Source organism: Lactobacillus sp. ESL0246 (genome assembly GCF_003692965.1).
In the GTDB taxonomy this organism is placed as follows: Bacteria; Bacillota; Bacilli; order Lactobacillales; family Lactobacillaceae; genus Lactobacillus.
This window is the reverse complement of record NZ_REHC01000003.1, coordinates 1-57516: the sequence shown is the minus strand read 5'-3', so window position 1 is coordinate 57516 and position 57516 is coordinate 1. Positions and strand designations below refer to the sequence as shown.

Annotated in this window: 65 protein-coding genes and 1 pseudogene (1 of these 66 only partly in view); 9 read left to right on the top strand and 57 right to left on the bottom strand. The window is 33.8% G+C overall.

The annotated features are described in order from the left end of the window. The 4 genes in view from F5ESL0246_RS01040 to rsmG are tightly spaced (at most 15 nt apart) and all read right to left on the bottom strand, a layout consistent with a single transcriptional unit that may run on beyond the window. On the bottom strand, positions 1-683 hold the 5' portion of the coding sequence (locus F5ESL0246_RS01040; RefSeq protein WP_122017706.1) for a ParB/RepB/Spo0J family partition protein. The gene continues 205 nt to the left of window position 1, outside the view; only the first 683 of its 888 coding nucleotides appear in the window; its start codon is at positions 681-683; its stop codon lies beyond the left edge, outside the window. Further along, complete coding sequence (locus F5ESL0246_RS01035; protein ID WP_122017755.1) at positions 661-1440, bottom strand: ParA family protein; 780 nt, start codon at positions 1438-1440, stop codon at positions 661-663. Before F5ESL0246_RS01035 ends, F5ESL0246_RS01040 begins: the two co-directional genes overlap by 23 nt. A 15-nt stretch (positions 1441-1455) precedes the next feature. Then, on the bottom strand, positions 1456-2304 hold the full coding sequence (gene noc / locus F5ESL0246_RS01030; protein WP_122017705.1) for a nucleoid occlusion protein: 849 nt from the start codon (positions 2302-2304) through the stop codon (positions 1456-1458). A 14-nt stretch (positions 2305-2318) separates the two neighbouring features. Next, the gene (rsmG, locus tag F5ESL0246_RS01025) at positions 2319-3041 is read right to left on the bottom strand and encodes a 16S rRNA (guanine(527)-N(7))-methyltransferase RsmG (RefSeq protein WP_122017704.1); all 723 of its coding nucleotides are present in this window, start codon (positions 3039-3041) and stop codon (positions 2319-2321) included. A gap of 157 nt (positions 3042-3198) precedes the next feature. Between rsmG and F5ESL0246_RS01020 the strand changes: the two genes are divergently transcribed. After that, positions 3199-3735, top strand: a complete 537-nt coding sequence (locus F5ESL0246_RS01020) for a CvpA family protein (protein ID WP_122017703.1) — start codon at positions 3199-3201, stop codon at positions 3733-3735. Positions 3736-3913: 178 nt separating this feature from the next. Here the strand turns inward: F5ESL0246_RS01020 and F5ESL0246_RS01015 are convergent, their stop codons facing one another. The 11 genes from F5ESL0246_RS01015 to yaaA form a co-directional block, all read right to left on the bottom strand. Continuing rightward, positions 3914-4840, bottom strand: a complete 927-nt coding sequence (locus tag F5ESL0246_RS01015) for an FAD:protein FMN transferase (RefSeq protein WP_122017702.1) — start codon at positions 4838-4840, stop codon at positions 3914-3916. A gap of 6 nt (positions 4841-4846) precedes the next feature. Continuing rightward, positions 4847-5638, bottom strand: a complete 792-nt coding sequence (locus F5ESL0246_RS01010) for a tyrosine-protein phosphatase (protein ID WP_122017701.1) — start codon at positions 5636-5638, stop codon at positions 4847-4849. Between the two features lie 90 nt (positions 5639-5728). Then, on the bottom strand, positions 5729-6277 hold the full coding sequence (locus tag F5ESL0246_RS01005) for an NADPH-dependent FMN reductase (RefSeq protein WP_122017700.1): 549 nt from the start codon (positions 6275-6277) through the stop codon (positions 5729-5731). Between the two features lie 11 nt (positions 6278-6288). Next, positions 6289-6828: an NADPH-dependent FMN reductase gene (locus tag F5ESL0246_RS01000; protein WP_122017699.1), complete on the bottom strand. Its 540-nt coding sequence runs from the start codon at positions 6826-6828 to the stop codon at positions 6289-6291. 108 nt (positions 6829-6936) lie between these two features. Further along, positions 6937-7542, bottom strand: coding sequence for a TetR/AcrR family transcriptional regulator (locus F5ESL0246_RS00995; protein WP_122017698.1), 606 nt, complete (start codon positions 7540-7542; stop codon positions 6937-6939). 86 nt (positions 7543-7628) lie between these two features. After that, entirely contained in the window at positions 7629-7844 is a 216-nt protein-coding gene (locus F5ESL0246_RS00990) for a hypothetical protein (RefSeq protein WP_122017697.1), read from the bottom strand. A 347-nt stretch (positions 7845-8191) separates the two neighbouring features. Next, positions 8192-8866: an ABC transporter ATP-binding protein gene (locus F5ESL0246_RS00985; RefSeq protein WP_122017696.1), complete on the bottom strand. Its 675-nt coding sequence runs from the start codon at positions 8864-8866 to the stop codon at positions 8192-8194. Positions 8867-8868: 2 nt separating this feature from the next. Further along, complete coding sequence (locus F5ESL0246_RS00980) at positions 8869-9930, bottom strand: ABC transporter permease (protein WP_122017695.1); 1062 nt, start codon at positions 9928-9930, stop codon at positions 8869-8871. Further along, positions 9930-10451: a TetR/AcrR family transcriptional regulator gene (locus tag F5ESL0246_RS00975; protein ID WP_122017694.1), complete on the bottom strand. Its 522-nt coding sequence runs from the start codon at positions 10449-10451 to the stop codon at positions 9930-9932. The genes F5ESL0246_RS00980 and F5ESL0246_RS00975 overlap by 1 nt, the downstream gene beginning before the upstream one ends. 155 nt (positions 10452-10606) lie before the next feature. Continuing rightward, positions 10607-11206, bottom strand: a complete 600-nt coding sequence (locus F5ESL0246_RS00970; protein WP_122017693.1) for a histidine phosphatase family protein — start codon at positions 11204-11206, stop codon at positions 10607-10609. A 26-nt stretch (positions 11207-11232) separates the two neighbouring features. Then, complete coding sequence (gene yaaA / locus F5ESL0246_RS00965) at positions 11233-12000, bottom strand: peroxide stress protein YaaA (RefSeq protein WP_122017692.1); 768 nt, start codon at positions 11998-12000, stop codon at positions 11233-11235. 63 nt (positions 12001-12063) lie between these two features. On the opposite strand from yaaA, the gene F5ESL0246_RS00960 reads away from it, so the two are divergent. After that, positions 12064-12723, top strand: coding sequence for a hypothetical protein (locus F5ESL0246_RS00960; protein ID WP_122017691.1), 660 nt, complete (start codon positions 12064-12066; stop codon positions 12721-12723). Between the two features lie 43 nt (positions 12724-12766). Here F5ESL0246_RS00960 and F5ESL0246_RS00955 read toward each other — a convergent pair whose 3' ends face one another. The 7 genes from F5ESL0246_RS00955 to ulaG form a co-directional block, all read right to left on the bottom strand. Beyond that, on the bottom strand, positions 12767-13495 hold the full coding sequence (locus tag F5ESL0246_RS00955) for an L-ribulose-5-phosphate 4-epimerase (RefSeq protein ID WP_122017690.1): 729 nt from the start codon (positions 13493-13495) through the stop codon (positions 12767-12769). Positions 13496-13506: 11 nt separating this feature from the next. Continuing rightward, on the bottom strand, positions 13507-14388 hold the full coding sequence (locus tag F5ESL0246_RS00950) for an L-ribulose-5-phosphate 3-epimerase (RefSeq protein WP_122017689.1): 882 nt from the start codon (positions 14386-14388) through the stop codon (positions 13507-13509). Positions 14389-14470: 82 nt separating this feature from the next. Then, positions 14471-15109 (bottom strand): 3-dehydro-L-gulonate-6-phosphate decarboxylase, encoded by a 639-nt coding sequence (locus F5ESL0246_RS00945; RefSeq protein ID WP_122017688.1) that lies wholly within the window; start codon positions 15107-15109, stop codon positions 14471-14473. 9 nt (positions 15110-15118) lie between these two features. After that, a complete protein-coding gene (locus F5ESL0246_RS00940) occupies positions 15119-15424 on the bottom strand; it encodes a PTS sugar transporter subunit IIB (RefSeq protein WP_122017687.1) in 306 nt (101 codons plus the stop codon). A 15-nt stretch (positions 15425-15439) separates the two neighbouring features. Beyond that, positions 15440-16930 (bottom strand): PTS ascorbate transporter subunit IIC, encoded by a 1491-nt coding sequence (locus F5ESL0246_RS00935; RefSeq protein ID WP_122017686.1) that lies wholly within the window; start codon positions 16928-16930, stop codon positions 15440-15442. A gap of 1 nt (position 16931) precedes the next feature. Continuing rightward, entirely contained in the window at positions 16932-17408 is a 477-nt protein-coding gene (locus F5ESL0246_RS00930) for a PTS sugar transporter subunit IIA (RefSeq protein WP_122017685.1), read from the bottom strand. 36 nt (positions 17409-17444) lie between these two features. After that, positions 17445-18518, bottom strand: a complete 1074-nt coding sequence (ulaG, locus tag F5ESL0246_RS00925; protein ID WP_122017684.1) for an L-ascorbate 6-phosphate lactonase — start codon at positions 18516-18518, stop codon at positions 17445-17447. Positions 18519-18696: 178 nt separating this feature from the next. Between ulaG and F5ESL0246_RS00920 the strand changes: the two genes are divergently transcribed. Beyond that, positions 18697-19458: a DeoR/GlpR family DNA-binding transcription regulator gene (locus tag F5ESL0246_RS00920; protein WP_122017683.1), complete on the top strand. Its 762-nt coding sequence runs from the start codon at positions 18697-18699 to the stop codon at positions 19456-19458. A gap of 122 nt (positions 19459-19580) precedes the next feature. Here the strand turns inward: F5ESL0246_RS00920 and F5ESL0246_RS00915 are convergent, their stop codons facing one another. Further along, on the bottom strand, positions 19581-19874 hold the full coding sequence (locus F5ESL0246_RS00915; protein WP_122017682.1) for a DUF202 domain-containing protein: 294 nt from the start codon (positions 19872-19874) through the stop codon (positions 19581-19583). Positions 19875-19896: 22 nt separating this feature from the next. Next, a pseudogene (locus F5ESL0246_RS08325) lies at positions 19897-20004 on the bottom strand (PTS system mannose/fructose/sorbose family transporter subunit IID); the annotation flags it as partial. A gap of 9 nt (positions 20005-20013) precedes the next feature. Between F5ESL0246_RS08325 and F5ESL0246_RS00905 the strand changes: the two are divergent. After that, on the top strand, positions 20014-20331 hold the full coding sequence (locus tag F5ESL0246_RS00905) for a hypothetical protein (protein WP_122023455.1): 318 nt from the start codon (positions 20014-20016) through the stop codon (positions 20329-20331). A gap of 54 nt (positions 20332-20385) precedes the next feature. Here the strand turns inward: F5ESL0246_RS00905 and F5ESL0246_RS00900 are convergent, their stop codons facing one another. The 6 genes from F5ESL0246_RS00900 to F5ESL0246_RS00875 all read right to left on the bottom strand — a co-directional run bounded on the left by F5ESL0246_RS00900 (position 20386) and on the right by F5ESL0246_RS00875 (position 24531). Continuing rightward, positions 20386-20730: a hypothetical protein gene (locus tag F5ESL0246_RS00900; protein ID WP_122017680.1), complete on the bottom strand. Its 345-nt coding sequence runs from the start codon at positions 20728-20730 to the stop codon at positions 20386-20388. A gap of 162 nt (positions 20731-20892) precedes the next feature. Continuing rightward, positions 20893-21741: a PTS system mannose/fructose/sorbose family transporter subunit IID gene (locus tag F5ESL0246_RS00895; RefSeq protein ID WP_122017679.1), complete on the bottom strand. Its 849-nt coding sequence runs from the start codon at positions 21739-21741 to the stop codon at positions 20893-20895. Beyond that, a complete protein-coding gene (locus F5ESL0246_RS00890; RefSeq protein WP_122017678.1) occupies positions 21738-22547 on the bottom strand; it encodes a PTS sugar transporter subunit IIC in 810 nt (269 codons plus the stop codon). Before F5ESL0246_RS00890 ends, F5ESL0246_RS00895 begins: the two co-directional genes overlap by 4 nt. After that, positions 22544-23020 carry a PTS sugar transporter subunit IIB gene (locus tag F5ESL0246_RS00885; RefSeq protein ID WP_122017677.1) on the bottom strand — a complete coding sequence of 159 codons (477 nt, stop codon included), beginning with the start codon at positions 23018-23020 and terminating at the stop codon, positions 22544-22546. Before F5ESL0246_RS00885 ends, F5ESL0246_RS00890 begins: the two co-directional genes overlap by 4 nt. Then, positions 23001-23447 (bottom strand): PTS sugar transporter subunit IIA, encoded by a 447-nt coding sequence (locus tag F5ESL0246_RS00880; protein ID WP_118907252.1) that lies wholly within the window; start codon positions 23445-23447, stop codon positions 23001-23003. Before F5ESL0246_RS00880 ends, F5ESL0246_RS00885 begins: the two co-directional genes overlap by 20 nt. Further along, the gene (locus tag F5ESL0246_RS00875; RefSeq protein ID WP_122017676.1) at positions 23437-24531 is read right to left on the bottom strand and encodes a tyrosine-protein phosphatase; all 1095 of its coding nucleotides are present in this window, start codon (positions 24529-24531) and stop codon (positions 23437-23439) included. The genes F5ESL0246_RS00880 and F5ESL0246_RS00875 overlap by 11 nt, the downstream gene beginning before the upstream one ends. Positions 24532-24909: 378 nt before the next feature. Here F5ESL0246_RS00875 and F5ESL0246_RS00870 point away from each other — a divergent pair, with 378 nt between their 5' ends. Next, positions 24910-25710: a MurR/RpiR family transcriptional regulator gene (locus F5ESL0246_RS00870; protein ID WP_122017675.1), complete on the top strand. Its 801-nt coding sequence runs from the start codon at positions 24910-24912 to the stop codon at positions 25708-25710. 143 nt (positions 25711-25853) lie between these two features. Here F5ESL0246_RS00870 and efp read toward each other — a convergent pair whose 3' ends face one another. From efp to helD, 4 genes are all read right to left on the bottom strand, one after another. Further along, positions 25854-26426, bottom strand: a complete 573-nt coding sequence (gene efp, locus F5ESL0246_RS00865) for an elongation factor P (protein WP_122017674.1) — start codon at positions 26424-26426, stop codon at positions 25854-25856. A 388-nt stretch (positions 26427-26814) separates the two neighbouring features. Further along, on the bottom strand, positions 26815-27732 hold the full coding sequence (gene coaA, locus F5ESL0246_RS00860) for a type I pantothenate kinase (RefSeq protein ID WP_122017673.1): 918 nt from the start codon (positions 27730-27732) through the stop codon (positions 26815-26817). 77 nt (positions 27733-27809) lie between these two features. After that, positions 27810-28259 carry a GNAT family N-acetyltransferase gene (locus tag F5ESL0246_RS00855; RefSeq protein WP_122017672.1) on the bottom strand — a complete coding sequence of 150 codons (450 nt, stop codon included), beginning with the start codon at positions 28257-28259 and terminating at the stop codon, positions 27810-27812. A 9-nt stretch (positions 28260-28268) separates the two neighbouring features. Beyond that, entirely contained in the window at positions 28269-30551 is a 2283-nt protein-coding gene (helD, locus tag F5ESL0246_RS00850) for an RNA polymerase recycling motor HelD (RefSeq protein ID WP_122017671.1), read from the bottom strand. A 239-nt stretch (positions 30552-30790) separates the two neighbouring features. Here helD and F5ESL0246_RS00845 point away from each other — a divergent pair, with 239 nt between their 5' ends. Then, positions 30791-31399, top strand: a complete 609-nt coding sequence (locus tag F5ESL0246_RS00845) for a matrixin family metalloprotease (protein ID WP_122017670.1) — start codon at positions 30791-30793, stop codon at positions 31397-31399. A gap of 32 nt (positions 31400-31431) precedes the next feature. Beyond that, positions 31432-32076, top strand: coding sequence for a histidine phosphatase family protein (locus F5ESL0246_RS00840; protein ID WP_122017669.1), 645 nt, complete (start codon positions 31432-31434; stop codon positions 32074-32076). 74 nt (positions 32077-32150) lie between these two features. Here F5ESL0246_RS00840 and F5ESL0246_RS00835 read toward each other — a convergent pair whose 3' ends face one another. From F5ESL0246_RS00835 to F5ESL0246_RS00795, 9 genes are all read right to left on the bottom strand, one after another. After that, positions 32151-32855 (bottom strand): ABC transporter ATP-binding protein, encoded by a 705-nt coding sequence (locus F5ESL0246_RS00835; protein ID WP_122017754.1) that lies wholly within the window; start codon positions 32853-32855, stop codon positions 32151-32153. Positions 32856-32861: 6 nt separating this feature from the next. Then, positions 32862-33644, bottom strand: coding sequence for an ABC transporter ATP-binding protein (locus F5ESL0246_RS00830; RefSeq protein ID WP_122017668.1), 783 nt, complete (start codon positions 33642-33644; stop codon positions 32862-32864). Between the two features lie 3 nt (positions 33645-33647). After that, positions 33648-34604 (bottom strand): branched-chain amino acid ABC transporter permease, encoded by a 957-nt coding sequence (locus F5ESL0246_RS00825; protein ID WP_122017667.1) that lies wholly within the window; start codon positions 34602-34604, stop codon positions 33648-33650. Between the two features lie 8 nt (positions 34605-34612). Then, a complete protein-coding gene (locus F5ESL0246_RS00820) occupies positions 34613-35491 on the bottom strand; it encodes a branched-chain amino acid ABC transporter permease (protein ID WP_122017666.1) in 879 nt (292 codons plus the stop codon). Between the two features lie 26 nt (positions 35492-35517). Beyond that, positions 35518-36717 carry an ABC transporter substrate-binding protein gene (locus F5ESL0246_RS00815; RefSeq protein WP_369916895.1) on the bottom strand — a complete coding sequence of 400 codons (1200 nt, stop codon included), beginning with the start codon at positions 36715-36717 and terminating at the stop codon, positions 35518-35520. Between the two features lie 352 nt (positions 36718-37069). Then, positions 37070-38875 carry an FtsX-like permease family protein gene (locus F5ESL0246_RS00810; RefSeq protein ID WP_122017664.1) on the bottom strand — a complete coding sequence of 602 codons (1806 nt, stop codon included), beginning with the start codon at positions 38873-38875 and terminating at the stop codon, positions 37070-37072. Between the two features lie 11 nt (positions 38876-38886). Next, positions 38887-39636 (bottom strand): ABC transporter ATP-binding protein, encoded by a 750-nt coding sequence (locus tag F5ESL0246_RS00805; RefSeq protein WP_122017663.1) that lies wholly within the window; start codon positions 39634-39636, stop codon positions 38887-38889. A 128-nt stretch (positions 39637-39764) separates the two neighbouring features. After that, complete coding sequence (locus F5ESL0246_RS00800) at positions 39765-40379, bottom strand: ECF transporter S component (protein WP_122017662.1); 615 nt, start codon at positions 40377-40379, stop codon at positions 39765-39767. A 101-nt stretch (positions 40380-40480) separates the two neighbouring features. Beyond that, positions 40481-41275 (bottom strand): DUF4931 domain-containing protein, encoded by a 795-nt coding sequence (locus F5ESL0246_RS00795; protein WP_122017661.1) that lies wholly within the window; start codon positions 41273-41275, stop codon positions 40481-40483. Between the two features lie 111 nt (positions 41276-41386). Between F5ESL0246_RS00795 and F5ESL0246_RS00790 the strand changes: the two genes are divergently transcribed. Beyond that, positions 41387-42604: a L,D-transpeptidase family protein gene (locus F5ESL0246_RS00790; protein ID WP_122017660.1), complete on the top strand. Its 1218-nt coding sequence runs from the start codon at positions 41387-41389 to the stop codon at positions 42602-42604. Between the two features lie 986 nt (positions 42605-43590). Here F5ESL0246_RS00790 and F5ESL0246_RS00780 read toward each other — a convergent pair. Both F5ESL0246_RS00780 and F5ESL0246_RS00775 read right to left on the bottom strand, forming a co-directional pair. Further along, a complete protein-coding gene (locus tag F5ESL0246_RS00780) occupies positions 43591-43818 on the bottom strand; it encodes a hypothetical protein (RefSeq protein ID WP_122017658.1) in 228 nt (75 codons plus the stop codon). A 443-nt stretch (positions 43819-44261) separates the two neighbouring features. Further along, complete coding sequence (locus F5ESL0246_RS00775; RefSeq protein WP_122017657.1) at positions 44262-46796, bottom strand: M1 family metallopeptidase; 2535 nt, start codon at positions 46794-46796, stop codon at positions 44262-44264. Positions 46797-46973: 177 nt separating this feature from the next. Between F5ESL0246_RS00775 and F5ESL0246_RS00770 the strand changes: the two genes are divergently transcribed. Next, positions 46974-47327, top strand: coding sequence for an aggregation promoting factor surface protein (locus F5ESL0246_RS00770; RefSeq protein WP_122017656.1), 354 nt, complete (start codon positions 46974-46976; stop codon positions 47325-47327). 113 nt (positions 47328-47440) lie between these two features. Here the strand turns inward: F5ESL0246_RS00770 and F5ESL0246_RS00765 are convergent, their stop codons facing one another. From F5ESL0246_RS00765 to F5ESL0246_RS08320, 12 genes are all read right to left on the bottom strand, one after another. After that, positions 47441-47734: a hypothetical protein gene (locus tag F5ESL0246_RS00765; protein ID WP_122017655.1), complete on the bottom strand. Its 294-nt coding sequence runs from the start codon at positions 47732-47734 to the stop codon at positions 47441-47443. 71 nt (positions 47735-47805) lie between these two features. Further along, a complete protein-coding gene (locus tag F5ESL0246_RS00760; protein ID WP_122017654.1) occupies positions 47806-48627 on the bottom strand; it encodes an alpha/beta hydrolase in 822 nt (273 codons plus the stop codon). Next, entirely contained in the window at positions 48614-49384 is a 771-nt protein-coding gene (locus F5ESL0246_RS00755) for a YibE/F family protein (RefSeq protein ID WP_122017653.1), read from the bottom strand. Before F5ESL0246_RS00755 ends, F5ESL0246_RS00760 begins: the two co-directional genes overlap by 14 nt. Next, positions 49381-50496, bottom strand: coding sequence for a YibE/F family protein (locus F5ESL0246_RS00750; protein WP_122017652.1), 1116 nt, complete (start codon positions 50494-50496; stop codon positions 49381-49383). The genes F5ESL0246_RS00755 and F5ESL0246_RS00750 overlap by 4 nt, the downstream gene beginning before the upstream one ends. Positions 50497-50584: 88 nt before the next feature. After that, on the bottom strand, positions 50585-51319 hold the full coding sequence (locus F5ESL0246_RS00745) for a transcriptional regulator (RefSeq protein ID WP_122017651.1): 735 nt from the start codon (positions 51317-51319) through the stop codon (positions 50585-50587). Positions 51320-51346: 27 nt separating this feature from the next. Next, positions 51347-52432, bottom strand: a complete 1086-nt coding sequence (locus F5ESL0246_RS00740; RefSeq protein WP_122017650.1) for a D-alanine--D-alanine ligase family protein — start codon at positions 52430-52432, stop codon at positions 51347-51349. A gap of 254 nt (positions 52433-52686) precedes the next feature. Then, the gene (locus tag F5ESL0246_RS00735) at positions 52687-53160 is read right to left on the bottom strand and encodes a nucleoside 2-deoxyribosyltransferase (RefSeq protein WP_122017649.1); all 474 of its coding nucleotides are present in this window, start codon (positions 53158-53160) and stop codon (positions 52687-52689) included. Positions 53161-53185: 25 nt separating this feature from the next. Next, positions 53186-54019 carry a hypothetical protein gene (locus tag F5ESL0246_RS00730; protein ID WP_122017648.1) on the bottom strand — a complete coding sequence of 278 codons (834 nt, stop codon included), beginning with the start codon at positions 54017-54019 and terminating at the stop codon, positions 53186-53188. An 11-nt stretch (positions 54020-54030) separates the two neighbouring features. Then, positions 54031-54714 (bottom strand): TetR/AcrR family transcriptional regulator, encoded by a 684-nt coding sequence (locus F5ESL0246_RS00725; protein ID WP_122017647.1) that lies wholly within the window; start codon positions 54712-54714, stop codon positions 54031-54033. 131 nt (positions 54715-54845) lie between these two features. Next, entirely contained in the window at positions 54846-55826 is a 981-nt protein-coding gene (locus F5ESL0246_RS00720) for a ribose-phosphate pyrophosphokinase (RefSeq protein WP_122017646.1), read from the bottom strand. 435 nt (positions 55827-56261) lie between these two features. Continuing rightward, positions 56262-57167, bottom strand: a complete 906-nt coding sequence (locus F5ESL0246_RS00715; protein WP_122017645.1) for a WxL domain-containing protein — start codon at positions 57165-57167, stop codon at positions 56262-56264. 80 nt (positions 57168-57247) lie between these two features. Beyond that, positions 57248-57516, bottom strand: a 269-nt coding sequence (locus F5ESL0246_RS08320; RefSeq protein ID WP_233555745.1) for a hypothetical protein, incomplete at its 5' end; no start/stop codon positions are given.

Genomic DNA, 57516 nt, shown 5'->3' with positions numbered 1-57516 from the left:
CTAGCTACTAAAGCCTCAACTTTCCTAACAGGCATTCCTTCTTTAACGACCTGTTTAGCAACCTCATCGATTCTATCTTTGTTTTTTAATCCTAAAAGTGTTCTGGCCTGTCCCATCGACAATTCACCATGTTGTAACAAGTGCTTGGTCTTATTTGGTAAAGTCAATAATCGCAAGTAATTAGCGATATATGGTCGAGACTTGCCCATTCGCTTAGATACTTCTTCCTGGGTTAGACCCAAATTTTTTTGCAGCATCTCATACGCTTGCGCTTCTTCTAGCGGAGTTAAATCCTCACGTTGCAAGTTTTCGAGAACAGCAACCTCCATCATTTGACTTTCACTAAAATCACGAACAATTGCCGGAATGGTGGTTTCCTTTGCTAATTTTGATGCACGATAACGTCTTTCACCAGCAATAATTTCATAACCATTAACTGATTTACGCACAATGATTGGCTGAAAAACACCGTTTTCCTTAATTGAATCGGCCAACTCTTTCAAAGTTTTATCATCAAAACTTTTCCTAGGCTGATATGGATTGGGTCTAATTTCACTTAAATTAATATCAAGAATTTCTTCTTCGGTTTCTTCAGCTTGCGGTTCATCTTCAAATAATGCCTCAATTCCGCGTCCGAGACCGCCATGCTTCTTACTTTCTTTATTTTTTAAGTCTCTTACCATGATTCTTTAACACCTCCTTGGCTAAATCATCGTATACCTTAGCACCGCGTGAGTTAGGGGCATATTCAGTAATTGCTTCCCCGTAACTAGGCGCTTCCGCTAATTTGGTGATTCGAGGAATAATTGTCTTATAAACTTTATCTGCAAAATAAGATCGAACTTCCTTAACAACTTCAGCTCCCAAGTTGGTTCGAGCATCAAGCATTGTCATCAAGACTCCTTCAACCCCTAAATCTTTATTGAAATGCTTTTGAACTAGTCGAATTGTATTAAGTAACTGACTTAATCCTTCCATTGCATAATATTCACTTTGAACGGGAATTAAAATTGAATCTGATGCGGTAAAAGCATTAATTGATAATTGCCCAAGAGATGGTGGACAATCAATAAAAATAAAATCGTAATCTTCACTAACCGTATCAAGAGCTGATTTTAAACGTGTCTCACGAGCCATCATGCTGATTAATTCCGTTTCGGCACCCGATAAGTTAATTGTTGCTGGTACAAGGTCTAATTTAGTAGTTGTGGTGTGAAAAATTGTGTCTTTTAGTGGAACATCATTAATTAAAACGCTATAAATATCTTGATTAATTTCTGATTTTTCAATTCCTAACCCAGAAGTTGCATTTCCTTGAGGATCAATATCAACAATTAATACTTTATACCCACGTTCAGCAATTGAAGCAGCTAAGTTAATGGTCGTTGTGGTTTTGCCAACACCACCCTTTTGGTTAGCCACAGAAATTACACTCACCATATTTTCCATACCATCCTACTTCCTTTTCATTTCAATTGTAATCATATAATCATCAGGGTCATTATTTTCTTTGACTTTAACCTTAATACCAGATTCTTTAGCTAATTTTACAGCACGTTTAATTGTATTAATTTGAACTTTCATATCCTTGGGTATTCGATTAACCGCACGCTGTGTTTGCTCTGTTTTTGCCTGTTCCTTAATTTTGGCTTTTTTATCCGCAAAATATCCCTCAACATCACGAGCAATCTTTTCTGTTTCACTGACATTAAGATTATTAGCTAATACCTCATCAAGTACTCGACCCTGATCTTTCTCGCTTAATCCGACTAAACTGCGACCATGCCTTGGCGAAATTTCACCACTAGCCAAATAGCTCTGTACTTTGGGAGTTAACTTTAATAATCTTAATTTGTTAGCTACATATGATTGTGATTTACCAATATTTTGCGCTAATGTTGTCTGAGTTAAATGATTCAACTGCATTAAGTTACTATACGCTTGTGCTTCATCAATTGGATTTAAATCTTCCCGTTGCAAGTTTTCAATTAAGGCAAGAGAAGCAGCCTGGCTATCGTCCATATTATTCACAATAGCCGGGATACGTTCCCATGCTAAATGCTGCGCTGCCCGAAAACGTCGTTCACCGGCAATGATTTCATAATCTTCACCCTTTTCACGAACAATGATCGGTTGCAATAAGCCATCTTTATCAAGTGTTGCCGCTAATTCACGAATTGATTCGTCAGAAAATTCTCGTCTTGGTTGATAAGAATTTGGCTTGATCTTAGTTAATTTAATATCTTGAATTTGTTTATCCTTTGAAATTTCGTCATGATGACGTAAAGACGAAAAAATTGACATATCAAGTCCTCCTATTACTGAATTGGTTTACGATGAGGGGTGCCCGCTTGGCGCGGATACTTCTTGGGTGTAGACTTTATTTTTTGAATAAGAACTAGTGTTCGTTCTTCATTACTATCTGGTAATCGTAATTCTTCTGTTTTAAGCACTTTACCACCAAGTACACTGATAGCCTTTTGACTTTTTGCTAATTCACTTTCAGCTTTTGGTCCCTTCAATGCCACAAAATAACCTTTCTGCTTAGTTAGTGGCAAACAATATTCACTTAAAACTGCCATATTAGCTACCGCACGCGCAGTAACAAGGTCAAATTGTTCACGATAAAGTTTGTTTTGACCGATATCTTCAGCACGACCATGAACAAGTTTTACATCCTTAAGATTTAAATTATTGACTAAGTCTTGCAAAAAGGTCAATCTCTTTCCTAGTGAATCAACTATTGTTAATTTTAGACTCGGTTGCATTATTTTAAGTGGAATTGAAGGAAAACCTGCACCTGCTCCGACATCACACAAAGTATAACCTGCTTCAAAAATATCATAAAAAGCAAATAGAGGTGTCAAGCTATCAAAGAAATGCTTGAGATATACCTCGTCAAGTTCCGTTATCCTTGTAAGATTAACGTGCTTATTTGCAGCTACTAAGATATTAAAGTATTGCTTAAATTGATTGACTTGGTTTTCATTTAAGTTAAAATTACGTTTTGCTAGTTCTTGGACAAATTTGTCAGGATTCATTTTTCACCCGTGAAACCTTGTTTCACACTCTTTAAATTTAACGCTAAATTTGGCTTATTGTAAAGCCATTACATCTCTTTAATTATGAAATATTTTTTGACAGTCGTCAAAGTCTAAGTGTAGGAAATAAGTTATAATATCGTCAAAGGAGAAAAAAATGATTATTACTTTAATTGTTCTGGCTTATTTGATCAGAAAAACATATAAGGGTTATCAAACTGGTTTTACAAAATTAGTCATCAATCTAATTTTTGCAGCCATTGTATTCATTGCTGCCATCTTCTTTCAAAATCCAGTTGGCAACTGGCTTTATGCCCAAATTACTGGTAAAAGCATCCAAACCACACTCACTCCTGGTGATAATCTCATGCTCTTTCGCTTTTTGGCGTTCTTCATTATTTTATTTATTGGTAAAATAGTGATCAAAGTTTTTAAAAGTTGGCTACCAAATAAAAATCCACATACATCAAGTTTTGGAAATATTTTAGATAGGGTTTTAGGTGCAATCGCATCTTTTTTTGCCGGTTACTTTTTCATCTATATTATTTTATCAATGCTTAATGCTTTGCAAAATCCATGGTTTATTCAACAAACATTAGATTCATCGTTCTTACGCTTCATTATTTACAATACACCTGGACTTTCTAACGGTATGTTTAACACTATCTTTAGTATTAGTCGCACTGCTGCATAAAACGACAATATCTATAAATAGCTAGTAAGATTGGCAACATCAAACAAAATGACCTTGATATTTTTAAGCAAAACATCAAGGCCATTTTTCATTTTATTCAAAATTATTATAAAAATGTTGCTGATTTATAATTAAAAACCAAATCAAATCAGTGTGATACAAATTAGTTTTAAGCTAATTATTCAAAATTATCATATTCAACGTGATTATCATTATAAACAAAGATAGCTCCAATGCGATTGGGCTTACTATGCCAGTCCTTGATTGGATGACCAGCAAAAAACAGCCTCTTGCATTCAATTTCTGCTTGTACAGAATCTTTAGTAAAAGTCGTTACTCCAGCTAGATCAGTTTCAACAGGATAACCTGTTCGCGGATCAATTAAATGGTGATATTTATGCCCATCGACTTCGAGATAACGTTCATAAGTACCACTAGTTACAGCTGAACATTCATGAACCATTTCTGACGTAATATTTTTACCACGAGACTCCTTGGGATCTTGAACACCAACGACCCATTGACCATTGACACGTTTAGGACAATCACCAACCAATAATATATTTCCACCTAAATTGATAATTCCTGCATGAACACCATACGCACGCCAATAATCGCGGATTCGATCTGCAATCCATCCCTTAGCAATACCGCCCAAGTCAAGCTCCATTCCTAGCTTCTTCAAAAAAACTGTTTGATTAGAATCATTTAACTCAACATTAAAAGGATCAATCAACTTCATTTTTGCTTTAATTTGATCTTCGGTCGGCACATGAGCTCCTTTAAACCCAATTGCCCATAATTTTACTACTGGGCCAATTAAAGCATTGAACCCAAAATTCTCCCGACTTTTCATTACTGCCAATTTAATTAAATCATAAGTGCCACTAGAAACTTGCACTGGATGATCGCCTGCAGCATGATTAACACTCATTACTTCTGATTTATCCCGGTTTACTGTTAACAAATCTTCATAGTGATCAATTAAATCAAACGAATGGCTAATTATGTCTTCTTGGGCATTTCCAAATATTTGCAACGTGATTGATGTACCCAATGCGTGATGTTCACCAACTACTTGTTTCAATGCGATATTTTCAATCATTTTTTCTTATTTCTCCAAATACTTTTCTCTAATAATCATTTGCATCTGTTCACTCACTCCCAGCTGATTAATAATAAAATTATCTAGTCCACCATAGTTTTCACGTATCGAGATTAAACTAGTATCTAAAAAGATATTGGCAACTGATCCTAAAACACGCATATTGGTACGAAACTTATCATTTTCGCCTATTTCTTTAAACTTTTGATCACGCACAGCACGATAATTATTAAGCAAATAATTAGAATAAAGATAATCTTGCCGAATCACTTCCATATCAACACCTAAAATATACAAGAGTATTACTGTCACTAACCCTGTTCTGTCTTTTCCTTCAGAGCAATGATATAAAATTGCCCCCTCATCAGTTTCTGTAATTAGTTGCATTATTTGGTAAAAACTATTTTGAGCAGCTTTATTAAGAATATGATTCCGATACCGCCAACACATTCTACGTAAGCCAGCATATTGATCGTGACGATACTTCTCAAATTCTCTCTTCATATTTAAGCCATTGCCTCCAGTATTATCCTCGGACGACAAGGGTATTAAGTAGTGTGCTATTCCTGGTAATTCTTGATCAGGATTTTTTTGATATTCTGCTGGTGAACGCAAATCAATAATTTTTTTGAGACCGTAATTAAGCAAAAATTGACTGTCCTCAGCTGTTATCTTACTAATATTACCAGAACGTAATAATCTATGTGACCTGATTCTACGACCTTTGTAACCCAAATAACCGCCTAAATCACGAGGATTTCGAACAGATTTTATTGGTAAAACAACTGGATCAGTCATTTCAATATCCTTTCTAAAATAAACAAAAAATAATCGGACAGGTACTCCTATCCGATTATTTTACTCTCTACTAGCTGTTCTAGCAAAAATTTATTTATTGGCCTGTTCAACAAACTTAAAGAAGTTGTCCATCATTCCATCTAGTTGTTTAACAGTTGCTTCATCGGTAAGCTCACCAGTTTCTTTATCAAACTTACTTGGAGCTTGCCCAATTAATATTTCATTACCTGGCAAAACATTAGCGCTCATATCTGGTGAAAGTAAAATTTCACGAATATCTTCTTGCGCACGACCACTACCTTGACCACCATGTGAAGCACCGGCAACCGCAACAGGCTTCATCTTCATAACATTTGGTCCAGCATGTGAACCAAGCCATTCAAGACTGCTCTTTAATGCAGCAGGAATAGTGTGATCATATTCTGGTGTTGTAATTACAATACCATCAGCATTTTTAATATCTTCAATCCAAGCCTTAATTGTATCATCAGCCATATCCGTTCTTGAAAACGGAGTTAACTTATCAATTTCTTTTACTTCAATTTCTGCTTTATCACTATAACGCTTAGCTATAAATTGTGCTAAAAAGCGGTTATATGAAAAAGATGCATTTGTACCGACAATTGCTAATAATTTCATTCCTGGTCCTCCTACTTAGTAACTTGTGCGTACCAATCATCAACTTCATCGAAGAAGTGACCTAAGAATTCAACGGTTGACTTATCAACTAAGTCACCATTTTCATCAAATTGTTTCGGTGCGTTGCCCATCATGAACTCATCACCATTAAAGACTTCGGCGTTAAAGCCTGGGGCAGTAAGTAAACTCTTTAACCGACTTTGAGAACGAGATGCACCTTGAGGCATTGGTGAAGTTGACACAATCACAACTGGCTTACCTCTAAATGGATGAGTTGCGCAAGACATCCATTCTAACGCACTACTTAAAGCACTGGTTACTGAGTGCTGTTGTTCCGGTGAACCAAGTAATACCAAGTCGGCATCCTCAATTTCCTTACTCAAAGTTTGAATAGACTCAGGAGTATCTTCACCCTCTTTAAACATTGGCAGACCTTTAACTGACGCCAGTTTAAAGTCATATTTATTAGAGAATTGCTTAGCTATAAATTTAAGCAACGCCTCATTAAACGAATTATTGGCATTTGAGCCAGATAATGCAAGTATTTTCATAAAAACCACCTTTCAGAAAACTAATTTCTTTACTAATTATAGCATATGGTAATTTTTTTAACATAAACTTGCTTAAAGCAGACCTTAGCTTTTATTTAACTTATAAAATCAGTTTTTATCGTCACTGGAATCAAATAACGAAATTTTTCCATTTTTACTGAGCCAATCATTACGAATTGCATCGTTAACTTGCGCTTTCAATACATTGACAATTTGATCTTGCGAAAAATGAGCAATTTCATTAACAATTAGTGAGGCAATTCCCATTGTGGTAATCCAATTTGCAATAACAACATTCTTAACTTTGTCGTCAGAATATTCCGTTTCAGGGTATTGTTCTGTAAACTTCTCAACACCTAAATCAATCAGAGTATCTGAAATCACCTTGCTACCAAATTTACCATCAACAAACATGGCTCGGAAAAGATTTTGATGTTCCTTAGCAAAATCAATATAAGATAAATCCATATCAATCAACGGTTCGTTAATATATGTTTTTTGTAGAATACTATTTTTTAAATTATCTGCAATTTTACCTAAAACTTCCTGACGCAGCTCATCCATCCCACTGAACTCAAGATATAAAGGCTGCGTTGAAAAATGTCCTGCATTAGCAATATTGCGTGCAGTAAGACTCTCCATCCCATCTTTAACAACCAGTTTATAGGCAATATTTAAAATCTTTTTTCTTCCTATTTCTTTTTTTCTCGCCATTGGTTTTCCCTTGACTATCTTCAGTAACTGCTACTCTTAACTAATTGTAATTTATTTATCTTAACAACCAGTCTACTTAAAAAACTCTAATTTTTTAGAAATTCGTCATAATAGGTCGAAACCATATCGCTTACTTCAGCTTTACTTAGACCTTGTGACGCACAAAATGAAAAAAATGCCGCCGATATAATATAACCTCTTTCACGGTCATCGGTTAAATTTTCCGAAAATTTCATATTAATACTTTCATTTTTATAATCAGTTGATACTTCAATTGATTTATCTCGCGGAATTTCTTTCATTACTACACCTCAAATCACTTTATCGGCTTTAAATTCATGCTCTATTAACAGCAATCACCTAGATAAAAATACTAATACAAAATTTAAAAATATATGCTAGTTGATTATTATTCTTACTCAAAAAGTAATTCTTTTAACAGAAAAAAACTCCCAATCAACTACTTATATGATTCCAAAAAATAACAATTAATTATCTAACATTTAGAATAGTAAACTTAAAACAACTTTGTCAAGTAAAAAAATAATTTTTTATGCCAGATTTTTTATGAAAATAATTGTACCTACAAAAAAGAATGATTTTATCATCCTTTCAAAAAATTTATAATATTAAATCATTACAGGAAAAACTAACTTTCTTTAGTCATTTGACCATCCATCATTTCATATATGTGATCTGCATATTTTTCTAATCGTGGATCATGCGTTACTAAAATAACTGCTTTATGATAATTTTTAGCTAAATTCTTAAATAATTGACCAACCTCATCAACATTTTTACTGTCAAGTGATGCTGTCGGCTCATCTGCAAGCAGCATCTCTGGATTAGCATATAGAGCCCGAGCAATCGCTGCTCGTTGCTGCTGACCACCTGATAATTCATTTGGATATTTATTCACTAAACCAGAAATTCCTAACTGACCTAATAATTTTGCCAATGTAGCTTTATCGATATTACCTGATTTTTTAACCTGATTAACTAGATCAAATTGTTCTTTAATCGTTAAAAATGGAACCAAGTTATAAGATTGTAAAACAAAGCCGATTTGGTTTAAACGTAGTTTATTGCTTTCTTTAACACTTAGTTCAGATATATCTTTTCCTTTAATTAAGACTTTACCAGCTGTCGGCTTTTGTAGAGAACCAACCACGGTTAAGAAAGTACTCTTACCAGCACCCGAAGGACCCATAATCAAAACAACTTCACCTGCATTAGCTTGAAAATTGATATTTTTAAGTGCCTCAACAGTTGCTTCGCCTTTACCATAATTTTTTTGAACATTTTTTAATTCAATTACTGTCATCTTTATTCACCTATTGCTTTTGCTGGATCTACTTTTAAAATTGATCTAACAGGTATTAGACTACCAATAACACCCATTAACAACATACCAATTATTCCACTTAGCATAATTGTAGGCGTGAAACTCATTGGAACAGCTGCTGGCAATAATTTAGCAGTTAACAGCATCGCCAAAAAGCCAAGAAAAACACCTGTAATAACCAAAATAATTGATTGACTAATTGTTGCTCTTACTAAAGTACCACTTGGGATGCCTTGCGCACGCATTACAGCAAAATTATGCATTTTTTGCATCGTTAGAATGTATAAAAAAACAGCGATAATAATTAATGAAATTATAAACAAAAAACCAATCATTAACTGAAATGTCATGTTTTGAGCCGTATAGCCCGGCAATTTGGTAATAAATTGCTTTATAGGATAAGTTTTGTTATTTCCATGATCATTATAATAATTTGATCGTCGAGAAATAATTGCTGATGCCTGCATTGTTGGAATACCCTGACGTAATGTTTTCCACATAGGTAAAGTACCATAAACAATTGGAGCAATATTGATTTTAGCATTTCTAGCAAAACCAACGATTCGGTATTTTTTCTTGGAACCATTTAATTCCAGTTTGTCATTTAATTGATAACCCTTATCTTTAAATGCTTGATCAACTACAACCTCATCGCTCTTGTTGGCTTTTCTACCGATAATTATTTCTAAACCTTGATAGATAAATTGATCCTTTTTTATACCAATGAACTGAGCAGACACCTGCGTTCTTCCTTTGCTTTTAACAACAACTGGCGTCTGTCCTAACAATGCCTCATTATTGGTCATCTTGGCATTTTTTAAATCGGCCTTGTTTAGAACTGACTGACTCATACTGACATTAGCATTTTTATTTAAAACGACTTGCTTAGCCTGCCAAGATACAATTGCCTGCGTATTTTCACTGGCAAGACCTACTGCTAACGAGGATAAAACAAAAATTAGATAACTGATTAAGAAAATCATTAAAATAATCAAACCATAACGCATTTTTTCACGTTTTATCTCTTTTATTGCTAAAAACACTACTTTGCTCCTTCTTCTAATAATTCAAGTCCAGCCTTTAGATAGGTTAAAATCTTTTCTTTTTGATTTTCATTTTCGAGAATCATTCTAATTGCAGAATGACTAAGTACCATTGCACTCCAATTCTGACTATTCAGTTGAAGCAATTTTACATCAGGAAAATGCTGCGATAATGCGTATTCATTATACAGAATATGCATTTTAACCAGATTAGCGAATTTACTTGTCTGAGTTTGGTCTATAAAATTTACGACCATTTTATAAAAAATCCCAGAACTAAATTTTTGCATTTTTCTCACAGGGATATGAATTTGAAGCATTGCATAATGATACAAATATTGATACGCATCTTCCAAATCTGTGAAATACTTGTAAAAAGAACCACGAGAAATTCCTGCATTCTTCACAATTCTTGCTACCTGAGATTTTGACAAGGGATATTTGCTAAATTCATTAAGCAACGCATCAGTTACCAGATCTTTTTTGGCTAGTGGCAAATTAATAAAAGTTTCTTTTACCATTTCCTTGAATTTTTCTCCTCCAAAAGTGACACCGCGTCACTAAAAAATAAGAATAACGCTCTACTAATTAGCGGTCAACTAAATTGCTTAAGCGATTCAACTGAATAGAGTATTTAATAAAATATCTTTTAAATCATTAATAACAAAAAATACTCTTAAGCTAAAATCCGATTATAATAATTAATTCTGGCAATTCCTTTACGATAAGAAATTTTACCTAACGCACAATTATCCATCGTTTCAAATCCATTGATATCACCACCAGTAAAATAATGCGCAAACATCATTCGGATCAGGGTTCCATGACAAATCACCAAAATCTTTTTCTCTGAATAATTTTCCTGCATTTCTACTAAGAAATTACCACAGCGTTCATCAAGTTCTTGGAACGTTTCACCACTCGGTGCATACTTAACATAATTATCGTTGGCTTTACCCCACGGATCGATACCAGTAGGATATTTCTGTTTTAATTCTGAAAGTGATTTTCCATCCCATTCACCGAAATTAAATTCAACTAATCGCTGATCCAGAATAATTTCTTTTTGCTTTTTTGTAAAAATCTGTGCAGTTGTTACAGCGCGTTTCATCGGGCTGGAAAAAACAAAATCAAAATCGCTCGGATCAAAGTTAGTTGCAGCCTTTTTCGCATATTCTCTTCCTTCCACACTCAAATCATAGTCAAAGTGTGAACCTTGAATTTTATGATTTTTATTTAAGGTTGTTTGTCCATGACGAATAAAAACAATTTCCATATTAATTCAGCCTTCCGTAAATATTTCTAATGTCGTTTGAAATCATATTCCGTTCTAAAAACATAGTTGTTTTCATCACTAATTTGTCCAACAAATTTGAAACCAAAATCATTAAATTTTTGTAAGTCTTCTGGTTTACTCAACTGCTCTTCAGCAATCAAACGCACCATTTCTCCTCGTGCCATCTTAGCGTGAACCCCAACAACTTTCCAAGAATCATTTTTCTTTTCTTGAAATTCAATATTAATCATTCGGCGTCTTTCAGTTAAATATGGCATGATAATTTTAGAGTACTCTTTAGACGCCAAATTAATAAGTGTTTGATCTTCAGCAAAAAGACTATCAGCTATGGTACTGTTCCAAAATTTATACAGATTGGGCTCACTAAATCCCAACATTTTATTTTTCATCTCTAAACGATACGGCCATACCCCATCAAACGGTTTTAAAACCCCATATAATCCAGACAAAATGCGAACATTTTTTTGCAGATATTCAAGTGCAGGTAGAGTAAAAAGATCAGGAGCCATATATTGATATTGAATGCCGGAATAAGAAATGATGGCCGGAGTTAATCCGTCAGTTTGAGCTAAATTCAACTCAAAGAGTTGATTTTGACCTTCTTTAGCTGTACGTTCACTCACCTGCCAAATTGTTTTTAATTCACTTAAACTACATTTTTTTAAAAAATCTGCCAAGACTTTTGCTTGAGTAATAAATTGAGGAATTGATCTTGTCGGAAAAGATTCTTGATCAACTTTCATTTTCATTGCTGGAGAGATAATAATTTTCATCTTTCGTATTTTCCACCTTTTGGGTTAAACTTAGTAAGTAATCTGTACTGAGGAGAGATAATAATGAATCCTGATTTTGCTATCATCTTAAATTTTAAACTAAAAAATGCTAAAGATATAGACCCCGACTTTTTGGTAAGAACTGCTCGTAATATTGGTGCTCGAGCAATTAGTGTTGATTATCAAGAAGATAAATTTAAAGTATTTGGAGAAAAATACACAATAAAATTGGTTGAAACTAGAGATGGCAGTAATCTTACTGCAACAAATGTTATAGATACTCTAGTTACCAACCGAAAAAAAGGCCAGCAAACTATTATTAATATTCCTATTGAAAATAATGGCTCCTTTAGCAAAGAAACAAAAGATATGTTAGAACATATTAACGACTGGATGCATATTTTTGGCCATGCCTTTAACGAAAGTGAACCATCTTCTTTAAAGGTTGCCAATAGTGGATTTGCTCTGCAAAATCGACACATGAATTATCAAAAGTATATTTTCTTAAAAAATTATTCAAATAAAAATATTGAAATTTTGGGACTTGATCATCAGCCGAATCGAATTGAAATGATCGAAAATAGGATCGAATTGAAATTTACTTACGAAGAAGACAAATTAACAATTGACTTATCAAACGCTCCACACAGTAATTTTGCTTGGCAAGTTTTGCGAATTCAGGAGCATCGGCCTGAAGATGACCTCAAAGAAACAAAATATTAATAAAAAGGCTGCTTACCTACTAGGTAGCAGCCTTTTTATTATATTACTTTCTTTTAGCATGAGTCTTAGATTGAGCATTAGTTTGTCCATAATATGCATTCTTACCATGCTTGCGATAATAATGCTTATCTAATAAATATTGTGGCAATTCTGAACTTCGGTGTGTTAATTCAAATGTGTGAAAATCTTCTTGAGCTACAACTTCCAAAACTTTAGCATTATAAACTGCTTTAGCTGCTGTCTCACCCCATGCAAATGGTCCATGTTGACTAACCAAAGCAGCTGGTGTTGCCTCATAGTCTAAATGACGGTCTTGAAATGTTTGCACAATGGTCTTACCAGTATTACCCTCATAGTCTTCTGCTATTTCTTCTTTGGTCAAAGCATTCGCTGCTGGCACATCAGTGTAAAAAGTATCTGCATGTGTCGTGTTTAATGCAGGGATGTCCATATTGGCTGCCGCAAAAGAAACTGCCCAAGGTGAGTGCGTATGTACTATTCCACCAATCTTCGGAAAATGATTATACAGATATGTGTGCGTTGGTGTATCTGATGATGGATTTAGCTTTCCTTCAACCACCTCTCCTTTAAGATTAACAACCACCATATCTTCTGGGGTCAATTTCTCGTAATCAACTCCTGATGGCTTAATAACATATAGTCCTTGTTTACGATCAATTCCAGAAACATTACCCCATGTAAAGGTGACTAGTCCTAATTTAGGTAGCTGCATATTTGCCTCATAAACTTCTCGTTTTAATTGTTCAAGCATTACAATTTTCCTCACTTTACTTTTTCTTGCTCAATTCCAACTTTTGCAAAAATATTATCAAAAAATGATTTCGCAGCTTTCACTTTATCTAGTGCATCAATTTCGCCATTATCACCTGACCACATTTCAATTGTGAAACTACCATGATAATCTAATCTTACTAATAGTCGCAATAATCCTTCAAAATCAACACAACCTTCACCAAATTTGACATTTTTAAATTGTCCTTTTGATGTGGCTGTTACTTTTTGGCTATCTTTTAAATGAATAGCACAAATAGTATCTATATAATTTTCAAATTCAGTAGGTACATCATTTTCTGGCCAAGCACTCAAATTTCCTAAATCTGGGTATGCCTGCAACCAGGGACTTTTAGCTAAATCATGATAATGACTAATTTTACCTAAATTATTAATGAATTGATCATCCATCGTTTCAATTGATAACATAATGTTCTTTTGTGCAGCCATATGCACACATCTAATCAAGTTTTCAACAAAATATTCCCGAGAAGATGCGGTTTTATTTTCATAGTAAACGTCATATCCCGCCATTTGAATATTATGAATACCAAGATCAACACATAAATCAATTGCCTTTTGCATCATGATAAGTGCTTGTTTTCTTACAGCAGGATCAGCCGATCCAAGTGGAAATCGTCTATGACCAGAAAGCATTAAATTATTGATCCGTGTATTAGTTGCCCACATTGTATCTCGGAACTTGCCTCTTTGCTCATGGGTCCAATCAAGACGAGACAAACGCTCATCACTTTCATCAATTGAAAATTCCAAAAAATTAAAACCTAATTCATGAATTAACTCAAAAGTCTCGCGCCATGATAAATGTTGCGGTAAGGCTTTTTCATAAATCCCCAATGAATTTACTGTCATTATTAATTCTCCTAATTGTTAATAAAGTTTAAAATAAAAAGGGAATTTAATGAAATAAATTCCATTAATACCCTCTTTACAATTAACCCCAAATTCTGTTGATCTCTTTTTTAAATTTCATCGCTTCTGCATGAGGATCTTCAGCTTCTCTAATATCTCGTCCAGCAATAAAGGTATATACAGGAACTCCCTTAAAAAGTTGTAATATTTCCGGATGAACACCACCTGTAACAGAAACTTTAAAACCCATTTTTATTAGGTTTTTTACATTCTCAACATCTTTTTCAGACCATTTCTGTCCGGCAAATTTAGCATCACGGCTTTGATGATAAACAACTTGTTGAATACCATGATCAAGCCATTGTCTCATTTTACTTTCATTATCCCAACCTTCATAAAGTTCAACTTGTACTTCAATTTCCTTTTGTGCATTACTCATAGTTGGAACTGTTGCTGCATTAATACACGTCATCCAATCGGCTCCCGCCTCTTTACATGACTTCCCACATTTTTCACCGGCATCTGCACACTTGACATCTGCCAATACGATTTTGTCTGGTGCCATTGCACGTAAGTTGGATACTGCACTTAAGCCATCTCTATAAACGAGGATAGTACCTGTTTCTACAACATCAATTACATCTTTTACTTGTCTTAAGACGTTAATTGCTTCTGCAGTATTATTACAATCCAAAGCAACCTGCAACATTGGTAAATCCATGATTATCTCCTAATTCTTTTTAAACTTAGTTGGAATATCAGAAGCATTTACTTTTTCTTCTACTTCACTTGCAGAAATAACGTTTTTTATTCCAATAACTTCTCCACCACGTTTTTTTACTTCATCAAACATATTAATGAATGGTACTGAGGTGAATACAACATCATAATTACGAGCAATCCCTTTAGCTTCTGAAATGGAAGTATGGTCAGCTTGTGTAATCTGATATCCCATTTTTTCTAATGTATTCTTAACTGTTCTCAGAAGCATTAAACTTGTTCCTGAACCATTTGCACATGCAGTTAAAATTTTCATATTGTAAAATCCTTTCTAATTCTTTTCATTTATTTTTTGCCATGCAGGATAATCTTCTGTAATTAAGAAATATCCATCTGGATCAGCACGATATTGCAGCTGTGGAATTGCAATTAAAATAATTACGATTATTGCTACGCCAATAAATCCTAAGTACTTCATAATCACTGTAAAAAATGGCCATACCGTTGCCCAATCAAACATACCAAGATATCCACCATATTTTGCCATTCCGACCCAGGTTGCAATTAAAGCTGAACCAGCTACTTGGATTAGTCCAGATATGAACGGCATTATCATCGCACACTTATAACCACCACGATTGTTTGAATATAAGCCAATAACTGCATTATCAAAGAACAATGGAATAAAACCCGCAATTACTAATGTCGGTGAATGGAACAACAATAGTAGGATTATCATTGTAAATTGACCTAAAGTACCAAACATAAACCCAATGGTCTGAGCATTCTGAGAACCAAATCCTAGAGTTGCTGCAACATCGATGCCTGGTACTGCACCGGGTAACCAACGATCTGAGATTCCTGTGAATGATTCTGTTAATTCATTAACGAAAGTTCTAACACCTAACTGTAAGATTGCTAAGTATACTGAAAATTGGAGAGCAGTCTGAAGAATATAAAAGATAAAACTTTGGCCTTTTTGCATAAAATGTGCCTTAACCAAATAATCTGGCCCAAGAACCACTAAAATTGCCCCAATGAATATCAACATTAAAATCGAAGTAGACACCATATTATCGTTAAAAATTGACATAAAACTGGGGAGCTTAATATCTTCTAGTCGCTTATTCTTATTTTTATTTTTCTTTAACGAATGCTTTTCAATCATTTCTGAGAGTTTCGCAAAGAAATAAATACCAAACATTTGTTGATGAGCAACAGCAAAGCCAGCGCCTTCAGTTAGTTCTTGTGTTATTCCAACGGTAAGATTTGATCCCACAGCCCAATAAAGACCTAGAATCAAACTCATAATAGCCAAGATTGATAGTCTATTTAATTTTGGAAAACAAAATAATATCAGCCAAAACGCAGTTGCAGCTTGTTGTACTTGAACATTACCAGTTGTAAAGACTGCTCTTAATTTAGTATATTCGGAAAAGCGAACCAAAACAATATTAATGATATAAGCAAAAAGCAACAACAGCATCGTATCAGCAAACGAACGTCCGAAACGTTCCATGATTCCAGCGTTAACAGCATTTTGTCCAAAATATGGATCAATGATCATCGCATTCAAATGAAAACGCGATTTTAATCCAACTAAAATTGGACGAAATGTATTGACTAGTCCACCCGAGCCAGCTGCTAATATAAAATAACCAACCGTTGCCTTTAAAAAACCAGATAATACTTCGTACCACTTTTTATGCTCAAGAATATAACCAATTAAAACGATGAAACCAATCATAAAGGCCGGTTGATTCAAAACATTCGTGGCAAAGTAACTCCAAATAGCTAATAAAGCATTCAAAATATTTTGCATTTTACTTACTCTTTTCTACAATCATGTCATGCTTTTGAATAACTTTGCAATAATCGTCTAAGCTTTTCACATGACATAAATCTTCGATCATGCCATCCTCCATTAATAGGTTAGATAAATTTGCAATATTTTTCATATGAGTTTTATTATCCTTAGCTGCCAACATGAAAAATAATTGCGCATCTTTATCAGAATCATTGTGATCAAAGGAAACTTTTTCTGGAAAAATAGTTAATCCAATTCCTGTACCAAGTACTCCCGAACTATCAGCTTGAGAATGTGGCATCGCAACTCCAGGCACAATTACAATGTAAGGCCCATATTGCTTAATATCTTCAATTACCTGATCAATATACTTATCGGTAACAAGATTATTTTCTTTCATTACTTCCCCAGAAATTCTGATAGCTTCCTGCCAATCTTTAGGATGCTTTTGACTAATATTTATCAAATGATTTTCAAAAAAATAACGTAACATGGTTTCCTCCTACCATATAATTAACTAAAAAGTGAATTATAATAACTCTGGGAATGGTAGGTCAGGATTGTTCTTAAACGCATCGTGGAAGCCCCTGTCATACATGTATTCAATCTTATCTTTATCTTGTGGGAAGTTGAATTCACCACCAACTTGCCAAATATATGGCTTAAATTGATACTGAAGACGATTTTTCTTTCTATTCCATAAAGCCAAAATATCTTTAGGATCACTGTAAAAGTTAGTCCAAATATCATAGTGCATAGGAATAATTACTTTAGTATTCAATGCTTCAGCCATTCTCAAAACTTGAGAATCATCTAATTTATCAGTGATACCACGTGGATTTTCACCATATGCACATAACGCAACATCAATCTTGTTTTCGTTACCATGTTTTACGAAAGTATTTGAATAATGTGAATCACCAGAGTGGTACAAGTTGCCTCCAGAAGTTTCTACTAAGTAGTTAACAGCTACCTTAGCCATATCGATTGGCTTAGTGCCTGCAAGCTTAACATTAGGATCATCTTCAGTGACTAATTCAGTACGGTCAAATGCTTCTAAAGCTTTAATTGTTACTGCTCCAACTTTTATTTCATCGCCTGGTCTTACTACAGTAATCTTTTCAGCTGGAACCCCCCACTCTTGCCATTCATCTGCAACGCCTTGTGGGCCGATAAACTTAGCATCTGGGCAATACTTATTTACACAAGCTGCAGTATACATATCCAAATGATCATGGTGAGTGTGTGTTACACAAAGAGCATCTAAGTCTTTGATAGCAAATGGATCAATTACATAAGGCTTATTACGCATGTTTGGTTGCATTGCCTCGCCACCAGTCATCCGCATCATTTGGTGACCCTTGCGCATCTTGCCATCTCCATGAGTATGCTTACCGGTACCATTCCACATATCAATTGCTACATTCGTGCCTTCATGTGTCTTTAACCATGTACCCATGCAGCCTAACCACCAAATTGCAAAGGATTTTTCTGGTACTTTTTTAGCAGCAATTTGTTCGTTTAAAAATGTACCCCATTCTGGAAAGTTGTTTTCTGCAAAAACAGCTGGTGTAACTTCATTTATATTTTTAGGTTGTGTCATTTTTGTCCTCCATAAGATTTATTTCTTTTTCTAGTTAAATTATATTGTTAATTGGTATCGTTTTCAATCATATTTTATGGTATTAAGATTTTTTTATGGTATTTTTTCACAAAAAGTGATTAAATAATCTTAATTTTCATATTTTATGTTACTTTTGATAAAAATAAGGAAATTCAAAATGAAAAATTCATATAAAGAAATTCAAGCTAGACGTAAACAGATTATTGATTTACTTAATCATCAGAAAGTTATTTCATTAACTGACCTTAGTCAAAAACTAAATGTATCAATAATGACTGTACGTAGAGATTGTAGTAATTTAGCTAATCAAGGGAAAATATTACAAGAAAAAGGGAAAATCTCATTAGTAAAGCCAGAAGAAATACCTTTAACAGATTCTGTAAGTTACATTAAGCAACGCATAGGAAAAGAAGCTGCTAACCATATTGAGAAACATAGTTGGGTATTTATTAATTCAAGCACCTCTGCTTTTGAATCAATACCTTATCTATTAAAAAAAGACGTTAATATATTGACTAACAATGGATACGCTGGCGAACTTGATACTAGGACAAGTAACAGTAAAATCATTCTAAGTGGCGGCAATATTAATCGGAAACTAATTATGAGTGGTGATTGGGCTGTAGATGCTTTTCTAAAAATTTATGCTGACTGGGCCATTATTGGTTGTGCTGGAATAAGCATAGAGAGAGGAATTTCAACCCCATTTATGGAAGAAGCCAAAGTTAACAAAGCAATTATTAAACATGCCAAGAAATTAATTGTTGTTGCTGATTATAGTAAGTTTAATAAGTTTTCTAACTTTATGATTGGAAAAATTTCAGATATTGACTTACTTATTACTGATTCATTTACACCTAGAGCAACAGTGGAAAATTTTATAAAAGCTGGTGTACAAGTTATTCAAATACAACTTTAGTTAAAAATTTCATGAGATATACGTCAATCATCTTATAGTTTTAAACCATAATATGATTTATTTTAAATATCCAAAAAAGCTCGATACATAAAGTTGTATCGAGCTTTTACTTAAGCAATAACTTACTTTTCTAAATAATTGATTTTCTTTTGATAATCAGATATTAATAATTTTAAATTTTTCTTGCCACGATATTTGCCATAAGCAATTATAGCTGAACTAAACATACTAATTAATAATAAGATAATGCCGATAATAAATAACCAGATTGTTCGTCTATAAAAGTAATAACACAACACAAAACCAATCGCACCAACTGCTAAGAAAAACTGTAACCAGTATTGTAAATTTTGTAACATTCTTTTTTGATATGTGACTTCTTCTTGATATCCTTCAGTTATTTTTTTAGCATTCATTATTTGCCCCTCTTGATGAGACTTAATATTTCAACCCTGGGTTGAATACTCCAAGAACGACGCCAGCAAAAGCAATGACTATAAGGATAATCATTGTCCAAATAGCTGAAACATGTTTCTTAGCCATTAACGGGAATTCATGAAATTATTATGCACAAACAAAAATATCCAACGCGAAGTTATGAAAACAAATATGGGAGCATCAGTTTTACCTAGCGTTATTAACAGTCCTGCCTGCCAAAGAATTCTTGATGAAAAAGTCATCAATTATCATAATTTAACTACTAAAAAATTAGATTTAATTATGACAGACGGTTCTACAATACCAAAATTCAAATCTTATAATTCCAAAATGGAACGGCTTGATTATAAAATTCAAAGTGCTTTAAAGACAGGAGATTTAGAAACGCAATTATTTAATATTCAATTACAGGTTAACCATAATAACAATGAGTAACTATTAAGTAAAAAAGACACATTCAGCGTTATCCACTAAATGTGTCTTTTTATTTTATTGATTCAAATAGTTAATTATCTGCTTAATTGCAGTACTCTTTTGCTCTTGTGAAAGTTCATCATCTTTAATGACTTCAATCGCATGTTCAGCAATTGAAAATATTTGTTTGTCATCTTCATCATCGCTTGCTAAATAACTTATTTTTAAGAATGACTCTAAAACCGTAACATTATTATCTTTTAGTGCATTATTGATAATTGTCTTAAGCATAATCTTCATATTACGAGTTTTTTTACGTTTTGCACGCATCTTATCAAAATATGGTAAAAACAATGCAACACAAACTGCTGCGATCTCTGCACAAGCTGTTACCCATTCTGACAATGGTCCTATTTCCATAATCTCACCTCAGATTTTATTATACTAAGGATAGTGAGACTGGTAAAATTTTTATTTTATCCATCAAATCAAATTTAGACATTTCTTAAGTAATCATATCAAAATTTAAACTTCAAACATGAAACATTGCTTCCTCAATTCGTTACGATTTCCTAATATTGATTATAAAATCTTGAAATATGTTAATCCAACAACAATTACCATCATTGCAATAATGAGCATCGCTGCATGCTTACCATTAGTCTTTTTCAAAATATAGTAAACTGCTGTTGTCACAAGTAAACTTAATAACCCAGGCATTATTTTATCAAACATTGATTGTAAACTAATTACGTTATTACCAACCTTACTTGAAACGTTTGAGTGGACCGCAATTTTAATTGGCGTACTTATTTTGATTACTGTAGAAATTAATGCACCGACTACCATTAGTCCAACAACATTCGCCATCGTTGAAATTTTTTGAATAACATCGCTTTGCTGATTACTATTTAAAAAATCAATTCCTTTTTTGTAACCAAAAGAAACTGCATAATAACGTGCACCCATGTTAATAATATTATATAAAATAAACATTAAGATAGGGCCAAAAACACTACCACCAAATGCTATTGATGCACCGATACTACCAACAATTGGCAGCCAAGTAAATTTAATTAAACTATCTCCTAAACCAGCTAAAGGTCCCATTAAACCTGTTTTTAATGGATTGATTCCTTCCTTTTCATCTGCTGGCGTAGTTTCTTCCATCGCAGCTGATAAACCTAAAATCACAGCATCGAAATTAACATGCGAATTATAAAAAACAAGGTGTCGCTTCATTGCTTCAGATAGATCTTTTTTATCAGGATATATTTTAGCTAATGCGGGAGCAATTGCTCGCATGAAACCCACACCCTGTAAGGTCTCATAATTAAGCGTAATTCTCATTGTGTTCAATCGCATAAACATGCGCCATAAATCACGATTGTTTAACTTATGTTCTGGCGCAGTCAATTTTTCATCGGTCATAAGTCATAATCCTCCTCATCTTCATCACCAATACTTGCTTGTACAGGTTGACTTGCAACTGCTTGATTTGCTAACTCTCTTGTTGCTCTTTCATACAAGAAAGCAAATACTATAGCAATCAAAGTAATTGGTAAAATGTCTAATTTTAAATAAGAAGATAGAACAAATCCTAAAATAACAAACATCCAAAGTTCTCTTTTTTTCAACATTGTCATCATTAACAAAGCAATACCCACCGATGGTATAATTGATCCTGCTGTACTTAAACCATTGATAATAAACTTTGGTAAATCATTAATTGCTTGCTGAATAGCTCCTGCACCAAACTGTAAAGCTAAAAAGGTAGGAAATGCACGAGTAAAACCATATAAAAGTGCTGGTGGCCAAGTCAACCAATATGTTCCTTTTACATCAGCATTATCAGCTAACTTCTTAGCCCAGCCGTTAAGAGAACAGTTAACAGTTTCAATTAGGACAAGCAATTGTTGTGCCAAAATTGATGTAGGAACAGCCAATGTGATCGCAGTCGCAACCATAGTTGAAATCGACCCATTACTATTTCCCATAATTGCAAGCGATGTACTAATCATTGTCCCAGTAATTAAATCTGGTGCCATATAAGCACCGACATCACCGATTCCCATCCACATAATTTCTAAAGTAGCACCAATAATTAATCCTGCTTGTAAATTACCCAAAATAATACCAACAATTGGTGCTATCAAAAGTGGTCTACGAAACATTTTAGTGCTAACATCATCAATTCCTAAAAGAAAAGCTAAAGCAGTTAAAATAAAGACTTTCATTTCTCTAAAACCTCTCTTAGTTTTACAGCTCCATCAGTTGGAACCATTTGAATTTCAACATCAACACCGTGGTCCATTATTCTTTCTAATGCATGTTTTTCGTCATCTGTTAAAAACACAGCCTTAGTATATTGCTTACGCTTATCATTACCACGAATACCACCAATATTTAGGTTTTCAATCTTATAACCGTTATCAACAATTTCTTCCACTGTAAACGGAGATGCGAACAACAGCATTGTTCTTCTAGTTACTGGATTATTAGGAACAATTTTTAAAAATTTTTCTGTAGTAAAAATATGCAATTTAATGTTACGCGGTACGCTCATTTTTAGAACGTTCGATTGAATCTTGTCTTTTGCAACGGCATCATCAACAATGATTACCTGCTCAATTTGTTTAATATTTAACCAGGTTGTTACTACTTGTCCATGAATCAAACGATCATCTATTCTACAAAATTCCACTGCCATCTTCTTGTTCCTCTTCTCTAAATCTTTCTGAAATATTTTGAAAACCCATTTTATATGATTTTTCAAGTGACTCGGCTAGTTCATTTAAATTTCGATTACGATTGGTAAATAAATCTAAAAGCATTGGTAAATTTAAACCGCTTAATACCAAAGTGTTTTCCTGTTTTAAGCAAAATGCACCGCTGACATTCGAAGGAGTGCCTCCTAAAATATCACATAAAATGATTATTCCTTTACTAGTATCCAGATCCATTAACAATTTTTCCATTTGGCTTTTTGCTTGTTCTAGATTCATATCTTCTTTAACTGCAAGATATGCACAATTTTGTTGTTTTCCTACAATCATTTCAGCGCTGCGTAGAGCTTCTTTTGCAAAAAAGCCATGACTAGCCAATATAACAGCTACATTAGAGGATTTATCTATCATATTGCGTTCCTTCTTCTAAATAAAAATTTCTTACATTATTAATCTCATCCATTGTTATGCCAAAATGCTTTTGAAAATAATTTTCTGGAGTATCGAACAGGTCGTAAATTTTATCAATTGCTGCTTTAATATAACTTTTTCTTGTATCTATCATCGCCATTAAATAATCAAGGTATGATTTTTCTTGCACAAGTTCTCGATACAAATCATACTTTAGCTGATTTCGATCTCTACGAATTGTTTTGGTAATCATATAATCTTGAATAATATCCTCCTCCTTTATATTCAATAACAGTAGGATCAGCATTGAACCAAAACCGGTTCGGTCTTTACCCCCTCGACAATGATGAAATAAAGGTAAGTTTTCTTTGCGACACACTGCCTTGATCATTCTGCCGTATGCTTGTTTGGCAACTGGAGATGTAACTAAATCTTGGTAACTTTCAATAACATTTTCGCCACGGTCATTAAGATATTTGTTAGGAACTTCTCCATTTTTTATAGATTGCACCAGTTTTTCGTTTTCACCTCGCAAATCAACAACGTTAGCTGCAGCTTCGGAAAAACTTGACTGGGGGTCACAATTTAAAACCTGAATAACCGTTGATAAAAATTTATTGGGATGATATTGCCGTTCATGTGGTGAACGATAATCAACAATGGTTTTAAAATGATACTGTGTTAAAACCTCAATATCATTTTTATCCAGTTTAGATAGCTGATCCCCACGGAAAAGAAGCCCCCACTTTAAAAATCTCCCATCCTTTGATTCATATCCTCCCATGTCACGAATATTAATTGCATTATTCAAAGGAAGCACTCGTTCTGTAAATAGATTTGTTGAAAAGTCACCATTTTCAGATTTAATAATAAAGTATTGGGGCAAACTTGTACGTGGTACTTTAATTTGAAAAATACCATTAGAACTAGTTGCCAATTTCGTATTAATTCCCTTTACACTAGCTATATTGCCTGCCAATAATTCATAAGTACGTTGCTGCTTTGAATGATACAATTCAATAGTTACAATATCACCATCTCGTTTTATTTTTATATTATGCAAAATATATGGTTGTTCTTTCATTTTTATGGAACCCCTTTCACGATTGATTATATTACAAGAAAATAATTTACGCAATTTTATTTTTAAGAAAATAATTTTTACAATAAACAAATAAAATACACAATAAACAAATAATTTCTTTGCATAAATTAAAAATTTTAAGAATTTAATTGATAAAATAATCTTAAATATACACTGCCATTAGTAACTTTAATTTTATTTTTACCTATATCCTTTGATAATTAGCTACTTTCTAGATTTGATCTAAATGAAACAATAAAAATAATTAATAATATTAAATCTTGAGGAAAATCATTTTCATTAAGTATAGTAATTCATTATAATTAGTAATATAAAAAGTCAATATGTTTTAACTATTACAAAAGGAATGAATTTATTTTGAACCCACTTGTTGCAATACAAAAAAATTATTTACGCTTTTCTAAAAATGAACGATCCATTGCTGATTACATTTTACAAAACAGTCCTAAAATTAATAATATGAAAATAACTGAGTTAGCTCATAATACTAAAACTTCCTGTGCAACAGTTACTCGTTTTGTTAAAAAAATTGGTTGTACAAGTTATTCCGATATGAAAGTAGATATTAGTCAGCATTTAATTAAGAATATATCTAGACAAGAAAATGATATTTTAAGCGAAGTATTTAGTTTTTACCAAACAGTTATTAAAAATACTCAACAAATGATTGATCAACATTCAATCAAACAATTTATAAACCTATTAAAAAGTCAAGAACATATTATTTTAATAGGTTCAAGTAATTCTGGTGTTTCAGCAGAAGCTTTTGGTCTTCGGTTGATGCGAATGGGTTTTGACGCTCAGAGCTTTATTGATCCAAATTGGATGAAAATGCGTGCAAGTATCTCAACTAACAAAGATTTATTTTTGGCAATTTCAAATAGCGGAACTACCAGCTCTATTGTTGAGACTTTAAAAATTGCTAAAAAGCAATTTGCAAAAATAGTATCAATTACGAGCTACCTTGATAATCCTGTTGCTCAAATTAGTGATTTGATTTTTCATGTTTATAATCCCAGATTTACTGACAACGAAAAATTTATTAATTCTCAATTTTCGAATATGTATTTGATTGACATCTTAACATCTTGTTTACAAGAAGAAGACAAATTTAAAGATTCAATGCAGACAACAAGAATTGCCGTTGGAGATAAATAAAAATAATTAATTTGTATTAATAAGTAATCTACTGCTTCTAATTTTGTTTTTAGTAAATATTTAGACATAAGAAAACCCCCGAATTGGAATCTTTGTCCAATTCCGGGGGTTAGCTTCAGGTTTTTTCTTGCTTTTTTATTATTTTATTTATTTCCTTCAGCTCTTGATTTATAAATTCCTTCAGCCGTGTTAATTATTAATTCTTCGCCATCCTTTATAAAATCAGGAACTTGAACAACTAAACCAGTTTCCATTGTTGCTGGCTTGCCTGAACCCGTAACTGTCGCACCTTTAATCCCTGGTTCAGTGTGAACCACTTTCATTACAACTGTTGCTGGAAGTTCGACACCAAGAAGCTTACTATCATTAGCAAATTCTAGTTGTACTTCAATATTTGGTATTAAATAAAGTTTGTCATCACCCAATTGGCTTTCAGAAACCTCATATTGTTCATAAGTCTCCGTGTCCATAAATGTATAAGTATCCCCTTCACTATAAAGAAACTGGGCATTTTTCTTTGTAATGTCAATTAGTTCAACTTTCTCTGTTGGTCTCATGGTCTTATGAACCACAGCTCCACTTTCTATATTACGCAAATCCATTTGCATTACAGTGTTGCCTTTGCCCGGCTTATGGTGATTAGCCTTAAGCACTCTAATCATTTTTCCATCTTGACTGAAAACCATACCCTTTTTTAAGTTAATTGCTTGAACCATTTTTATACTCCTTTATTCCTATGATTATTGTTAAAAGCAAAAAAGCAAGCTGGCTGGAGGTAAAGCAAATTTTTTAATTAGTAGTAAATAAATCATATTCATGTAATTAATTATACCAAATTTATACTCCTAGTAATCAAAATTATTAAAATGCTAATCTGTCATATTCCAACATTTTCACTAACAGCTTTTTGATAAATAAATTGATTTAGTCGTCATTAAATCCTGGGTTGCAAATCTTTACCTGGTTTAATATTGTGGCATCGTATATGATTTATCTGAAATAACTATTTCTGCATCTGTAACCGCGTCAATACAATTCTTTAAAGAACATCAATTCTCAATATCTTCTTTTGCAAAAAAATCTTCTTTCTCTTCATAACTAGGATTAAAATTGCTTCAAATAAATTTGATCAATAATATGACCGGATGTCTTATGCAAAATTAGATCTGCACGCCGCTTAGTTGGAGCTATATATTCTCGTAGATTAACCAGATTAACCATCTGCCAAGTATCCTGTGCTAACTTTATGGCATCTTCACGTGGTCCATTAGCCATTTCATAATAAAAATTATCTGGATTATTTTTATTTAATTCCAATACACGGACAAACCGTTGCATAAACCATTCTTCAATTAAATCCTCTTGCGCATCGACATAAATTGAAAAATCAAAAAAATCACTAGTAACAATTTGACCATTAGTTGGCAATTGCAGAGTATTAATCCCCTCGATAATTAAAATATCAGGCCTTTTCACATGACCATATTTTCCAGGAATAATATCACTTAATTCTTGCGAATACAGAGGATAAGCAATGTTTTTTTTGCCTCCAAGAACATCTTGTAAAAAATCACGCAATAAGCTCATATTATAACTTTCTGGAAAGCCTTTACGATCAAACAACTGTCGCCTTTTTAATTCTTGGTTGGGATAAATAAAGCCATCTGTCGTCATCAAATGAACTTGCAACATAGGATATGTCCGACTTAATAAAACCTGTAAAAGTCTTGCCGTAGTTGATTTACCAACGGCGACTGAGCCAGAAATTCCAATAATAAATGGTGCCGGTGTTACATTTCGCATTAAAAATTCTTGCTTTCTTTGCTGCAAAGCTTGTTTTTCTTTATATACGAGATGAATATATTTAATTAACGTACCATAAATTTGTCTTACATCGGTCAAATTAATCACATCACCTAGTGATTTCAGTTTTATCAATTCTTGTGGAGTAACATTAACTTGCTTACTAGAAGCAGTTAAGCTTGCCCATTCATCTCGATTAAATTGTAAATAATTCTTCATTCAAGATCATTCCTTTTAATTCTCTATATTTCTAAATGAAATAAAAACTCGCACAAGAATTGTACGAGTTGGTTCTTTTATAAATCATAGTACATCATAACATGTTCAAGACCCGCTTCGGTAAACACCTTGCCACGAACCTTATAACCCAAGTTGTCATAGAAAGGTTTAGCCTGAATTTGAGCATGACAATAAATTTTGTGGACCCCTCTTTGTCTCAAATATTGATGAACTTGCTCTAGCATTTGCGAGCCTAAATGTTGTCCCCGCATATTATAAGCTACTGCGACTCTGCCCAACATCCATTTACCATTTTCTTCAAAGAGACGACATACAGCATCCGCTTGAGTTTGCTTTTGATTCAAACGGAAAACATGAATTGCAGTTATATCTTGATCATCTAATTCAGGCTCAGTAATTTTTTGTTCAGTAACAAAGGTATCGATACGCAAACGAGCAAGACAAAAAACCTCACATCCAGTCATTTGATTAATCTTTTTAAATGAAAAACTTTCTAACTCTGTCATGTTTCCTACCTACTTTTCATCATATGTGGCACTCTTTACGTCAAGTAATGGACTCTTCTCTCCTGTATATATTAAATCCAACTTGTACATCGCACGCGATGTAATTGTATAGACCAATTGAGTTTCGTCAATTCGGTGATAATTGGCTTTTGACGCATCCCACATAATCACAGCATCAAATTCAAGTCCTTTGGCCAAATATGATGGAATAATCAGGCTGCCATTAACTAATCGCTGGTTTGCCGAAGCAATCAAAACAGCCTTAACTTTTGCTTCTTTCAACTTCTGGGCAACTAATTTTGCACTAGCCAAATCTTTTGTAATAATCGCTGTTGTCAACTTTTGCTGGTTGTTGTTTTGTAGTATTTGTTCCAATACTGTAAATGTGACAGAGTCGTTTTCACACTTCCAAATAACAGGTTTAGGGCCTTGACGATCAAATGATTCAACTTTTTCACCTTGTCGTAAAATTTGCTTAGTGAAATCTGTTAATTGCTTAGTAGAGCGGTAGGACTTGGTTAGTTGAACCACATCAGTTTTTTCTGGGTCAAATAACCCACTAATCTGTTTAAGTAAGCTTTTACTTTCATCTTTAGTAAAAATTGCTTGGTTCAGATCTCCCAACATAGTAAATTTTGCTCGGGGGAAATTATACTTAAGATAACAAAGTTGAAATGGTGTATAGTCTTGAATTTCATCGATAAAAGCATAGCGCATTTCATAATTTACCTGTCTACCAGTAATTAAATCATAAAGGTAAAGATAGGCCGAAACATCATTCATGCGTATAAAATGGTGCATAAAATTATCCTTAGTTTGCTCAACATGTTGGGCCCACTCTTGATCGCTAATCTTCCATTTACTTAAGTCCGTCATTTTGGGAACTGCTCGCAAAAAGTTGAGGTATTGCATACGCATATTCACAAAACTATTACGGCGAATTTGTTGAAAGACTCTACCTAAAGCTTTAATTACTATTTTTCGACTTAAAAATTTTTCTTCCTTTTTTTCAGATTCAAACTCTTGGTCAGGACGATCATATAATTCATTTAACTGCTCCTGGTTTAGATTCTGAATTTCATCGGCAACCCAAGCTTTTCTTGACTCAGACGTTATCTTTCGATTAAGTAATTTGATTAGTTCTTCACGGGTTGCATCTATCCGATTACTCAAATTATAATTGGTATTAAACGAGTAATATAAATCACTAATCTTTTCTTTATTAAAAAATGGTTTCTTTTTATTGCGGAAATAAATATTTTTAAAGACTACGCCTCGTTCATTAAGATGTTTAGCATAGCGATTAATGAGCTTAAAGAAACTTGTTGAGTCTTTAAAATTACTAATAGTTGAATCAGCAGTCTTATCTTCAAACTGATCAAACAGATTTTCAACACGCATCCCTGGCAACCTGCGAGCCACAAACTGCCAATATGTCATTTGAACCATATTTTGCTCACCCATTTCGGGTAGAACGTTTTTGATATAATCGTTAAAAAGCTGATTGGGACTAAACATAATAACATCACTGCTCGTCAAATTACCACGATAGCGATATAACAGGTAGGCAATACGTTGTAAAATTGCTGAAGTTTTACCTGAACCGGCTGCCCCTTGAACAAACAGCAGATCTGCACTCGTATTTCGAATTATCTTATTTTGTTCATGTTGGATGGTCGTTACAATTGTTTTCATCTGTGTACTAGATTTTTCATTAAGAACTTCCAGTAGCATTTGATCGCCAATAGATTCATTGGTATCAAACATGTTGATGATTTGACCATTTTCAATCATAAATTGCCGTTTCTTAGTCATCTGAACGGATATTTCCCCTTCAGGAGATTGATATGAAACATTGCCTAACTTACCATCATAATAAATTGAAGAAATTGGCGCCCTCCAATCATATATTAAAAAGTGATTATTTTTATCAGCAAACGAACCCAGACCAATATAAATCGTTTCTGGCTTTTCGGTACCCTCTTTAAAGTCAACCCGTGCAAAATAAGGCTTCTTCTCTAATTTCTGTACCGTATTCAATTGTCTAGCAGCATGTTGCCATGCATTCTCACGTTCATCAAGTAATTGTTGCTGCTGGTGAATCGATAGCGCCGTTTCCATTGAAGTTGAATAACCATCATAATCCAATTTCACGTCATCAAAGAAATGCGAGTTTAGATCCTTAGCCTCTCCCTCAGCAGACTTAATTGACGAAGATAACTCTCTTTCCTTCTCACTTAACATTTTTATAATTTGATTGAGATGTTTTTGTTCAAATTGTTTATCATCCATCGCTTTTGTCACCTATTTTTTCAAAACTTGGATACTATTTTAACATGAAATTGAATTAATATATAATTTCAACTTCAATCGTGTCTAATGATTAACTCCTAATGCATATTTAATTATTATTGCCTTATTAATTGCATCCATTTAGCAATTATCTATTAATTTTTCTGAAAAAATTACTAATTTTAATTTATATTACTAATTTTAATTTATAATATAGAAGATGGAGTTGAACTAAACACATGAATAAATTTTATCATTTTTTTACCAAATTATTGTGCACATTAATTATAGTTGGAACCATTGGTTACCTTGCACCAATCAGCGACAATAATTTTAATCAAGTAGTCTATGCAAAAAAGACTAAAAAGAGTAATAAAAGTAAAATACCTGCTACAGTAGGTTGGCGATGGAAATCCGCTAAAGCTTTTGTTTATATTGACCTAAATGACAATCAAGATTTAATATCCGCTACAAATGATGCAATTAATGCCTGGAATAATACGGGAGCTTTTGACTTTATCAAAACCGAAAATAAGAAAAAGGCAAATATTGTAATTGAACAAGTTTACAGTCCCAACACTAATTATGCTGGTTACACCACATTTCATTACTATACTAAAACCGGAATTTTATACTCGGCTGTAACCAGACTAAATATCTTCTACTTACAGAATTTTTCTATCTATGATTACAGTCGTCAAAGAGTAGTTAATACAGTTGAACACGAATTAGGTCATGCAATTGGTCTTAAACACAATAACGGCAAATCTGTCATGTATCCCGTAGGCTCGCTTTACCCAATTGAACCGAACGATATTTCAACTGTTAGAAAACTCTATCACAAATAGTTATACTTAATAAGACTGGGGGAGAATTGATGATGAAGAGAATTTATATTGTACGCCATGGACAAACTTATATTAACCGTTATAACAAAATGCAAGGATGGTGTGATACTCCCTTAACCAAAAAGGGGATTTCAGAAGCTGAGCAAGCTGGAGAAGCCCTAAAAGATGTACCATTTGATATCGCTTTATCTAGTGATCTAAAACGTGCCAGTGATACGTGCGACAATATTATTAAACACAATATTAATCATGATGAAATCCAGCATCTTGCAACACCCCTTTTTAGGGAACAATTTTACGGTTACTTTGAAGGAATGGATACAGACATGGCTTGGCAAATGATTGGTGGACCTCACGGGTATCATAATCATTATGATATTTTTAAAAACGAATCGATTGACACCATCAAGGATTGGATTAAAGAGGCTGATCCCTTTCACGAAGCAGAAAATGCTAAAGAATATTGGACAAGACTTGATCAAGGCTTTAAACTAATCCATCAGCTTGATGGTGCAGAAAATATTCTGTTGGTTACCCATGGCTTTACAATTCGCAGTATTGCTGCTCGCTTTGGTGGTTATGACATAAGTGTCGGGCCACGCAACGCGTCAATTACCATTATGAATATGAATGATCAAGAACAAAAAATAGTTTCGTATAATAATATGGAAATATAATTATACTTAAAAAGTATACAAAAAGTCGTTCGCTTTATAACCAGCGAACGGCTTTTTTATGTAGATTTACGGTTTTAACCACCAAAATATACTCGTTGAACCTCAGAATTAGCTAATAATTCTGAGCCTGTTCCAGTTAATTGCACTTTCCCCGTAGCCAAGACATAACCACGATCTGCAATTGCTAAAGCTTGTTTAGCATTTTGTTCAATTAATAAGATTGTTGTACCGCGATCGTTCAATTCCTTGATAATTGCAAATATTTCCTGAATAAAGAGTGGCGATAATCCCATCGAAGGTTCATCTAGCAAAAGTAATTTAGGTTTAATCATTAATGCTCGACCAATTGCGAGCATTTGTTGCTCACCACCTGAGAGAGTAGCTGCATCCTGATTACGTCTTTTTTTCAAAATAGGGAATCTGTCAAAAACCTCTTCATAACTTTTCTTTGCCTCATCATGATTATTTTGTAAAAAAGCTCCTAATTGTAGATTTTCCATTACCGTCATCCCCGCAAAAATATGCCGACCTTCAGCTACTTGGGAAATACCAGCTCCAACAATTTGCGAAGCTTTTTGACGAACCAGATTTTCATTTTGATAAATAATTTGACCACTTTTTGGTTTAAGTAATCCTGAAATTGTCTTCACAATCGTAGTTTTACCAGCTCCATTAGCTCCAATTAGTGTAACAATCTCACCTTCATTAATTTCAAAACTAACTCCCTTAACTGCTTGAATCACACCATAATTGACAACTAGATCTTTTACTTCCAGCATAACCATCTAATTTACACCCTCTCCCAAATAAGCTTCAATTACTTTGGGATTTGACTTAATTTCATCTGGCTTTCCCGTTGCCAAAAGCTGGCCCTGATCCAACACATAAATTCGAGTTGCAAGTTTCATTACCAACGACATATCATGTTCAATCAACAAGACCGTAATTCCAAACTCTTTTTGAATATATTTAATCAAATCGGTCAAATCTGCTGTTTCTTCTGGATTCATCCCTGCGGCTGGTTCATCTAAGAAAAGAATCTTAGGCTCGGTTGCTAGTGCACGGACTATTTCCAACCGTCGTTGTGTGCCATAAGGCAGGTTCTTAGCCAAAGTTGTTTTATGATCAGTTAGTTCAAAAATATCTAATAGTCGCTCTGCAGATTCTTTCATCTTGCGCTCCGTTAGATAAAAGTCTGGTAGGCGTAAGACCGTTGTCAAAAATCCTTCCTGATATCTACTTGTCATTGCAGTTAATACATTATCTATCACTGTTAAATTTTTAAATAATCTAATATTTTGAAATGTTCGTGAAAGACCTAAATTAGCAATCTGTGTTGCATTTTTATGAGTCAAATCATAATTTTTTGTTTCTGTTTGTAACTTGATACTACCACTAGTAACAGGAATCATTCCGGTCAATAAGTTAAATAAAGTAGTTTTACCAGCACCATTAGGACCTATCAACGCAACCAATTCTTGTTGATCCAAATACAGCGAAACGTCTTTGACAGCAACCAAGCCACCAAAATTGCGTACGACATGATCAACCTGCAATAAATGTTTCATATCTTACTCTCTTTCTTTTTTTACAAAGCGCTGCATTAAATTTTTTAAAGATAATTCCCAGTTACCTAACAGACCGGATGGCTTGAAGAGCATAATCATAATAAGCGCAATTGCGTAAATAACCATTCTTAGTGATCCAAAATTTTGTAAAACTGTATCCAGAATGCCCAGAACTGAAGCAGCTAAGAAAGTACCAGTAATGCTACCAACACCACCTAAAACCACAATAACTAAAATGGAAATTGACTCCATTATTCCAAAATTGGCTGGAGAAATTGTTTGTAGATATGAGGCCTGCAAACTTCCTGCAATAGCAGCTGTTGCGCCCCCAAAAACAAATGCAGCCACTTTCCATTTAGTCGTATTGATTCCCATCGCCTCAGCTGCAAGTTCATCTTCACGCACAGCCTTAATTGCCCGTCCATCGCGAGAACGAACAAAATTTAAGATAACAATTGTAGTTAAACATACCATTATGTAAACTGTTGGCCATGAGCACAACTGAGGAATATTAAACATTCCTGCTGACCCACCAGTAATTTTCAAATTATTAATTATATTACGGATTATTTCAGCCACACCCAGTGTCGCAATAGCTAGATAGTCACCTTTAAGCCTAATAAAAGTGGCCGTTCCAACAATCAATGCAATCATACCTGCTATAAGCATTCCTGCTATCATTGAAACAATAAAGCCAAATTCATTTGTCCAATATTGTGTAATTATTGCAGTCACGTATGCACCAATTGCCATAAATCCCGCATGACCTAAAGAAAATTGACCGCTAAAACCTATAATTAAATTAAGACCTGTCGCTAAAATAATATTGATCCCAATCATTACCAGCATATTTTCAATAAAATTATCAATCATACCTGTCATAATTAATGTATTAATTAAGTAAAAACCAGCAATCATTAGTAAAAGCCACGATAAAATATATTTCCAATTTGCTCTCATACTGCCACCTAAACCTTTTCCTTGATATTTTTACCAAAAATACCTGCTGGGAAAAAGAGTAAAATTATAATTAAAATTAAGTAAACAACTGCATCTTTATATGCAGATAATCCAACTGATTGAAAGAATGTCTCTAAAATTCCTATCAAAAATCCTCCAAGTGATGCACCAGGAACGGAACCAATACCGCCTAAAACTGCGGCAACAAAAGCCTTAATTCCCGGCGTCATTCCCATCAACGGATCAATTGAGTTATAGTACATTCCAATTAAAATTCCCGCTGCACCTGCTAATGCTGATCCAAGTGCAAAAGTAAAAGAGATTGTATGATTAACATTAATCCCGACCAATTCAGCTGCCTCTGGATCAACTGACACGGCGCGCATTGCTCGGCCCATACTAGTTTTTTTAATAACTATTTGCAATAAAATCATTAAACTTAAAGAAGTTACCAAAATCAAAATTTGAATATTAGAAATTAAAACCCCACCTACGTTGTAATTAACTTGTTCAATTACCTGAGGAAAACTACGAGCATTCGAACCAACAAAGTAAGACATACCGTTTTCGAGTAAGAATGAAACCCCAATTGCTGTAATCAAGACCGTGATTCTCGGTGATTTACGCAGTGGTCGATAAGCCAAATACTCAATAATTACTCCTAACAGTGCGCCAAAGATCATCGCTGAAAATAAAGCCATAATAAAGTTGAAATGCAAGGTATTAATTACGAAATAAGCACAAAATGCTCCCAACATGTAAATATCACCATGTGCAAAGTTAATTAACTTAATAATGCCATAAACCATACTATATCCAAGAGCTAGTAGGGCATAAATTGACCCTAGTGACAAAGCATTGATGATTTGCTGTAAAAATATTTGCAAAGCTATTCGCTCCTTTAATAATTGTTTTATTCAACACTAAATGAATTACTTACTTTTCCATTAGTCATCTCTTCAATCGCAATTGGCATTTCTGGATCATGTGTTTTATTTACGGTGATTTGACCAGTAACTCCGTCAAAATCCTTAATCTTAGCTAATCCAGCTGCTATTTTAGTTGAATCATCTGACTTTTCATTTTCAATTGCGGTTTTAATCATGTAAACAGAATCATAGGCTAAAGCTGAAAAAGTTGGTGCTTCTACATTGTAGTGATTCTTGAATTCAGTCATAAATTTCTTTGCTGTCGCATTTTTAGCAGCAACTCTAGTCGAAAACGGTGTAGTATAGTAAATATTTGTTGCATATTTATCTCCCGCAATTTGAGCTAGCTTAGGATCAGCCATGCCATCACTACCAATAATTGGAGTCTTAATTCCTATTTGGCGTGCTTGCTTAATAATCAGACCCACCTCGGTGTAGTAGCCCGGAACATAGATAGCATCAATTTTCTTTGATTTAAAAGAAGTCAGCACTGCATTAAAATCTTTATCGCCTTCAGAATAAGTTTGACTGTCCACTATTCTACCCTTATAAGTCTTCCTAAATGCCTTAGCTAAACCTGTACCATAATCACTAGAATTATCAGCAAGAATCGCAACCCTTTTAGCTTTTAAGTTATTAGTTACAAACTTAGCTGCATTTTCACCTTGGAAATTGTTTTGAAAACATGCACGGAATACAAACGGTTGTACCTTGCCATTTTTCTGTAAAGTATAGCTTGGATCGGTAGCTGATGGACTAACACTAGGAACAGATGCCTTAGTAATATTGGGAATTTCAGCCGTACCGGCATTAGTGGTTGCTGGTCCTACAATTGCAGCAACTTTATCTTTAGTAGCTAACTGTGCAGCAACCGAAGCTGAAGTTGCAATTGCGGTTTTATTATCACGAATAATCAATTTAATTTTCTTTTTTTGACCATTAACATTAATACCACCAGCTTGATTGATTTCATTTGCGGCTAACTGTATTCCTTGTTTTTCCGCATTACCATAACCGGCTGCCGCTCCAGATAGCTCCATATTAACTCCAATTTTAATAATGTCTTTATCTTGATGAGTACCGTTATTATTGCTAGTCTTAGCAACACTACAGCCCGCCATTAAAAAGGCTGCTGCCCCTGCTGTAATAAGATTTAGTACTCTTTTATTAATTCTACCCATTATTAATCTCCTTTTATAACATCTAATAATTAAAAAACCTCATTCATTGAAATGAATGAGGCTTATATCACTTAAAAGTTAAGCCCCATTCATTAAACGCAAACAAGGGCTTAACCAAATTACTTTTTCAGTAATTATTCATAGTCAAGTCCTGAATGGCAACAACAAGGCAATTAAACGGCAGGTTGGATTGATTTTAATATTTTTTTGTTGTTTTATATTTTTAGACATTATTAAAAATTCCTCCCACAAATTTAATTTAACGCTTATAATTATAAACATATACTTTTCGGCAGTCAAGCTTATTTTAAAATTATTTTAATTATAAATCAACAATATTTAAATAACACTACATTTAATTACAACTCAAAACAATCTTTTTATATAATTTAATCGTTAATAAATAATAAAAGACATAGAGAATAATAAAAATGGTAAATAGCAACCAAATATTATGATATGGATCTGGCAGTAAAGAACGGAAAAGTTGTAAACCAAATAGCACATCAATAATCCCCAAAATAGCTGGTAATAAGAATAAAATACCAATTTCCCAGTTAATTGATCGTTTAAGTAGACTTACTCTAGTCCCTATCTGATTAAGCATTCGATAACGGATTTTATCATCACTAGCACCATTTAAGACTTTAAACATTAAAGTTGAAGCTAGCATTGTCAAAAAGGCAATTCCTAAGAAAAAGCCCATAAATTCAAACCCACTGCTATAGTTAAGCAATAATTGATAGTTATTTGGTTTACTTGCTTCATAGATATTAGAATATTTTGGATTTTCCTTTAATTGGAGTTGTTGAATTTTCATTAAAATCGGATAGTCATGGTCAAAGTCTTTTACGTTAAGTAACGTAATCATCTTCTTTGTACCCTGTAAATTTTGCCACTTGTTTGCCGGTACTAAACGAATTATCTTTTGCAAGCCATTAATTATCATTCCGCTTAAAGCAATATTAGCATCAGTATTTGGTACATCTAGTTTTTTGGTTGGTAAATTTTCCACCTTATACATAGGCTCATCTTTTTTTAGGTAGAATTTAGTTACTTTAAGCGGCTGCCTTACAAATTCATTGCGATTAAAGTAAATGTATTTATGTGTTTCCTTATAAGCATAAGTTTGCTGATTTTGAATATTTAATTTGGCAACCTCTTTGTTAACAGCTGCCGCTTTACTAACCACAATCGTGTCATAGTAGGTACTAGTTTTAGCATGTTCCTTAACCGTATCAAAATTCAAGCCAACTGTAATTGCTCCTAAAGCCAGAGCAAAAAGCAGTGAAATTAGGGTTAAAATTCTAGTATATTCATGCAAACGAAACTTTAATTGTCCCAAAGTAAAAATGCGTATCCCACGGTAAGAAAAGCTTTCCTTTTTAATTAAGCTGGCAATAATCATGCTAAATAAAGCATTAAAAATAAAATATGAGCCACTAACAATTGTTATTAAAGCGGTGGGAATAATCTGATAAATTTTTGTTGATGACCACGTCATTACTTGATAGCCGAAAGCCAGTAAAATTAACCCGAAAACAGTTTCAACCACACGTAAAAACGGCTTTTGATTAATTTTAGTTGGTTTTTGATTTTCTTTAAGTAGATTAATAATCGGTGTTTTAGTCAGCTTATGGACATTCCAAATAGCTCCTAAAAAGAACATGATGATAAAAAAACAGAAAGTACCCAAAATAGCACTAGGTAAAATTATTTGAAAATGGTAGATTGCCAATCCGAGCCGACTAATTAATAACTTAGAAATCAATCCAGTTAAACCAAAGCCTAGTACGGTACCAAGCATAGTTGCCAAAATACCAGTAACTAATGTTTCCAAAAAGATAATCAAACCGATACGTTTTCCTTTAGCACCAAGTATCATAAACATGCCATAATCATGCTTACGCATATTTAATAAAAAAGAATTGGCATAAATTAGGTACACAAAAGTAATAATTGCCAGCAAAATTATGCCAAAAATGAAAATAAAGTTTACATAACTTGTACGTGCATATACGTCTTTAGCCAGAAAGGCAGGATTAGTAGCAATTGTCAAAAACATGTAAAAAATCATACTAGCTACAATTAGGCCCGAAAAAAGTACAAGATAATCTTTTAGCCGACTTTTAATTCCTGCTACAGATAACTTCCAAATCATAATTTTTCTCCTTATTCGGCGAGTTCCATTTGGTAAATCAAAGAATGATAAAATTCAATTCTTGACATATCATTTCTGAGTAGCTGCTTGCCAATTTTGCCATCTTTAATAAACAAAATACGACTAGCAAAACTAGCGGATATTGGGTCATGGGTCACCATTAATGTTGTAATCTGATCTTTGTGGTTTAAGTCTGCCATTGTCTCAAGTAATTCACGTGCATTCTTAGAGTCTAAAGCACCCGTTGGTTCATCGGCTAATAGAATTGCGGGGTCATGGACTAGTGCCCTAGCAGCTGCAACCCTCTGCTTTTGTCCACCTGATATTTCAACCGGATATTTGGCTAAAATTTCTACAATTCCAAGTCTTGTTGCAATCTTATTAACTAAGGGATTAATGCGGTTTGGCGTTAAACCACTAAGCGCTAGTGGTAACGCAATATTTTCACGATTAGTTAAACTTTCTAATAAATTAAAATCTTGAAAGATAAAGCCAATTTGCTTGCTACGAAAATCTGCCAACTGATTATCTTTTAAGCTACTATTGTCTTGGCCATTAATCAACACACGACCACCTGTTGGTCGATCCAAAGTAGATAGTAAGTTAAGAAGCGTTGTTTTACCAGAACCAGAGGCACCCATAATTGCTACAAATTCACCTGAATTTACAGTAAAATCAATACCTTTTAATGCTTGATACTGCTTTTCACCTCGCTTACCGTAAGTTTTTGTGACATGATCGACATGTAATATTTCCATTATTAATTACCTCCAATCTATTTATGTATTATTTATCTAATACACTACACCGCAAAATAATTTTGTCAATATTTTCATAAAAAAATAAGCCTTTCTTTGTGAAATGCTTATGCTTAATTATTCAATAGCAGTTAATTTAATCGTTGTAAAGTTTTTTTAAGTGGCGTCACAATAAGCGGAACTAAAACCGCCGTAAAAACAGCTTCAATTATTCCATTCATTCCCAAAGCAATAATCAACGCCAAAAGTAGTGGAGTACCATTAGCAAATTTACCCATATACCCCATTAATTCAGTTGATCTATTTGCAAAGAAAATACTTGTCAATAAAATCACCATCACCGTATTAGTTAAAGAAGTAACTGCTCCTGCAATTAAATATCCTAACTGCTTGACCTTGACCGCTTTTTGCTCAAATATATATCCAACCAGTCCGGGAAATAGTCCAGCCAGAATACTAGGCACAAGTGCAATTACTGGGTTACGAAAGAGCATTATGCTAACAATATCAGCTGGCTGAATATAAGCTTGAATAAAACGTAACGCTCCCCATAACAAACCAAAACACAATCCTTTCTTGGGTCCCATTAGCAGACCATACACAGCAACTGTTAATGGAACAGTTGTAATTGCGGGTAAAGTCGGCAAAATCCGGATATAACCAATATTCGGTACAAAAGTTTGTAATAAAAATATAGCAACAAATAAGGCAGTAATTGCCATGTTCCTGGTTTGTTTTTTATGCATTTGCTTCTCCTTCAATATTTAACTATTATATTGCTTAACTCATGAACTAACAATTAGTCATATCAATCTTATTATTATTTTTTTCGATACTTTCTTTAAAGTTAGTCCAACCGTGAACCATGATTAAAAAAGTGTTTAAAAGAAGTTGCCTCTTCAACAAGTTTTTCTTTGTTATCAACCTGTGATAATTTATAGCCAATAAAATAAGGTGGTGCTGCGAAGCGAGCAATTAATTTGGCACAAATTTTTTGATCTTCTCTAGGATAAAAAAACAAATTGTATGAATCACAGCGACCACCAGAAAGGACATTTAACAAATACTTAGTACCACTCTGAATCCAATCGGACCATCGTTCAAGGCCGCTTATTTTTAGCAAATTAAAGTTGAACTCAATATACCCTTGAACTGGATAAGTACTAATATTTACTTCAATATCTTTTCCATTAAAAACGGTTATACCGATGAAATTTTTTTCACAAATATATCGGTAGCCATCTTGTTTTTTTAAGCCAACGATTTGCATATGCGGATGACTTAGTGAGCCACCTGAATGTGGGCCATAATTTTTATACCAGAGAACCGATTTAAACAATTTTTGCTTATTCATTTGCTTAAAGCATTTTAAAGCAAACCGCATTAAATCACGATTATATTTTGGAGTATACGTCGTAATATCACCCACATGATTACCGGACTCAATTAAGACTGTTTGTACAGTGTCACGTAATGTTGGAAACTTATTATGCAACCAGATCATGTCACCTTCTTTTTCGTAAATATCAGTTAACTCATTTGTTTGGCAAAATGGGCAAATCAGTGCACGATTTGTTTTTCGATAAGAATTTGGCTTGCCCTGTACAATATTAATATCAAAAATTAACGGTTCTTCATCCAATATAATTTCCTCTCTAAGCATCTTTAACCTTTTGCATTTTACTAGAGCCGCAATAGATGATAAAATGGAACGGCAGTAATTGTTAGAATTATGTTATTAGTAGGTAAATTTATGCAATCAAAAAGGGACTTAAAAAAATACAATAACCGCAATAATCTATACTTAATTATTGTCGGTATCATTTTGATTTTAGCACTTATCTTCGGTGTTGTTTCATACAACAACCACGTTGCCGCACAAAAACAGGCAAGAGAATTTGCTACTACTCATTTTAACCCTAATGTAACTATTTATGGCGTCAAAGTGGGTAATCTGACGGTTAACAATGCTACTAAAAAAATTAACCAAAAAGGTAATAACATTGTCACTCTTGAAAAAGGAAAGGTTGCCATTGAACGCGACCCCAACATTAATACAATTAAGCAAGAGACGGTTACGCAATACTTTAAAAAACAACATACTGAAATGCCTAATAAACAAAACTATCAATATGACAATACCGCCTTACTTACTGCCAATAAAAAGTTGCAAACAGTCAGTGGTGCTATTGTAAACTATAGAATTGCAGGTAAAATATATAAATTAGAGGCTGCCAAGTTAATTGATCAAGCTGAATTTAAGCAGGGCAAATACATTTTTTTAAACACTGAAAGCCTAACAGCACAATTAAACAAGATTGATAAAGAAGTTTCAACAATTCATCAAAGTTATAAGTTTGCAGTTCCCGTTAAAAGAAAATTGGCAGCTCAAAAAATTACCATAAAAAACGAAAGTTATGGTTGGGGCGTTTATGTTAAAAAAGCGCAAACTGCGGTTGAACAAGCTTTCTTAAATGGAACTACAGAACTTGATGGTCAGAATTACATCTATGGACTTGGATACAGTACTTATGGTTTAGGTTACGGCAAAACTAATCATGGAATCGGCAATAATTACATTGTTATTTCATTAAAAAAGCAGGAACTCTGGATCATTCGGAATGGTAAATTAGCTGTTTATTTAACCGATATTGTCACCGGAACTAGAGATAAGAGTAAAGGAAAAGGTAACCGAACTCCAGAAGGGGTTTGGTATATTCATTATAAAGAATCCCCTGCTACTTTGCGCGGACGCAATGATGATGGTTCTAAGTACGCTTCACCAGTTAAATATTGGATGCCTTTTACACTTAGTGGTTGTGGTCTACACGATGCTGCTTGGCGTGGTGATTGGAGCAAGAGTGCATACCTACGTGGTGGCTCTCATGGCTGCATTAATATTAAACCGAGCGAAATTAATCGTGTTTGGCATAATGTGATTAAGCATGAAGCAGTTATTATTTATAATTAAGTAAGATAATAAAAAGCAGCAACGAATAATTCGTTGCTGTTTTTTTATTTAACCAATAACATAATCATAATATAAAAAGCACGTTACTGTTAGATAATTTCAACTTATTCAAATTTTATGTTGAAAATGCAATTGTATTATCATTAAAATTTAGCTAAGTTATTAGCTCTCAAATTTTGAATACTATTATTTAAGATAAGACTAACTACTAAATTTGAGGATCGTATTATGGACTAAAACAATCAAGCAATTAGCAGATGAACTGGGCATTTCTAAACAAACTACTTAAAGTCTTTACCGATAAACAAACAAGAAATTACTCGTTTGCATGATACGCTTAATCAGATCCAAAAGTTACTGAATCAATCACAACAATTATAGTTACTGGTTGAAAAAATTGATGAACTTAAACAAATTACTGACAGTACTACAACTAAAAATAAAAAGACCAACAAAATCTTAGTGGTCTAAATTATTTTAATAATACTTATAATTGACTAGTAACTTTTCTATTTACCATTTTTGTAATACAAGCGTTCAGTAATTTTTATAAGGCAATTAAGTATGACTACTGCTACTACCAGACATAATACAAATACTATAAATATAGAGACACTAGCCCAAAATGGCCATACTCTAGGACCGACTATTGTTCCGAACACTACTGCTGTAATTATGTAATAAACAGTTTCAATTATTTGTAGTGCCTTAGGCTTTTCGCGATATTTTTTATCATGTTAATCATCTCTAATTATTTAATTTAGCTTTTGCTAAAAAGTGCCCCAACCAATTTTTCAACTAATGGTAAACAGAAGACTGTTATCGCACCATATACTATTATCACTATAATGTTCGGTATTCCTTTAAAAAGCATAAATAGTTGATTCCTAAAGGTTCTAAGCAATGCTATACATGTTACAAAATAAATAAATGCTACTATTTTTGAACGATGATAATATGCTTCAATTATTTGATTAGTTATCTCTTTATTTAAAAGCATTTTGACTTTGTTCTTGTCGATCCAACTTACTAAAGAAATTAAGAACAGAAATTTTGTTATAATGCAGCAATTCAATTAAATCATCCACTGTTATGCGATGAATATTTTTCTCGACTTTAGCGTAAAATGATGGACTTATTACATTACCAACCCATTGCTTTTGCTTTTTCATTTTTTCTGTACGATATTTTTTAAGCAATTCTCCCACTAGCATAAATATTTTCTCCTCCAATTATTAACTATACTAATTATAGTTAACATGATTTAAACTAGCTATACCGCCTGTAACTTAACATAAATGCATTATCTGAGGTAGTTGCTTAACCCCTGTAACCCTAAAGCTTAAAATGATCAAATTTTGCACACTTGTAAAATCAAAACCGTATAGCATTTAAAAAGTCCGCCAAAGCGGACTTTTGTTTTTATAGTTTTTGCAGATTTCACAATTAGACCAATAAAAAAGTGCGAGAAAATATTGCGCTTTTTCCCTATACTACTTGATCCCCTAATGGATTGCTTTTTTATTTCTTTTTTTAAAAAAATTGTGTTCCTAAGGAAATGACGAAAAAATAAGCAAAAGTCAGATAGACTAATGCTTATTTTTTTATCATGATCTATTTTCATCAACAGAATTTGACAAAAAGCTTTTATTATTAATTATTTAATAACTGCTTTAATTGCTTGATTAACTGCAGCTTGTTCATGTTTAATTAAATCTACCCTAGTAGCAATTACTTTGGTATCCATTTGAATTTCACGACCCAAGCCTGGTTGATTAATCTTTGGAACAAAGAAGTCACTAAATTCTTGCAATCTATTTGCAGTATGGAAAACACGAGCAGTAACGGTGATATAAGTAGTAAATTCCATATCTCCGCCCACTTTTTCTTCAAGCCAAGACCAACGATTACGTAGCCAATCCCAAGCAGCTTGTTCACCTTTGGGATTAGACAAGATATTGAAATACCAAGAACGTAAATCTTGCGGTTTAATAATGTCTGAATTTTCAAAAGCTGCAACAATCTGCTGAATTTCACTTATATCCTGTGAATTAGTTATAGCTGCAAGCAAGTCACGCTTATAGTATGGATCAACCGTAGTTTGGTACTCATTGATTAATTGTTCGACTAAGCCTGACCGATGATAATTCTTAACTTCATTAATTAAAACATATGGTCGAATCGAGGCTTCTATTTTACTTAAGCTGTTCTCATTAGCAGTAAAGATATGGTGACCGGCTTCAATAATCGTTGAATTTCCAGCATAAAGGGCTGCAGATAGCTCCAATGGTCTAATCAATAAATCATCAGAACTATCAGTTGGCTTCGTCTGCCAGCCTAATGCTGCAACTTTATTTTCTGATAAAAGATTATATAAAAGCTTTAAATTCTTTTCTTCCTCTGAACCAGTAGTGGTAAATTTGCGAAGTTCACGAGCTGCATTAAACAGTGCATTAATTACAATATAAGATTTTGACGTAGCAAATTTTGCCAATAATGGTACTATTTCAGCATAAGAAATTTGGTTACCCTCTGCTAAAAGTCCAAGATCTTGTAACAATTGTAATTGATCAACAGCTTTAAGTTCGTTAAAGTTGGCCATAATATCGGTCATTAATGTTTGATCATAATTAACGATAAAGTGCGAACTATTTCCCACATTAATTCGTAAAGCATGACCGGCACTAGCGCGTAGTTCCTTATAATTTCCAAGATCAACTTGTTTATTTGTCATAATTTGCGGTGCTTTAAAGTTAGCATTTAACGGAATAGCCCATGTTCTTTGAGCATCTTTTCCTTCGCCAATAAAGAATTGCTTTTGGCTTAAAATCAAATGTCCAGCTTGATTAACCTCGGCACTAACAACAGGATAACCTGGTTGATCAAGCCAAGTGTGCATAATCTTGCCAATATCCAAGTTAGTCGCTGTCGACAAAGCACTCCAAAGATCGTCACCGGTTGCATTGCCAAATTGATGTTGATCAAAATAATACTTCAGACCCTTACGTAATGCATCGTCACCTAATAAAGCTCGAACCATTACCAACATCCGTGAACCTTTAGCATAAACGATTGCACTATCAAACAACGAATCAATATCAGCCGGATGTTCGACTTCCACATGAACTGATTGGACACCATCGGTTGCATCTCGTTTTAACGCCGCAGGTACTTCAGAAATTTGATAAGTATTATCCCAAATATGCCACTCAGGCTCTAAAGCATCTACTGAAACATATTCCATCATGTTGGCAAAACTTTCATTAAGCCACAAATCGTCCCACCACTTCATGGTTACTAAATCTCCAAACCATTGATGTGCTAATTCATGAGCGATAACTGTAGCTACATAAGCTTTTTGATCAACTGTAGCATTATCTGGATCTAATAAGACTGCTGCTTCACGATAAGTAATTAAGCCCCAGTTTTCCATTGCCCCAGCTGAAAAATCTGGTAAAGCTAATTGCCATGAATGAGGCAATGGATATTTAGTCTGATAAAACTCCTCGTAAAATTCTATTGCACGTTTAGCAATACCTACCGCAAAGTCCAATTCTTTAGCTTGATGAGCCTTGGTAGCAAAAACACCTACCTTAACGCCATCTTTAGTTTCCGTTACCTTTGATTGTAATTCACCAAAAGCAAAGGCAATCAAATAACTGGACATTTTAACCGTCTTTTCAAAGTAGTGAACCCCATTTTCAACTTTAATTTCCGGCATGTTGGCTAATGTCGTTTCTCCATCATGTTCATCATATTTAATAGCTAGAGAAAAAGTTGCTTTAGCTTCGGGTTCGTCAACACATGGAAATGCTTGACGTGCCGCAGTTGTTTCAAATTGTGTTCCAATAATTTGTTTCTTTACACCATTGATCATGTAGTAAGAAGGATATATTCCCATCATTGTGTCCGTCAATGGGGCAGTATACGTGATTTCAACTGTAGTCTTACCAAGATGACCTAAGTCAATCTTAATTGTTTCAGTTTCATCGCTAACAGTAAATGGCAATTCTTGGTCGTTACTCTTTACAGACATGATTGTCATATATTTTTGATTAACAAAAATTGTTTCTTCTAAGGCCTCACCAGTAATAGTTGAGGTCCCCTTAATTGTTTTTTGTTCACGATTTATATCTAGATATAAATCATAATGCTCAGGCTGAAAAACTTCGTATAAATGTTTTGCTGACATAATCTACCTCCTAAATAATATTGTTATTGTAAATTCTACCAAACCTAAAGGTAAATAGCATTAAAACTTGATTGTAAGGCATGCGTGTTCTTTCTGTAACAGCAATGACACATTAATTATGTAATATGATAAAGAATAATAAGTTAAACTATTTATGGGGAATTAAAGAAAAATAAAATGAAGAAAAGTAAAAGTCTTATTTATGAATTAATCGCCGCGCTTGCGTTATCATTCAGTTTTATCAGCATTTTTGAAACAGCAAATAACCAAAACATTCAAACTGTTCAGGCAGCGCGGAAATTATCTAAAAGAGAACGTGCTGCTAAAAAGTGGATTGCAACCCACGAATCAGGTGGCAGATATGATGCTCAAAATGGTGTTTGTTATGGCAAATACCAACTTAACCTAGCTTATTTAGGTGGCGATCACTCTCCAGCAAACCAAGAACGTACAGCTGATAATTACGTATACAGTCGATATGGTTCTTGGGTTAACGCTAAAAATTTTTGGATAATCCATCATTGGTACTAAAAATTTACTCAATTCTCCAATTAAAAAAATAGACTGGTAATTAACTAGTCTATTTTTTATTTAAAACAAAAACAGCACACCAAATGGTGTGCTGTTTCATATTTTCTACTAAATTATGCTTTATAGCGCATTATACGTACCTTACTTGAACTCAACCAACTTGCAAAAAATGCAAATCCAAAAAATATCAATGCAATAATTGCAATAACAACAATCAAATTGTCGGTACCTGTTCGGGCAATTAGTTGTTCATCGTTTAATAAATAATCTGACTCATTAACTTGATTACACAATCCAAAGAATAACATGATTAGACTGCTCAAAGTTAACAAGCCATTAATTACTGTCAAAGATTTCATCTTAACTAGTTTCAAAAAATCATGTCCTTTCTCTCGATTTAAATACATAATTATATACTTTCATTTAAAAAAAGCAAGATATGTGCGTGAAAAACTTGACATTTATTATTTCTTCAAGATTATTTTGACCACTCACTTGTAAGCCATTCTTGGGCTAACTCAAACCAGTGTGCAGCATGCGGATTAGCCTGCCATTCACGACCCTTAATTGTCATATCTTCACGTCCTAAAGAAAAACCATGACCACCACGGTTGAATAAATGAGCTTCACAAGAAACTTTATTTTTATGTAAAGCATCCAGATATTCTAATGTGTTTGTTACTAAAACAATTGGATCATCCCAAGCATGAAAAATAAATGTCGCTGGTGTCTTGGGCGTCACACCTAATGCACTATCTTTGACGAATTCATCTCCTGGTACCTTGTCTTCTTCGTCATCCGGTATAGCAAAACCAATCTTATCTAAATTGATTAACGGATAACCTAATATTGTTTTATTTGGTAAAACTGTACTACTCTTAAATCCAAATTCATTTTGATATTTAGAAGAATTAGCAATACTATTAGCAAAACTTGCAACATGCCCACCAGCTGAAAAACCAATTGTTACAATCTTTTCTGGATCAATTTGGTAATCACTAGCATGATCGCGAAAATATTTTACAGTTGTTAAAACATCTAATCCCGCATCGGGATAGATATCTCCATCATCTTGGACAAGATTATACTCCATCACGACACTGTTAAAGCCGCAATTATTAAATGCTAATGCTACTGGCTCGCCTTCTCGCTTAGAGAGATGATCAAAACTACCGCCTGGAATAACGATAGCCAAAGGATGTTGAGGAGTAACTAAATCACCAATTGAAGCTAACATATAGGGATGAATCTTAAATTTACGCCCATTAAAATTAGTTAATTCTATTTCATTTTCCTTCATTTTTTACCTCGTGCTTTACCATGCTTCTTGTTAAAAAAACAGTCGTTAGTGGTACTGTTAATAATACACCAATTAGTGAATATGTTATAACTAAAATCTCATTGACAAACATCTTTTCATTCACAATTTCACCAATTGTGTAATTTAAACGAATGTACCACAAAAATAATGATAAAAAGCTACCGAACATCCCAAATAAAATGGTATTCATCGCTGTCCCTAAAACATCATTACCGATTTTACTACCACTATTCGCTAATTGTTGGCGAGTAATCATTGGATTATGCTTTTTGATTTCCAGTAGTCCCGAACTCATGGCAACTGCTGCTTCAGCAACTGCACCTAGACAGGAGAAAATAGCTACCGCAACTGCAATTAATGGGTAGCTCAAGCCTGGCATCTGTGATAAACCAACCAGTATTTCACCAGCTTCGGGACCGAGTCCAGCAGCCTGTGCCAACCATTCAAAAACTAAAATCAAGCCACTAACTGCAAGACAAATACATAATGCCGAATAAAATGAATTTTTAGCTACTTGATAATCATGAGTGCCTAAAAAGATAATTGTAACTAACTTAAGTGGTATAAAAATCAAAATTAAAATTGGAATATTAATTCCCCAAGAAATTAGTAGTGCCAGTAAAATCAATAATAAAGTATTAATTAAAACACTAAAAAAACTGCGAATTCCCGTTTCTCCACCAATTATTGTCATTAATAATGCTAAAACAATTAACAAAGCAACTAGTGTACTCATTTTTGATCACTCGCTTTCCACCAATCATTTTTTAAAAATAACAAACTGCATCCTGTTGCAAAAACAACGGTTAACACAATTCCAATAGCAGAAACTACACTTTGAGTAACGCCAAGTGATAATGTAAAGCCAAAAGTTGAACTTAAACTATTGTTATCACGCAAATAAATAATCGTTAATGGCAATGCTTCAGACATAAAAATTAAAACTAAAACATTAATCAATGGCCCCATTATTTCCTGTCCCATGGTTCGGCCACTTATAATTAATTGCTTAGCCGTTAGCTCTTTTTTAGTTTGAATTAACTCATATAAACTAGAAATAATATCAGTTGCCTCATCCATCACTGCGCCTAAAATCCCCAATAAAGTTTGTGCAAGAAAAATTCCTCGTGGATCTTGGGTCGCATAGTCACCCGTTTCATATTTGATTTCAGATTCCCCAGTCAAGCGCATGATCAAATAACAAAGTGCAAACGAAACAAAAACTCCTAATAATGTAGCTAACCATGTAACCAACATTTTTCGATTGAGCCCTTGAACTATTAGCAAGCTAAAGAAGGAAAAAATTACATCCGCTAAACCGAATAATAAGACAACATAAGCACCATTTAATTTAATATCTAGCAGAATAACTATATAAAACAGTACCCAGCTAAGTGTCATGGATAAAATTAACCCTACTGCCTGCTTGCCAGAGATAGCAATCATTAAGGTAATCATTACCGTTAAAGCAAGAACAATAACCCAATCTCGTTTTGGATTTTGAATAGTAAGATCTCCATTTTTAATACTAACAAAAACTCGCTGTCTGCAACGATACTTCTGGGTTACTAGTTGTGATGGGTAGTAAAGATTAGTTGCTGTAAATTTTTTATTCTTGTATTTACCAGATAAAATTTTTAGATGTAAAATTTGCTTTCGAGTCTCATCCTTGTTGTCATAAACATCTTTACTCTTCTCTACTAAAGTATCTTTAATAGTAGTATCAGTAATTAAAGCTACATCATTTCGATGATAAATTTCGGTAGCAAAGTATGTGCATGCAGTTAAAATAAGTCCAATGAAACCAACAATTACTGCTAAAAGATAGCGTTGCTTAATTTTTTTCAATGTCAGCCTCCATATCTATTCTTCTTACTTTAACTCATAAGTAGTCACACACTAGTTAAGTTTATCTAAAAGAATTGATCATTTTCAGTTATAGATTAATAAATCGTTGCCACCAGTGACTCTTTTCGGGTTCCACTTGCATATCGGCTAAGGTGCGATATTCATTAGATGTAGAACTCTTTTGAGCATTTTCTTGAGCTTTAGCTAGAATTTCTTCGTGAACTTGCTCACTTGATTTATGTTGATCGTGAATAATCTGTGACCTCTTTTCGGCTACTGTTATGGATTCAGGATCTTTTTGATCATCCAAGTCATTATCTACAATGCCAGAAATATCAGGTAAATAAGCAGTCAAATCGTGCTCCTGCTTATTCGACTTTTCTAACAACTCTTTATTTTGGGCCTCAATTCGATTCATTTGTTCTTGTAAATCTTTGAGCGCCGTATTCTGCTGCATAATTGTCTGTTGCAATGCATTAAGCAATTTCATTGTCTGTGGTGCAGTCATTGTTTCCTGATTATGAGAATCAATTCCACCGATTGAATTTTGATTTTGCGCACTAACCGCAAATATTTGTTGAGCTGCTTCTTGCAGGGTCAGCCCATTTTCTTGAGCCAATTTATGAAAATCTTGTAAGTCCTGAACATCTTGCTTGCTATATAATCGAGCCTTCTGCTTAGTTCTTGGATAATAATCGGGGCGACCGGTGACTCTTTCAACAATTAGTGAATACTTTCGTAATGTAGCAACACTAACATGCAATTTTTTTGCAGTCGCAGCCGGCGCCGTTAATTCTTCAAAATTATGCTTATCACTAGCCATAAATTATTACTCCCTAGCACAATCTAATTAGCCTATTTTATGTAGCAACGTTTTTTTATGTGCATATCTCTGTTGAGCGTATTCAATTAATCGAGTAATTAAATCTGTATATGCTATTCCGGCTTCTTCAAACAGCTTAGGGTACATACTAATGTTAGTAAAACCTGGTAAGGCATTAACTTCTGTTAAAATGATTTTCTGGTCACTCGCACGCAAAGTAGAATCAACACGTGCCATACCACTACATTCAGTTACTTGATAAACCTTTAAAGCATTTGCTTTAACTTGCTTGATAATATTATCAGGTAAATTTGCTGGTATTTGCAAAGCAGTAGTTGAATCATCATCATACTTGTTTTCGTAGCTATAGAATGTGCCTTCAGCATTAATAATCTGACCGACACCAGAAACTATTGGCTGGTCATTACCCAATACAGCTGTTTCAACTTCAGTTCCGTGAATTGTTTCTTCAATTAATACCTTGTCATCATACCGAAATGCATCGGCTAAGGCAGCGTCAAATTCTTCTTTATTGGTTACGTGATGAACACCTACAGATGAGCCCTGATTAGACGGCTTAACAAATAAATCATTACCTAATTTAGCGCTGATTTTATCATAATCTTGCTTCCAATTATCTTCTTCCTGATATTCAAAACGTTTGATTGCAATCCAATCAGCCACTGCCACGCCAGCACGTTGAGCCAAAATTTTGGTGAACTCTTTATCCATTGTTACCGCAGAGGCTAAGACATCATCACCGACAAACGGCTTATCTAAAATCCGAAATAGTCCTTGTAAACTACCATCTTCGCCCAGATTTCCGTGTACTATGGGAAAGAAGACGTCAATTTCAGGTAGCTCGGCTAATGAATTCAAATTAGAAATATTATTAACTTGATGGGGATTTTTTACCGTATAGTGTGGATTTTCTAATACTTTCAGCGAATCTTGTTCATTGGCAATATAGCCATCATTGGTAACCCAAATCGGGTGTACATCAAATTTTCTTTTGTCAATTGCATTATATATATTATGGCCTGACATAATTGAAACTTCATATTCAGATGAATTTCCACCAAAAATAAGACCAACTTGTGTTTTCTTACTCATCATTTTTACCTCTTAGTTATTATTCTAACTGCTTAATTATACGGCAATAACTTACTTAAGAACGCTATTTTTTCGAATTTTAGAAATATTTTTCCCATTAGTAGCAAATTTTCTTTAAATAAAAAGAACAGATATCTTAACTCTGTTCTTCTACATTTTAAATGTTTTTATCTTTGTTATTAAATATTAACGCTATACTTTCAAAATAAACTTGTTTATCTATGATAGAGCAAATTTCATCGAACATCTAATTATTATAAGTACTTGGCAACAGCGGCTAATAAATCTGCTTCACTATTCACTATTGTACCATTCAATTTAATTAAACCGGTCGTATATAAATTAACATAATGAAATTGATTTTCAGCTATCTGACTTAAGGCAGATAGCTTCTGCTTATTGTCACTACCTTGCTGACGAGTATCCGTATATAATCCCACAATTGGTATTTCTTTAGCATAAGCAACTCCAATCTCGCTAGCAACACCATTATCAATAGTATTACCATCTAAAATTGCTACCACTAAATCACTTTGAATTAGTTTTTTAGTATCCGCCAAGGCAATCATTTTTGAATCAGCATAAGCCTGCTTATCATTAATTTCATTGTTTTCTTGTGGTAAATATAAATCGATCGCATCACTTAACTGCCGAATTTTAGCTGCTAACTGCGCGTTATAATTAATTTCTGCTTGTGAGAATAGAGCATTGGCAAAATAAATTTTCATGATTATTTCCTTTAAATATAATTGGCTAATTATTAGGTGAACTAATTTCCCATGGAATTGCGCTTAAAATGTAAATAATTACTCCCACAATTACAAAGTCCAAGAAAATACCGCTACTAATTTCTAACACATAGCCTAAAACTGCTAACCCTTCAACATTAAAAATTACTGGTACGAGGGCCATCATACCAGAAATAAGAATCAACCAAAAACCAGCCCACATTACTGCTGCCGTAATGATATGCGTTAATTGCTTAGAAGTCATTATTGCACTTATTTCTTTAATTATGGAACGAAAGCTAATAACTGCCATCACAATTAAAATAGAATTCATAAACAATAAGCCAAAAGCAATATTTCCGCCTAAAGTAACAGTACTCAAATTAAAGGCATCCGCTACCTCATAAGGTGCATTATCTCCTAATTTATTTAATTTCAACCGCACTAATTGCGCATCGCTTGATGAGCCTTGGTCAATATTTGAATCAATATCTTTCAGTATCTGCTCTGCAAGCCTTCTATTACTAACTTTAAACCAAGGAAATCCTAAAGCATAATCAATAATATGATCGGCAATTGGCTGAGTTTGCTTTGTAGTTAATAAATTTGCATTACCATTTTTATTGGCTCCAATTGTTTCGGCCAGTACATCGAAATGCTTATTGACCTGTCTAACAACGACAACTTCATTATTATTGTTCCTAAGTTGCCCTTTCATAAAAAAAGGATTAAGAAAAGTGATAGTAACCATTACTAACGTTACAATTATAAAAATTATAAAGGACATAATCTTCTTATAGTTAATTTTCTGATCTTGTCCAGTTGGTTTGCGCAAATTAGTTCGCGCGCCATTTGCCATATCTTTCCCTTCTAACAAACAATATCTTTGCCTTCATCAAACATGGTATCAATTTCATGGTGAATTGATTTTATATCAACTGCAGCAATAATCTTGTGCCCATCATTAAGACTTTCAGTAATTTGCTTTTGTGTACAGTGTAAGAAACTATACATTAATGAACCAGTAGCATAATCAGCCATTTGTTCTGCAGAAAGCGCAAATCTCTTACTATTATTATATAGTCGTCCAACTCCAGTAATAACAAAAGCTAAGCCACATTGAACTTCATTTAAGTCAAATGTAGTTTCATCAAAGATTTGTTTTTCCTTAATCCAGCTTGCTAGAATCTGCAACCAATTATCAAGAGTCTCATTGCTACTAAAAACTTCAGTAATAATCCGCTTAAGACCATTATCATAAATGCCTAACATTGCAACTGTATAAATAAATGCTTTGGTTCGTGCCCCAATATGACCACTTTCAGCATCATAAATACTTCTTACTTGTGCATCTAAAGTATTAAGTATATTTCTAATTATATCATCTGTCAGCTTAGCTTTATGTGGATAGTATGACTGTAAAAGTGACTTAGAAATTCCTGACTTTTCTGCAATCATTTGAAAAGAAACATTATCCATTCCATTTTTCCTGATCAATTGAAAAGTATTCCTTAAAATAATTCTTCGCCTTTTATAATTTTTTCGTCTTGCCATAGTGGTTCTTCTCTTCCTATACATTTCTTTTTAATTATACCAATGATATAAAATAAATAAACAAAAAGATACCAATATAACTTCAACAATATAGTCGCTTTATATTATAGTAATAAATAACCGTCTGTGCATTATTTCAATTCACTTTCACTCAGCAAGTGCATAGAACGATCATTATAAACATAATTAATTCCACGAGCTAACAATAAATCAACCGAAATTCGAACCATTCTATCTGGGTAATGATTATGCTTAATAGTATCAGTAACGACAATTTGTTCAATTGGCAATTCGTTTAAAACTTCAGTTGCATTCTGTGAAAGTAACGCATGTGTTGAAGCAACATAAACTTTTTTAGCCCCTGCAGCCATTACCGACTTAGTTGAGGAAGAAATTCTTGATCCGGTGTCTATTAAATCATCAACTATAATACATTTCTTATTTTTAACATTGCCGATCACATCATGAACATCTGTGTCATAACGTGCCCGACGTTGATCAACAATTGCAATTGGAGCATCAAATATTTGACCAAAATTTCGGGCCAACTTAGCCCCTGAGTGATCAGGCGAAACAACTACAATATCATCATCATCTGTAGTCGCAATTCCATTATCAATAAAATATTGCGCTAACAGTGGCATTGCATGCAAATGATCAACCGGAACATTATAGAAACCTTGAATTTGGGCGGCATGCAAATCAAGTGCAATTAAGTGATCCATTCCAGTAATTTGAAGCAGATTGGCAACTAACTTACCAGTAATTGGTTCACGTGAACGTGTCTTAGTGTCAGAACGTGAATATGCCAAATACGGTACAACAACATTAATGCGATGTGCAGATGCTCGATGAAGGGCATCCAAAACAATTTCTAATTCCATAAAGTTTTCATTTACAGGATCTTGAATTGATTGAATAACGAAAACATCGCACCCTCTGACACTTTCACCAATATTAACCTGAATTTCACCATCACTAAAATGTTGAACGGCGGTTTCAATTAACGGCTTTTTCAAAATTGTAGCAATCTTTTCATTCAAAACCGGGTTTCCACTTAACCCAATTAATTTCATTGGGTGCATCAATTGAAGAATTTCTTCTTTGTTCATAACTACCTCTTTATAAAAATACCATCTATTTAGTCTATTATAACTAAAAAAGTGCCTAGTGCCTAGGAAATGGGTAAAATGAATCAAAAAGCTGGTCTCTTTTTTCATTAATTAATTTGTTATTTGATTAGATAAGAAAACAAGACTCAAATTTAGTTTTGTTATGTTATTAAAGCTATTTTAGCAACAAATGAGTAACCTCAAAGTTGTCTACTGCCTTTTTATAATCCTAATTAAACAAAAAAAGATGCTCAAGCTTTATGCTTGAGCACCTTTTATAAAATCATTATTATTGTTGCCTAACAACAAACTTCTACCAGAATTTCCTTAAACTTTAATTTAAGAAAATCAGACAAAACTTATAGGTATTAGTGCAAAGATATATCACTTAATTGTTAGTTAGTAAGTATCTTGACAAAATACACAATCTTACGTTTACTTAATTCCCGTGGATAAAGTCCAAGTTAGTGAGGTCGTATATGTTCCCTTTACGATATTGGCATCTGTTGGTAAAGCTAATTGAATATCACTTGGATCCCAAGCAAAAACGAAAGCACCACCATTACTAGAACCTATTGGTGCAGTTCCAACCTGAACTGCAGTACTGTCGGCAGCTAAATTAACCGTCAATTTCTTTGTTGCTGTAGGAGATAGTGGTGCATAGGCGGGTTCATATCCTTTATCTGCAACACTTCCCGTTAAGCCAAAAACGTATCCTGCTGCGGCAGCTGCAGTATTGCTAAAAGCCAACGTAGCCCCAGCAATTGTTTTAGCATCAGCGTCTTTGCCAGTGGTCAGCGGGCCATCGGCTTTGACGCTTAATTGCCAATCTCCTGTAATTTTATTATTCTTATCATCAGTGTCTGTACGGCTATCTTGCTTATCAACTACTGTTACCCAAGTCTTGCCATTAACACCACTTAAATTAGGATTAGTGGTAGTAAGCTTTGGGGTCTGGTTATCTGCCCCGGCATATCCCTTGCTGGTTGCGGAATCATTGCCGGAGTTATTTAAATTTTTACCAGCTGCTGTAAAGATCGGAGCAGCGGGATTAAACTTGGTATGACTACCAAAGTCCAGCACTGCGGGCACGTATTGTAAACGTAAGTATCCGACGCCATCATCATCATGGTGCTTATTAGGATCTGGCTTGGCGTCTTGGTCCTGGCTAAAGCCTATTCCTACCGTACTATGATTGGTATCTGGTAAGGCTTTACCACCGTTCATAGTTTTATTACCTTCTTGGGTTTTAGCTTGAATAATGGCTGGAGTAGCAGCCGCTACGGTCGACAAGACCGTAGCACTTGTCATTACCAAACTGGCTATTTTAGTTAATTTCATCTTGAAGTTCCTCCTTCAAATTCAGATTTTTCATACACAACTAATCATCTTGCAATGATTATCCAACGATTGTTTACTAATTAATAAAGATTGATCATCTTCCAAGTATTGAAATCGTGATAGGTTTTGATGGTAAAGTACAGACACGTCGCAAAGGCAATTGCTAAGAGAATCGATAATCCTAACCAAAACCACTGCACGCGGCGATAGGAAAATTTTGCGATCAATGCTTTCAAAATGACACCACCTCCTTTATAGTTAAAAACTAGCGCGGCCGAAGCATGAAAGTCCAAATTAAACCGCCGAGACTTAACACCAGTAAAACCCCGCAAATAATCGTGGCATACAG

Excerpts from the sequence above, each read along its gene's own strand:
- F5ESL0246_RS01035 (WP_122017755.1), bottom strand. The coding sequence starts at position 1,440 with ATGGTGAGTGTAATTTCTGTGGCTAACCAAAAGGGTGGTGTTGGCAAA.
- noc (WP_122017705.1), bottom strand. The coding sequence starts at position 2,304 with ATGTCAATTTTTTCGTCTTTACGTCATCATGACGAAATTTCAAAGGAT.
- rsmG (WP_122017704.1), bottom strand. The coding sequence starts at position 3,041 with ATGAATCCTGACAAATTTGTCCAAGAACTAGCAAAACGTAATTTTAAC.
- F5ESL0246_RS01020 (WP_122017703.1), top strand. The coding sequence starts at position 3,199 with ATGATTATTACTTTAATTGTTCTGGCTTATTTGATCAGAAAAACATAT.
- F5ESL0246_RS01015 (WP_122017702.1), bottom strand. The coding sequence starts at position 4,840 with ATGATTGAAAATATCGCATTGAAACAAGTAGTTGGTGAACATCACGCA.
- F5ESL0246_RS01010 (WP_122017701.1), bottom strand. The coding sequence starts at position 5,638 with ATGACTGATCCAGTTGTTTTACCAATAAAATCTGTTCGAAATCCTCGT.
- F5ESL0246_RS01005 (WP_122017700.1), bottom strand. The coding sequence starts at position 6,277 with ATGAAATTATTAGCAATTGTCGGTACAAATGCATCTTTTTCATATAAC.
- F5ESL0246_RS01000 (WP_122017699.1), bottom strand. The coding sequence starts at position 6,828 with ATGAAAATACTTGCATTATCTGGCTCAAATGCCAATAATTCGTTTAAT.
- F5ESL0246_RS00995 (WP_122017698.1), bottom strand. The coding sequence starts at position 7,542 with ATGGCGAGAAAAAAAGAAATAGGAAGAAAAAAGATTTTAAATATTGCC.
- F5ESL0246_RS00990 (WP_122017697.1), bottom strand. The coding sequence starts at position 7,844 with ATGAAAGAAATTCCGCGAGATAAATCAATTGAAGTATCAACTGATTAT.
- F5ESL0246_RS00985 (WP_122017696.1), bottom strand. The coding sequence starts at position 8,866 with ATGACAGTAATTGAATTAAAAAATGTTCAAAAAAATTATGGTAAAGGC.
- F5ESL0246_RS00975 (WP_122017694.1), bottom strand. The coding sequence starts at position 10,451 with ATGGTAAAAGAAACTTTTATTAATTTGCCACTAGCCAAAAAAGATCTG.
- F5ESL0246_RS00970 (WP_122017693.1), bottom strand. The coding sequence starts at position 11,206 with ATGGAAATTGTTTTTATTCGTCATGGACAAACAACCTTAAATAAAAAT.
- yaaA (WP_122017692.1), bottom strand. The coding sequence starts at position 12,000 with ATGAAAATTATTATCTCTCCAGCAATGAAAATGAAAGTTGATCAAGAA.
- F5ESL0246_RS00960 (WP_122017691.1), top strand. The coding sequence starts at position 12,064 with ATGAATCCTGATTTTGCTATCATCTTAAATTTTAAACTAAAAAATGCT.
- F5ESL0246_RS00955 (WP_122017690.1), bottom strand. The coding sequence starts at position 13,495 with ATGCTTGAACAATTAAAACGAGAAGTTTATGAGGCAAATATGCAGCTA.
- F5ESL0246_RS00950 (WP_122017689.1), bottom strand. The coding sequence starts at position 14,388 with ATGACAGTAAATTCATTGGGGATTTATGAAAAAGCCTTACCGCAACAT.
- F5ESL0246_RS00945 (WP_122017688.1), bottom strand. The coding sequence starts at position 15,109 with ATGGATTTACCAATGTTGCAGGTTGCTTTGGATTGTAATAATACTGCA.
- F5ESL0246_RS00940 (WP_122017687.1), bottom strand. The coding sequence starts at position 15,424 with ATGAAAATTTTAACTGCATGTGCAAATGGTTCAGGAACAAGTTTAATG.
- F5ESL0246_RS00935 (WP_122017686.1), bottom strand. The coding sequence starts at position 16,930 with ATGCAAAATATTTTGAATGCTTTATTAGCTATTTGGAGTTACTTTGCC.
- F5ESL0246_RS00930 (WP_122017685.1), bottom strand. The coding sequence starts at position 17,408 with ATGTTACGTTATTTTTTTGAAAATCATTTGATAAATATTAGTCAAAAG.
- ulaG (WP_122017684.1), bottom strand. The coding sequence starts at position 18,518 with ATGACACAACCTAAAAATATAAATGAAGTTACACCAGCTGTTTTTGCA.
- F5ESL0246_RS00920 (WP_122017683.1), top strand. The coding sequence starts at position 18,697 with ATGAAAAATTCATATAAAGAAATTCAAGCTAGACGTAAACAGATTATT.
- F5ESL0246_RS00915 (WP_122017682.1), bottom strand. The coding sequence starts at position 19,874 with ATGAATGCTAAAAAAATAACTGAAGGATATCAAGAAGAAGTCACATAT.
- F5ESL0246_RS00905 (WP_122023455.1), top strand. The coding sequence starts at position 20,014 with ATGAAATTATTATGCACAAACAAAAATATCCAACGCGAAGTTATGAAA.
- F5ESL0246_RS00900 (WP_122017680.1), bottom strand. The coding sequence starts at position 20,730 with ATGGAAATAGGACCATTGTCAGAATGGGTAACAGCTTGTGCAGAGATC.
- F5ESL0246_RS00895 (WP_122017679.1), bottom strand. The coding sequence starts at position 21,741 with ATGACCGATGAAAAATTGACTGCGCCAGAACATAAGTTAAACAATCGT.
- F5ESL0246_RS00890 (WP_122017678.1), bottom strand. The coding sequence starts at position 22,547 with ATGAAAGTCTTTATTTTAACTGCTTTAGCTTTTCTTTTAGGAATTGAT.
- F5ESL0246_RS00885 (WP_122017677.1), bottom strand. The coding sequence starts at position 23,020 with ATGGCAGTGGAATTTTGTAGAATAGATGATCGTTTGATTCATGGACAA.
- F5ESL0246_RS00880 (WP_118907252.1), bottom strand. The coding sequence starts at position 23,447 with ATGATAGATAAATCCTCTAATGTAGCTGTTATATTGGCTAGTCATGGC.
- F5ESL0246_RS00875 (WP_122017676.1), bottom strand. The coding sequence starts at position 24,531 with ATGAAAGAACAACCATATATTTTGCATAATATAAAAATAAAACGAGAT.
- efp (WP_122017674.1), bottom strand. The coding sequence starts at position 26,426 with ATGGTTCAAGCAATTAACTTAAAAAAGGGTATGGTTTTCAGTCAAGAT.
- coaA (WP_122017673.1), bottom strand. The coding sequence starts at position 27,732 with ATGAAGAATTATTTACAATTTAATCGAGATGAATGGGCAAGCTTAACT.
- F5ESL0246_RS00855 (WP_122017672.1), bottom strand. The coding sequence starts at position 28,259 with ATGACAGAGTTAGAAAGTTTTTCATTTAAAAAGATTAATCAAATGACT.
- helD (WP_122017671.1), bottom strand. The coding sequence starts at position 30,551 with ATGGATGATAAACAATTTGAACAAAAACATCTCAATCAAATTATAAAA.
- F5ESL0246_RS00845 (WP_122017670.1), top strand. The coding sequence starts at position 30,791 with ATGAATAAATTTTATCATTTTTTTACCAAATTATTGTGCACATTAATT.
- F5ESL0246_RS00840 (WP_122017669.1), top strand. The coding sequence starts at position 31,432 with ATGAAGAGAATTTATATTGTACGCCATGGACAAACTTATATTAACCGT.
- F5ESL0246_RS00835 (WP_122017754.1), bottom strand. The coding sequence starts at position 32,855 with ATGCTGGAAGTAAAAGATCTAGTTGTCAATTATGGTGTGATTCAAGCA.
- F5ESL0246_RS00830 (WP_122017668.1), bottom strand. The coding sequence starts at position 33,644 with ATGAAACATTTATTGCAGGTTGATCATGTCGTACGCAATTTTGGTGGC.
- F5ESL0246_RS00825 (WP_122017667.1), bottom strand. The coding sequence starts at position 34,604 with ATGAGAGCAAATTGGAAATATATTTTATCGTGGCTTTTACTAATGATT.
- F5ESL0246_RS00810 (WP_122017664.1), bottom strand. The coding sequence starts at position 38,875 with ATGATTTGGAAGTTATCTGTAGCAGGAATTAAAAGTCGGCTAAAAGAT.
- F5ESL0246_RS00800 (WP_122017662.1), bottom strand. The coding sequence starts at position 40,379 with ATGCATAAAAAACAAACCAGGAACATGGCAATTACTGCCTTATTTGTT.
- F5ESL0246_RS00790 (WP_122017660.1), top strand. The coding sequence starts at position 41,387 with ATGCAATCAAAAAGGGACTTAAAAAAATACAATAACCGCAATAATCTA.
- F5ESL0246_RS00780 (WP_122017658.1), bottom strand. The coding sequence starts at position 43,818 with ATGCTAGTGGGAGAATTGCTTAAAAAATATCGTACAGAAAAAATGAAA.
- F5ESL0246_RS00775 (WP_122017657.1), bottom strand. The coding sequence starts at position 46,796 with ATGTCAGCAAAACATTTATACGAAGTTTTTCAGCCTGAGCATTATGAT.
- F5ESL0246_RS00770 (WP_122017656.1), top strand. The coding sequence starts at position 46,974 with ATGAAGAAAAGTAAAAGTCTTATTTATGAATTAATCGCCGCGCTTGCG.
- F5ESL0246_RS00765 (WP_122017655.1), bottom strand. The coding sequence starts at position 47,734 with ATGTATTTAAATCGAGAGAAAGGACATGATTTTTTGAAACTAGTTAAG.
- F5ESL0246_RS00760 (WP_122017654.1), bottom strand. The coding sequence starts at position 48,627 with ATGAAGGAAAATGAAATAGAATTAACTAATTTTAATGGGCGTAAATTT.
- F5ESL0246_RS00755 (WP_122017653.1), bottom strand. The coding sequence starts at position 49,384 with ATGAGTACACTAGTTGCTTTGTTAATTGTTTTAGCATTATTAATGACA.
- F5ESL0246_RS00745 (WP_122017651.1), bottom strand. The coding sequence starts at position 51,319 with ATGGCTAGTGATAAGCATAATTTTGAAGAATTAACGGCGCCGGCTGCG.
- F5ESL0246_RS00740 (WP_122017650.1), bottom strand. The coding sequence starts at position 52,432 with ATGAGTAAGAAAACACAAGTTGGTCTTATTTTTGGTGGAAATTCATCT.
- F5ESL0246_RS00735 (WP_122017649.1), bottom strand. The coding sequence starts at position 53,160 with ATGAAAATTTATTTTGCCAATGCTCTATTCTCACAAGCAGAAATTAAT.
- F5ESL0246_RS00730 (WP_122017648.1), bottom strand. The coding sequence starts at position 54,019 with ATGGCAAATGGCGCGCGAACTAATTTGCGCAAACCAACTGGACAAGAT.
- F5ESL0246_RS00725 (WP_122017647.1), bottom strand. The coding sequence starts at position 54,714 with ATGGCAAGACGAAAAAATTATAAAAGGCGAAGAATTATTTTAAGGAAT.
- F5ESL0246_RS00720 (WP_122017646.1), bottom strand. The coding sequence starts at position 55,826 with ATGAACAAAGAAGAAATTCTTCAATTGATGCACCCAATGAAATTAATT.
- F5ESL0246_RS00715 (WP_122017645.1), bottom strand. The coding sequence starts at position 57,167 with ATGAAATTAACTAAAATAGCCAGTTTGGTAATGACAAGTGCTACGGTC.